Below are 56,517 nucleotides of genomic sequence, written 5' to 3' on the forward strand. Positions count from 1 at the left end.
ACGAGGCGATCGCTGTCTATGACGGGGTGGTTGCCCGGTTCGGCGATGACACCGAACCGGCGGTCCGCGAACGGGTCGCCGGGGCGCTGGTCAACAAAGGTGTCCGGCTCGGTGTGTTGGGGCGTTCTGACGAGGAGATCGCTGTCTATGACGGGGTGGTTGCCCGGTTCGGCGATGACACCGAACCGGCGGTCCGCGGACGGGTCGCCGGGGCGCTGTTCAACAAAGGTGTCCGGCTCGGTGTGTTGGGGCGTTCTGACGAGGAGATCGCTGTCTATGACGGGGTGGTTGCCCGGTTCGGCGATGACACCGAACCGGCGGTCCGCGAACGGGTCGCCAAGGCGCTGGTCAACAAAGGTGTCCGGCTCGGTGTGTTGGGGCGTTCCGACGAGGCGATCGCTGTCTATGACGGGGTGGTTGCCCGGTTCGGCGATGACACCGAACCGGCGGTCCGCGAACGGGTCGCCATGGCGCTGTTCAACAAAGGTGTCCGGCTCGGTGTGTTGGGGCGTTCTGACGAGGCGATCGCTGTCTATGACGGGGTGGTTGCCCGGTTCGGCGATGACACCGAATCAGCCATGCTGGAGGTGGTCCGGCTGGCTCGGGAGCGGCTGACCGATCACGAAGACGAACCCGGGCAGATGCCCGACAAATAGTCAGCCACCAACGATCCACCGACACACCCCGATCGTGCAGCAAGGTAGGTCGGTCAGTGCCGTTTGGGGGGCTCCTGCCGCCCTGCCAGCGACGCCAGCCCCCGGCCCGTGCGTACGGTCGATTGCGTCGACGATTCTCGGAGGTCTGGGCGGAGACCGGTCCGGTTGAGCAGACCACAATTAGTCCACATTCTCTGGCGTATGACGCGGTAGGGGGTGGTATCTACTGTCGGGAAGACTCCGAAAACCGCTTGGTACCAGGCTCTACCAGCTCTTACGACTCTTCTGGGGTGACTCGTAATGCGCAGGTCAGGAGTTCGAATCTCCTCCCGGGCTCCAAAAAGCGTTGCAATTGCAAGGGTTTCGAGAAATTCGACGCCCGTTCAAGATGTGGGCGGGCCACCTACGGGCCACAAACTGGTTCACTTTCGAACACCCGGGATTGCCGCAGGCGCTCGGTGCGAACTGCGCCCGGCGTACCGGTCGGCGACAGATTATGGGCGGTGCGCCCAATGGGCCCCCGTGCACTCCGGACTCTGGAGGCTCCGCAAGTCTCGGTGTGGAACGACCCGTTGGATTCCGGTGTGTTGACATGGACGCCGGGTAGGCCGATACTGGGTGCTGCCAAAGGCACGAGCCTGCGGAAGTGAGCCCCGGTGCCATCCTCGGACGAGGTGAGCCGGGGTTCTGCGCGTTCTAACCCAACTTGGTGACGTCGTCGATCATCGGATCCGCTCGGCGGCGCCAGTCCCCTCCGGCACCGTAGGCCCACGCTGCGGCGTCGGCGATCCACAGCAGCGGCTCCTCCGCAGGTTTCATGTGGTCGTACTCCATTGACCTGACAGTTCGATCGGTGTGCTGCGCTCCAGCGACCTGACGAACGTCGACCTGGTCCTGTGAACGGCCTCGGCCCTCGATGACCAACCGGCGGGCCCCCATCGACGGAAGGTCAGCCAGAAGCGCGTCGAGCGCAGCGGACCGTGCCGGAGTCGGCTTTCCTGCCGCTGAGTAGATGCGAACGCGAACGTTCAAACCGCAGAGTTCAACAAGCAGCACCTTCCGCCGCTGTTTGCTTTCCTCGGTGAAGTGCAAACGGCGCTGGCCCGACAAGAGCAGACCTCGCATGACAACGCGGGTGTCGCTGAGCTCGGAGACCGGCACGCAGGCAGCAGCGAGCAGGTACCGCTTCCTCAGCGACTCATCGACAAACACATGCACAGCGATCCCACGATCATGGCTCACCCGTTCCCATCGATCGTGGACGTGACTCACATGGGATGCGACCGCAATAGGTGACCCGCAGCCGGTCGATCCGATTCCGGGCCCAGCCAGTTCCTGTCACAACCGACAGCGCTCGAGCTCATCGGCCGGCGGCTGGGCTGAAACCACCGATCATCGCGAGGTCCGACTGAGCGGCCACCTACCGGCCGCAAACTGGTTCACTTTCGAACACCCAGCGACTGCCGCTGGCACGGAGAACGAACGGCGCCCGGCGTGCCGGTCGGCTTCTGGGTCCCGGTAAGAAGTATTACCGTGACTCAGAAGCCCCGCCGCCGCCCGATGGAATCTCAAATACGACCGGTTCCGACACGACGGGACCAGATTCAGCCAGCGCTGTCCAACGAACCGGTCCTGGGCGGCAACCCAGTCGGTCACGACACGTTCAGGTCCTTGCCGAACTCTCGTCGCGCCCGGACAGGACACGCGATACAGCAACGACCGCCACATTCGCGGCAGCCACGCCCACAGGGATTGTCAGCAGCCCGATGCCACTGGTCGAACTGGTGCTGTCGTAGAGCCCGTAAAGGAGAAAGAGAGATATGGCCAGGCTGAGCACCCAGATGGCTACAGCGATGGGTGCGGGCCGAGCCCATGCGAGGGCCAGCAAGGGGCCGACAGCCCACCAGCCGGCGTAGACGAGCGCCACGGGCACGGCGACGGACTGGATATTCTCGCCGTTGGTCGTGGCAAAGACCACCGTGAGAACCCCGACGGTCAGCACGGCTAGGACACTGCGGGCTAGGTCCCAAAGCGGCAACTTAGGACTACACCTGGTCTCGACGGCGCACTATGGGCCATGTGGTCAGCACGCCGAGCATCTGTTTGCCGCTCCTCAAGTTCGATCAACCGCCTTGCGAGGTGATGATCGCTCGATCGTCACCGTTCGGGAAAGCGGTGTCAAGCATCAAAGTAGTGATTGGTCACCGGAGGGACGGTGACACGTTGTGTTTGGGATTGGCCGTCGGCGTGGTGAGACGCCGGGTTTCGGCGGGTTGAACGGCTCGGCAAGGGTGCGTTGGCGAGTAGCCTGACGTTCATGGAGCTGACGTCGGTGATCGAGACTCGTGCCGGGGTGCGAAGCGGGAAGCCGTGTTTTGTTGGGACGCGGATAGCGGTTTATGACGTCTTGGACTATCTGGCATCGGGCATGACGGTCGAGGAGATCGTCGCAGATTTTCCCGAGTTGACCGCAGCGCACGTTCGAGCTGCGATCGAGTTCGCGGCGATGCGTGAGCGGCGGCTCGCCACCCCGGCGTGAGGCTGCTGCTCGACCAGAACCTGTCCCGGCACCTTGTCCGACAGCTCGCTGTCGAGTTCCCTGGTAGCGAGCACGTCACCGGCGTTGATCTCGACACGGCGACCGATGTCGAGATCTGGGAGTACGCGGCGGACCAAGGGTTGGTCATCGTGTCGAAGGACTCTGATTTTCGGCAGCTCGCGTTTCTGAACGGGCCGCCCCCGAAGGTCGTTTGGTTGCGTCTCGGCAACGTGTCCACGCTCACCATGCTCGAGACGCTGCGCAGTCATCGGAATGCGATTGCTGCCTTCTCAGCCTCTGCCGATGAGGCTCTTCTCGTTATTCCATCCACGTGACAGTCCAATCTCGGTCCGTGTGAACCCAGATGAGTCGGGCAGAGCGCAGCCCGGCCGTTGCGCCACCGGTCAGCGACGGCCGACGTGCAGAACGACGGCTCTTCCCACTGGGTAGCGCCGGTCACGCAGATCGTCAGGTCGACCACGGCTCGTGCGTAGGGTCAGCCACGCCGATGACCTCCATGGCCTTCCAGGTCGAGTTGCTCGACGGCGGAGCGGGCCACTTATGGGCCACAAACTCCGGCGTATAACGCGGTAGGAGGTGGTATCCGCTGACCCGAGTACCCCAAAAACCGCTAGATACCAGGCCTTACTAGTTCCTACTATCTATATGGACTGACTCGTAATGCGCAGGTCAGGAGTTCGAATCTCCTCCCGGGCTCCAAAAAGCGTTGGTATCGCAGGGGTTTGAGGACTTCTACGCCTGTTCAAAAAAATGGGCGGGCCACTTACGGGCCACAAACTGGTTCACTTTCGAACACCCAGGATTGCCGCTGGGGCTCGATGCGATCTGCGCCCGGCGTGCCAGGCTGCGACAGGTCATGGGTGGTGCCCGCCTTAAGATGCCGAGCGTCTACCGGGCGGCTGAGGGGTCTTCGTTGAGCGGCCCCGCCAGCCGGACCACTACCGAAGGGGCCCTCTCAATAGGCGGGAGCCACCACGTCTCGACTCGCTTTCGCTATAACCGTCAGTATTTAGCGCCGTTTTGGGCAGCAAACAGCGCTACGCGCTCACCGTTCAGTACGACTGCAACTTCTTCCGCTGGCATGAACCGATAGCTCTGTGGGACCTGGAAACTTGGGCTACGACGACGCAGTTCCTCAAGCGTCAGCGGCTCCTCTAGGCATCGGACGCCCCCCACCTCGATAGCAACGGCGACGCCTGCCCCGGCGAAATACGTTCGGTATTCGCTGCGTGCCAGGCCCGACTTTGAACCATGGGCCGTCCACATTGCCGATGGCGAACCAACTGTGGTCGATTTCACAATCATCGACCCGACGATGGCCCGCCAGTCCCGAGAACCGTAGAGCAACACGGTTGCTCCGTCAGCTACGCGCCATGGTCGACGACGGAACTCCACAGTCTTCTCGCCGGACAGCAAACGGTCCACGTGGGGAGACCGAACCGACAGCAGGACGAGCGGAGATGTCATTCGGCGACCCTAGTAAGTCGAAGGAACATCTGTTCGGTTACGGGTTGTGGCCCGACGTGCGTCAGACCTCTGCCCGGCTCGACTTCATCCATGATGCGACGGTACTCGTCAAGGCTCACTGGATGCGGGAAGACCGTGGTGTGCGAGAACCTCAGCGCCATGACCTTGCCCTCTTTCGCCATGGCTGCGATCTCGTCACGTTTGAGAACTCCGAGATGCGAGAACCGGTTCATCAACTGATCGACGTCGCCAACCACCGTCTCGTCGAGAATCGACCGCGCTCGCAGCGCACCGCCTCCGTGGCGCTTCGGACCCGTGACTTGCCAAAGTAGGCGCGCCGGTGCATGAAGTAGAGCGGTTGCCGTCGGAGTGCGGAAGTAGACGTGTTCCCTACGCAGTGCGACGGCTCGATCCCGTCGCCACAGCTGGCCCTCGTTCAAGACGTGATCAAAGAGCTCGGAGGCAAAGTGGGCGCTGATTGGCACCCGGATCGTGGGCAGCGCGGTGTCGATGACGATTGCCGGATGGAACGCGCATTCGAGGGAGTGCGCTGCTGCTGGTGTCTTTGCCAGTTGACGAATGTCGTCGGCTTGGGCGCTGAAGCTGGGTGAACCGAGTGGGTATGTGTCGAGCACATCAGCGATCTGATTGAAGGTGACGATTCCACTGATCGGAACCGCTGTCGGTGAGGTTGCCTCGAAGAACCCTTCGCTCGTAAGCCGATTTTCGATCCATTGTCCCGGGTTGGGGTCCGTCACTTCGATGGCGATCGATGAGGTCTGCGCACAGTGGTTTCGCAGCCAGCCCAATAGCTGACGGGCAAGCGTTGGCTCAGCTGGGCCCCGACGGACTCGGCAGATCGGTACGCTCAGCACATCCCCTTCGGTGATCGCAGCAAGCGCCAGTGGACCCTCGGTGTCGCTGAAGACTCGGATGAGGGTGCTCCCGACGTCGGTGGCGATTTTGCCAAGGTGGTTGCGCCAGGTTTTGTATGTCTCCCCAGCCTTCTGGTTCAGGAACGCCTCAGCGAGGATGTCGAGGTCGCCGCTTTCCACTTCTCGAACTTCAATCTCAGTGCCTTGTAGATACCGCCCGTGGTAGGTCTCGTCTCGCGTTAAACGATCGGCAGCGATGAGCATCTCAGGCAATGACACGACGTCGATCTCCGCAACATCGTTTAGGGCGTCACGGCACGCGCGGCGAAAGGGGGCGTCTTCGGTCACGAACCACTGAGCGCCGCCGGCTGCTGAGCGCGTCGCCAAGAGGATGTCGTCCTGATGCGGTTTCGCAGCACTACCGAGGACGGCAGTGACGGCTTTGAGCAGACTCTCGGCAACCTCGGGTGCGTAGCGAACGCTGTCAAAGCAACTCGCGTACTGAACGTGTTGCTTCCGCGTCTCGTCCTCGCCGTGCCTGTTGATCTCGACAAGAGAGTGATCGACTACTTCGAACGCGACTTCGGCACGCACCCAGTCGGCGAGAAGGTCCTCGACGACCTCCGAGTCGCCGTCTGCTCCTCTGATGAGCAGGTTCGTATCGAGGGCCGCCAGGGGACGGTCGTCCTCGTCGCGCGCCAGGCTGAAGAGGTCAGGCTGTCCGAAGGTTCTCCACCACAGAGTGAGGACCGTGGTCTTCTTGCCCCGGCCGCTGCGCTCATTGCGCGGACTGAATCCAAGGCGGTGCCACACCTCGTTGGCCGGGTAGTCACGGCGACACCACAGTCGTATCCCGCGTCGCGACCCTTCGTAACGAGAGACGAGCTCGTCCATCAGCGCATTTGCGACACCGAGGTTTCGGGCTGCCCGATCGACGGCGAGCTGACGAATTGCGACGGTGTCATCGACGAGGTCGAAGAGGAGGTAGCCCACGATCCGGTTGTCGATAGATGCGACGAGAAGGGTTCCTTTTCGGAGCCTCTCTTCGACAGCCGCATCCGGGAGAAATCCGATAGTGGACTTCGATTGCTTGAGGAGCGCCAGGACCCTCCGAAGGTCCGCTATGTACCCGTCACGGACAACAACCGGGAACTCGTCGCTGCTCATCCTTCGACCTGAGACAAGAACGCCACGAACATCGAAGTGTTCTGCCAAGATAACGACGCCGTTGGCGCGTAGAACTTGCGCTGCACGGCAACGATGTCACCACTACCCCGCTCTAGCGCAACGGGATCAATTCCAGTGTCCGGAAGGCCGACTGGACGATTGGGCCAGTCGTGCCATGACCAGACTGCATCGAATTGCTCCGACCAGATCGGAACGTTCTGCGGGAACCCCTCACAGGAGTCGTCGAAGCGCCTTCTCTTCGCCGGCAGCCACTTGGCTGACTCGGCAAAAAATCCGAGTGGCTGCCTGACCGTTGTCATTGAAGCGCTGGTGCGCCGAGAATACCCATCCGGCGAACGTAGCCGAGAGAGTTCCGCCGCACGCCTGGACCTGTCACGCGTGTCTCCTGCGAGTCGGAAAGGTCCACTTGAGGTGACCCTTCGTAGTGGCCCAAATGGACCACTCAACGGGGACCCCTCACGGTAGCGATTGCAGAGGTGTGGATGCACCCTCGTTCAGGCGCTCGTCTATGGCGCCCTGTCGCGGCGACCTTGGAAGCAGGCTCTCCACTTTCGATCAACAGCGGGGTAAGAGCCTGCACGGACACGATCAGGGTGCAAGATGAATGTTGCTTGATACCGGATTAGCCGGACTCGGAGGGCGCAGAGCGGCGGGCGACGAGCCACTGTTCAGAAAAATCGTTCCACGTCGCAGCTCGTCGACGATCGAATTCCAGAAGCATCTCACGGTCGATCGGTCGCGCCGCCGCCACATAGAGCTCGAGGTCGTCATCGACTCGATGCCATTCGTGGAGTGCCTTCTCCGCTAGCACCCAGCGAGATCTCCAATTGAAATAGGGCTCGATGGCCCCGAGAGTCGTTACAAGGGCCGAACATACAAAACCAGCGGCCGCCAAAGGGCTAAGCGAGGAAAGACCGAGAATGACTGTCGCTGCAGCGGACAACGCGAGTGAAGCAAGCTTCGTCAGACTGGCGAGCCGACGCCACTTCGGACCTCTATTTTCGGCGTAGGAAAGCGCTGCCTCGCAGCGCTCTTTAACCATGTGGGCCAGCGTGAGGTCGTCGAGCCCCTCAACCATTGCACTGCTGAAAGCAGGAGCGCTGGCCGCTCCCAAGATGCCGGGGTCTGCGACGTCGTTCAATTTGTCCTTCGTTCTGACTCGGCGGGCCCTTGGGAGGTGGCGACTCCGAGCTCGCATGGGCAAGGGGGCGATCTTACGTTCGGTCTGCTTAGCCAGACCAGTGGAGATCGGGCCACCGACGGGTCCCAAGCCCCGGCACACAGCGCGGGTGGTATCTGGAGTCATGGCTGTTCCGGAATCGCTTGATACGCGGGCTCGCCAAGAGTCGGTAGCGGTGCCGAATGGATGTGCCCGCAGACCACAATTAGTCCACATTCTCCGGTGTATTGCGCGGTAGGGGGTGGTATCTGTTGTCGGGAGGACCCCGAAATCCGCTTGGTACCTGTTGACCGCCAGCTTGGATGAGGATGGGCTGGACACTCATGGTGAGGATGGATTTGGGGTGTGCGTCCTCATCGGAACTGTCGTTGGCGGGTTCTCGGGCGCGACGAAGCAGACCGGGATGGGTGTCAGCCGGGTCTCCACCACTGCTTTGAGAGGGGCACGTTCGCGATCAGCAGCCAGCCGCCGGTGATGAACGACCCGATCTGCTGAAGGGTGCCGGTCAAGCCGGGCACCGGTGGGGCTGTTCCGAAGCGCCGCTTCCACGCGCATGCTGCACCGGCGACCGTGTGGACCATGCACGCCAGCGGCGTGTCGAACTTTGGAAGATGATCGGGCTTGTAGCGCTCCAGGTCGGACCGGAAGATTCTGGCTCGATTCGCGATGATGTCGCTATTGGCCCGTGCTCGACGCAGCCAGCCTCTGACCGTTGTGGCGGGCACCCCGACCTGTTCGGCTACCTTCCGGTGTCCCAGCCCCTGAGCGGCGGCGGCGAGGGCCGCCCAGACGGTCTCGATGCTGTCGGTGCGTCTCGGGAACGCCCGGACTGGGATGAACACGTGGGTGCGATCGCATTGACGGCAGCGTGCGCGTCGTGGGGTCACCGAGTCGGTGCCACCACCGAGAAGCCGCACCGGTCGGGTTCGTGCGGAGCCCCAGGGTTGGAAGAATCCCGAGCAGTCCGACGCTGGGCAGGGCTGGACGCCATCCGCGACGCGGGTGGCGGCGGCTTCGGGATCGAGCACGAACAGCAAAGAAGAGCATTCCTTGAGTGTGGCCGTCGAGACGGCCGGCGGGGAGGGCGAGTTCGTGTTGAAGCCTGACCTCCGATTGGCGTTCACCGCCAGAACGGTCGGTTCGTCCTGATTGCCCCTTCGCTCAGGGTGGACATGATGGTGAGGACGACCCCGTCCTCACGCAACGTGTCTCAAACCCTGGCCCCCATGCTCATCAGGCATGGCGCTCAACAGTACCGGGCCCTACCGGCTCTTACGACTCTTCTGGGGTGACTCGTAATGAGCAGGTCAGGAGTTCGATTCTCCTCTCGGGCTCCAAAAACCTTGCAATTGCAGCGGTCTGAGGACTCTAACGCAGAGCCGCGGATGGCTCGGTCCACAATCAGTCCACATACTCCTCGTATTGAGCCGTAGGGAGTGGTACCGGGTGGTGCGGTCGCCCCAACCGGTGGCAGGTACCGGCGCCTACCAACTCCTACGACCCGCAGAAACTGACGAGAAACTCCCAGTCCAGGGGTTCGACTCTCCTCCCGATCACCCAAAACCGTTGCAGTCGCAGGGGTGCTGAGGGCGAATTCCGGGAGTGGTGTTGTGCGGGTCTCAGGTGTCACTGACCTCAGTCAGCCGTGACGCAACCATACTGTTAGTGGTAATGTCGCGCCATGAGGGCGGAATCGTATCGACGACGGTTGTGGGACTTCGCTGTCGGCCAGTATGGGTACGTGCGTGCCGCTGACGCCCACGATCTCGAGATTCCGGTCGTTGAGTTGGGCAAGTTGGCGGCTCGTGGGCAGATCCGTCATGTGGCCTATGGCCTCTATCGGTTTGATGATCTTCCGCCGACGCGGTTCGATCGGTTCTTCGAGGCGGTTGCTCGTGTGGGCGGGGATGCACACCTCACGGGCGATGCGGTTCTGGCGCTGCACGAACTAGGGCAGGTCAACCCCCAGGTTGTTCGCGTGGGCACGTCGCGGCGTGTCCGAGCCCAGCTTCCGAAATGGATCGCCATCGAGCGCGAGACGCTGCCCGACGGTGACCTGACCTCCTACGAGTCGATCCCGTCGGCCACGGTCGCCCACGCGATCCGAACCTGTCGAGACACGGTCATGTCAGATCGGCTGCTGGTAGCGGTCGACGATGCCAGGCGTGATGGTTTGCTCAGCGTCGCAGAACAGCGAGAATTTCGTGCCGAGTTGGAAGGAGCCGCATGAGTATTCCTTCCTACGAAGGGCCTCCGGCCCACCGGGTGTCGCTCGAAAAGCGTCTCAGGAACATCTGCGACGCGCTCGATCTCAACGAACTCCGGACTCGCACCTCTCTTGCCCACACGGTGATCGCCCAGCTGTTGCCAGCGGGGGTGGTCAAGGGCGGCGCCGCAATCAAGTTCCGGACCGGCGACCACGCGAGCCGAGTTACACGCGACCTCGATGCCACTCGAGGGGCCGATCACACCGTCGAAACTTATGCGGCCGAGTTGTCCGCTCACCTGGCCGACGGGTGGCAGGGCTTCACCGGACGACTTGTCGATCGGACTCCTGCTGATCCGCCTGACGTTCCCGGCGAGTACGTGATGCACCCCTTCGAAGTGAAGCTGGCCTATGCCGGGCAGTCATACGTGACGATTGAATTCGAGTTGGGACACGACGAGGTCGGCTCGACCGCAGCACCTGCGTTGGCCCTGGATGCCGGGATCGCTGAGGTCATCGAACGACTTGGGTTCCCGACTCCTGAGCCCGTTGCGGTGCTCGCTGTCGAGCACCAGGTCGCGCAGAAGCTCCACGCCTGCACGACACCGAACCGGCAAGGCGGCAACGAACGCGCCCACGATCTCGTCGACCTCCAGATACTTGTAGGTGTCGACCCTCCAGATCTCAGGGAGGTGGCCAGGATCGGCCGAAGACTCTTTGCCGCCCGGCGGGTGTCGCCATGGCCGCCGGAAGTGCGTGAATGGCCGGGCTGGGACGACCGCTATCAAGCCGCCTCCGAAGGCCTCGACGTGCGCCCACTTGATAGCGCTGTGCAATGGCTTCAAGCACTCGTCGATGAGGCAGAGCAAACCTCCGCTGGATGACGTCAGCAACCTCCTCGGCAACTGCGTCGACGTGTCACTGCGGGCGCCCGCCTGCGCAGCTCGCTGATGGGGGCACGCTAGGTCGATCGACCGCCTCGGCACAGACCACAATTGGTCCACATTCTCCGGTGTATCGCGCGGTAGGAGGTGGTATCTGGTGTTGCGAGCGCCCGAAAACCCGCTTGGTACCAGGCCCCACGATCTCCTACTACCTAACTGGACTGACTCGTAATGCGCAGGTCAGGAGTTCGATTCTCCTCTCGGGCTCCAAAGCGCTGCAATTGCAAGGATTTTGAAGGATCCGACGCCTATTCAAAAAATGGGCGGGCCACTTACGGGCCACAAACTGGTTCACTTTCGAACAGCTAGGAGTGTCGCTGGGACTCGGTGCGAACTGCGCCCTACCGGGCGGCTGAGGGGTCCCCGTTGGGTGACCCAGCCAGCCAGACCACTGCGAAGGGGTCACCTCAGAGCCGCTCAGCTGCCTGTCCACCGCGACGTCAACCGATCACGCGGCAGTCCCAAAGGCTGGTTGGGCATGGCGAAGATCGTGGTCTATTCGATGGCGTACCGGGGCGATGTGTTCCCATGCGTTCCAATCGCGTCTGGTCTCGCTCGAACGCGTCGGGTGGCCCCCACGGCGGCGCCCAGGTGTCGAGCGCTTCAAGCTGCGGCGGCGGCCATACGCTTGGCCTCCGCACGGTGCCAGCTCAGCAGGACGGCCACCCCCTCAACTCGGGGGTCGGTCGGGCCAAGTGACGGCCGATCACGTTAATCGAGTGGCTCAGCCGCCAAGGGTGAGCCAGGAACCGGCCCGACTGCGGGAGGGTCGGATCGCCGGGCTCATCCGGTGAACTTGGGAGCGAGTGGGACGCCGTTCGGGGCCCCATCATTTGCCGACGATGGATTGGCGCCGCTCGACGGCGGGTCGCAGCCGAGCGGTTCCACGATCACCTTGACCGGGATGCCGGCGAAGGTCAGCTCCCTAGGCGCCACGGCGTTGGCCGGGAGTTCGATGGAGGGGTTCTTGGGATAGTCGACGGTGAACAGTTCGCCGTCGGCCACAAGGTCGACGGTGAACGGAAATGGAAATCTGCCCGGATACTGCTCGGTCACCTCGAGCTGTGGAGCCACCGGCGGCTTCGACGTGGCGCATCCGGGCGTGAAGTGGACCTGGAACGTGATGGCCATCTGCGCCAGAAAGTCGGCGGATGGGCAGGCCGGCCCGTCAACGACGGACACCCCGGCCGACTCGCCGTTCAACGTGACGTCATCGACACCGACATTGGACGGCACCACGATCATCTGCACAACAAACGCATCGAGGGTCGCCTCAACCGATCCGGCCACGACGTCGACCGGCTGAGACCCGGGTCGCACGATCAGCAGGGCGGGAACTCGAAGCGGGCCCGTCGAACATTCTGGGGAGAGCTGCGCTGATGGAGTTGGGCAGTTCACGTCGTGGTAGGAAACGATCGGGGCGATCGCCGCAGCGCCTCGTTGCTGAAGGTCGGCCCGCTGTTCGCTGGTCAGGACGCCTATGCCACCGGCCGCAGCGATCTCGTCGGACACGTCGTCGACGAACGCATCCAGTTCGTCCAGCAACGGGAGCAGATCGCTGGGGGCGCTCGGCCGAAACCTAACGATCAGTTCGCCCACATAGCCAGTATCCGCGATGCCAGCCGCGTCGGCGAACTGAATCTGTTGGGAGCTATCGATGACTGCCTCAAGCGGCACGCAGAGCGACGCTTGGGTGTCGTCCTGGGCTCCGGCCGGCTGGTTGGCCACGACGAACGTCGCCGCCAGTGCGATCATCGCCACGATCATTCGAAGTGTTCTCGACATCGGTCGCCCCTCGTGTAGTTCGGTTAGCACCCCACCCGTACAGACTCACTCTACCTACTCGAATCCAATCAACCTGAACATCGCTTCGTCGAAGGCTACGAGCCGCCCAGCGGCCCGAGCGACGACCTAGACCTTGCTGTTGTCAGGTCCCGCCACGGAAGGGCTCCCGCTAGTGCGTCTTGTTCGCCCGACGGCGGCGCGGGCGATGATCACTGCTCACATGAGGAGTGTGGCGTGTCCTCCTAAAAGTGGTCTGACCGAACCACGCGTGGAGCGGCCGGTAGACACGTTGTACGTGAACCACTCTTGCCTGGCACGGTCGCGATCCAGTTCACCTTTTTGCTACCGGCGAACCAAACCGGCGGCCTTTGGCGGCTCGTCAGGTCCCCAGCAGCGTGAGGCAGAACCCGACGACCGTGGCGACCCCAGCCAGCTGCTTGCCCCGCTCGTAGGCGAACGGGATCAAGGAGTTGGTCAACATGGCGAGCAACCCGCCGGCGGCGAGGGCTGCCGCTCGTTCTCCGTATGCGTCGGAGGTGGCCGTGGTCAGGAGATACCCGAGGCCGGCCGCCACGCCACAGCCCAGCACGACCATCACCCACAACCGCCCCAACCTCGCCGGACCCCAGCCGCGACCGGCCAGGTCCGCCGAAGGAGCGATGGCCTGCGGAATGTTGGAGACGAACACGGCTGCCAGGAAGGTGGGGCTGATCGTTGCGCCGATGCCGATCTGGATGCCGAAGATGAGTGATTCCGGGACCCCATCGACCACGGAGCCGACGACGATGCCCATCGCCCCGCCGGCGCCCTCACTGCCGAAGCGCTTGTCGACCACGTAGTCGCCGAGCAGGAAGACTCCGACGCCGATGAGCATCCACAGCACCGTCTGCCACATGGCGATGTGCACTTCCGCCTCGGGGAGGAGGTCGAAAGCGACCGCTGAAATCATCGCCCCTGCGCCGAACCCAGCAAGTATGCCGACGATCCGCGTGGGAACCTTCACCCAGCAGACGACGAGCCCGGCGAGCAACAGCGACGCCTGAGCGAGCGTTCCCAGGCCAAATGCCTTAAGTAGTTCCATATCAGCCTTGAGGTGGTGAATCGCCGGTCCGCAGCAAGAGCCCGGGGCCAGCACTCGTTGGATGGGTGATCACAACGAGTGCGGACCCCGCACAGTTCACTCTCGGCCTTGATGTTCTCGGCCGGATTGAGGGAGCCCGCACTGCGTTGATGACGTCAGCGTCCAAGTCAGCTGATTTCGGAGGTCGCTTCTTGGACGGCGGCGTCGACGTCGTGGGTGCTGACCCCGAGCTGCTTGGCGACGTGCTTCTCGGCCTTTAGCTTGGCCTTGTCGAGGGCGGCCTCGAGGGTGCTGGCACCGATGACCATCAAGGCGGCTTCGCCGGAGTCGATGAGCTCACCGAGTTCCTTGACATCGGATCGGGAAAGGCCACGCCAGAGGTGACCGCCGATCCCGCCGATGGCGCCACCGACAACGGCAGAGCCGATGATCGCGGGCGGGAAAAGAATGCCGATCACGGCCCCTGCTGCGGCGCCACCCCAACCGCCGTGGCGCGTGGCCATCTCGTCCTTGTTGACGTGAACCTTGCCGGACGCGTCCTTGGTGATCACGGCGGCGTCGTAGGTGCCGACCACGTCTTCCGCGTGGAGGTCCTTGACGATCGCGTAATCGTCTCGGGCCGCCGCTTCATCAGCGTACGTGCCGATGAAGAGAAACATTCCGTCTGCCTTGGCCATGTGACCTCTCCTTGTTGGGAGCCCCTGATGCCTCAGGGGCTTCAGTCTCTTCGTGGAGCCAGCTTGAGTCCCAGAACGCTGGATTCGCATCACCCGTATCGGATGAAGTCGGGCCGCCAGCGGCGTGGAAACGTTGGCCCGATGATGGAGACGGATGTGAACGAGGGGCGAGCGTGATGGTCGACGACCAGGCGTCCGATGGGGCAGATGCGTCGAGCGGGCACGGTGCACCAGGCGAGATGCCGGAGGATGTCGTCGCAGCGGCGCGTGCCGGCGCAGCCCAGTCGGTGAGCCCCCCCGGCCTGGCTGAACAAGTGGGTGTGGCATCGAAGCGACTACCCGGACTGGTTGGGGTTCGGGAGGATGTGTTCGGTGATGTGGGGCGATCTACGCAGGGCTGGTGTTGTTCATTGCGCTGATGGTCGTGGTTTTGATCCCGGGCGTTTCGGACTTCGCCGGCGAGGTCGGCAAGAACGGTGACAAATGGGTTTCGCAACTCAATGCCCAGGGACAGAAGCTGATCGGTGTCAGCCTCCGACGCCATCTCGAAGTTCTCCAAAAATCTGGCTCTCTTGTCGTTCGCGTGGGTTGAGGTGACAGGGATGTGAGGAACGAAGCCGCTCCCTCTCTAGGTTTCGGGCTGTGTAGGTCCGGGGAAACAAGGAGCGGCTTCGGCGAAGAATCTATGGCATCGGGTGTTGGGGTTCGAGGACTCCGGCAGGGGGGTGGTGATCGAGTCCGTTGAATTCGATCCCGATGTCGAGGAGATCGTCGCAACGGTCCACCGGCGGCGTAACGCCCGTCGACGGTGCGGGGTGTGTAGCCGCCGGTCACCTGGCTATGACCGGGGCCGTACAACCGTGCGTTGCCGGACCCATGGTGTTGTTGCGTCGGAGGTGTGCCGTGGGCCCGTCACGGGTCGAGGTTCACCCGGGGTTTTGAGGACACGGTCGGTTGGCTCGCTGCAGCAACATCGAAACTGCGGTGACCGAGTCGATGCGGATCGGCTGGCCGACGGTTGGTGGGATTATCGAACGGATCCAGGTCGAGATCGACGGGCAGGTTGACCGGCTCGCAGGGCTCGAACGGATCGAGATCGACGCGACCTCCTACAAGCGCCAGACCTGGAATGGTGCCGAGCTGGCCCGCAGCCTCGCCGTTTCAGAGCCCACAGTCCGCCGCTATCTGGACGCGTTGTCCGACGCGCTCGTCTTCCGGCAGCTCCAACCGTGGCATACCAATGTCGGCAAGCGTCAAGTGCGGTCGCCGAAGGTGCATGTCCGCGACAGTGGGCTCTTGCATCGTCGGCGCGGCCGAGATACTCAGTGACGGCCTCAGGGCCTGATCGGCGGGTTGCCACGGCACTCCCAGCGCCCGAGTCACGAATGTTCGGCCTGCTCGCCGCTGACCCGGCCGAGATCAGTCGATCAGTTCGACCTCGCTCGGTCGCCAGGTCTGATCGAACCACGCGTCGAGCGGCCCGTAGAGACGCAGGTACGTGAACCAGCTCTTGCCAGGAACGGTCGCGACCCAGTTCACCTTGTCGCCATCCGGTGCCGTCGGCCCGAAGTACAGATCGACGGAGCCGTCGGGATTGACCACCAGGTCGTCGCGCTTGTTGTTCATACTGGGCAACGGCTGGGTGGTCTGCAGCTCGGATCGGGTCTGGGGGTCGTACACGACGATCGACCAGAAGTCTTTGGCGGGTATGTCGGTCGGAAGCGTGAGCCGGTACAACTTGCCGCCATCGAATGGGTTGCCGGCGCTGTCGGTCGCGACTCCTGCGTACTGAGACCCGACACCGACCATCTTCATCATCATCGCCGGCGTGTTGAGAGTCGCTTGATAGAACATGATGGTGCGGGCATCCATGTTGCGGCCGCCATCCCCGCCGTCCTTGAGCCACTCGTAGCTGCCCCCGGGAGCGGGGTAATACCAACCGCTGTTCGGGTAGGCGTAGCTGCTCTCGTCCCTCGGTCGGAACGAGAGGGCCCGAGCGGTGGCGTTGCCGATCGCAACTGCGTCGGTGAGGATCTTTGTCATCCGCTCATCGGGCGCGAACGGCTTGCCCTTCTGGATGCCGATCGAGGCGAACAGCCCACGGAGTTCTGGGTCGAGGAACGAGATCGGTTCCCGTTCGATGACTGTGTGGAGCTCCTTGTAGAAGTCGAAGTTGTTGGCGTGGATGGTGTTGAAATCGGCTCCGGAGCGGTTGGTGAACTCCATTTTGGGCGGGTTCTTTGCCTGGTCGAGCGGGTAGATCTTGACCCCGTCGGTGAACATGGCGATCGCAGCGTCGGGCGAGCCGTCCACGAGGAATCCGCGCAATGCGACCAGGTTGACGTAGCTCGTCGATCGGGCAACGAAGTACGTCTCACCGTCAACGACCGCCTCGGCGCCACCAACGGGCGGGTGGAGGTCGCTCGGGTCGTCGGGCGGAAGGATGAGGTACTTGCCGCCGGCGCCGCGGTCCGGGCCCGGTGCGCCCATGTCGGTGACGAACCGGAAGTAGGCATCATCGACGGTGCCGGGGCCGCACCCGGCGGGGATCTCCATGACGATTGGGCCCGTGTCGCTGAGGTCGAAGGTGGTGAGGGCGTAGACGGTGTCGGTGTTGCCGGTGAGGAACAGCGAGTTCGAGTCCAGCATGGCGAACAAGGAGACCTGGTTGCAGGAGCTCACCCCGATGTCGGCGAAACCTTCGCGGAAACCCTGGATCGACGTGGCGGGGATGCCGTTGAGGAATGTCTCGACCCCGCGCATACGGTCGAGATGATCGAAGACTGCCGTGGCTGTGTCGTCGGTCGGGATCCCGTCGAAGAACTCGAGACCACCAATCGACGTCTCCACCTTGTTCGGCGTGAGGATCTTGTCGGGGATCGAATGGTTGAAGCCGGGTGTCGCCTGATTAGACGTACTCATGGAAATCGCTCCTCTGGAAACTCGTGTGCGGGACGGCCACTCATGGTGAAGCAAGCGCCTGTATGAAGTGTGGCGGGTCGCCGGGGTCCAAACATCACCCATCTCGGACGATGTTCGGGGGTGTTGATCGTTCGGCCGATCCGTACGGATCCATCGAGGAGCCAGGGGCTGAGACGTAGTACGTGAACCACTCTTGCCCGGCAGGGTCGGGATCCAGTTCACGCTATTGCTTCCAGATCAGGGATTCGATTTACCTTCCGAATACCCCAGACCGTTGCAATTGCAGTGGTGACCAGAGCGCCGAGGGTCCGCTCGCCAACGAGGATCCAGGCCGACCTTGATCAGGCGTCACTCGGCAATCTGGCTAGTCCCGACGAAGTGCCGGACCTTTGGTATCTGATAGTCCCACTACTCCCGTCGATGGGAGATGAGTTTAAGGGCGGGTGCGGGAGACTCTTCGGTGGTTCGGGCGCGTCGGTCGGCGATCGCTTGGGTTCGGTTGGCGTGCCAACGGTGTCGTTGTGACTCTGGGAGGCCATGAGCAGCGAGTCGGTCGAGGTGCTCTAGCGCCCTGTCGGAGCGGACATCGCTGATCACAAGGAGCAGTTCCCGGACCGTATGGGGGTCGATGAGCCGACTGGCAACGAGCGTGTCGACGAATTCGATGTCTTTTGCTCGCCCTGCGATCAGTTTCGCTGCGGCGAGGTCGTGCGGGTCCAGACACCAGCCGGTTGCGCCGGACCTTTGTTCGACCTCGGGGATCAGCCGGTCGAACCATGAACCCTCGAGCACCGACGTGTTGATGGAAATGCCATCGACGTGAAACCCGAACGACTCATGGAAACGTGGCTCCTGCCCAAGCGAGCCGTCGAGTTGGTCCGACAGCCGCTCTACCTCGGCAGCATCGGCGGCAATCGGCATGATGTCCACCTCTGCCGACATCATGGGTCGGGAGTCGAGGACGGTCGCTGAATATGAGGCGAGAATGGATTGGGATCCCATGATGACGATCGCTCCGCTGGCACCCTCGTGGCGGAGCACGTCCCGCGCTGCCCGGATGCTGTGATGGAACTGTTCGAGGTTCATCGTCGCAGACCGCTCACGGCACGCCGACGTTCGTCCTCTGTGAGCACGCCAGCGAAGGGAGAGCTTTGCCGAAGGTCGCGGGCGAACTGGTCGGCGGACGTCAAGAGCGAGCCGACCGGTCCGGGGCCGAGGTCCAGCAGCGATTCCCAAACATCAACCCATGGTTGCTCGTGACGGCCAACCAAACGCATGCTTGCAATGCTCTCGCGTGCTTTGGCGATCACCTTCGTGGGGTCACTTCGGAGCTTCTCTGCCACCGCCGTGCTGAGCGCGATCGATCGGCGCTCCTCAAAGGTCATGGCCGGTATGGCGGCAAGGTCGACCTGCATGGCCTGCATGACCCTGGCCAAAGTGTCGGTTCTCGGGCTGACATGCCCGCGTTCGTAGGTATTGATGCGTTCCCGGGACGTAGCGGTCAGTTCGGCTAGCTGTCCTTGTGACAGTCCGAGTTCACGGCGGCGGGAAGAAATCAGCTCAGCTGCGCTCATGTTCCTAGTGTATCGGAACAGATACACCACAGATAAGCACTCCGGTCACCTGCGCAGAGCAGCGTGCCGTGCCACGATCCAGGCATTCGCCCCAAGCCCAACGATCAGACCGGCACCTTGATTCGTCAAGTACTCGTGGACATCGAGCCGCTCATAACGGCTGTCTTCCCGGCCGTTGACTTCCAGCCGGTTCCAGACTCCAACTTGGATCAGGCATCGAGGAGATCGCCAGCCGACTCGGCAACGACTCTGCTCTCCGAGGACGAATCGGCGCACTCGTTGATGAACCGCGGTAAGGGACCTGGCCGGTGGGAGGCTCGCTGGAAGCTGGTGGCTGCATGGTGTTCGTTGGCAGAGCTCAGGGACAAGAGCCAGCTCATGGCGATGACCTTCGCTCCCCGCTACCGGACCCTCACGGTTCTGGCCGCCATCACAGCAGCCACGGCGGTGACCCACCTCTTGAGCGTCGCCGTCGGGACGGCTCTTGGCGCTGCGCTGCCAGTCGACGCGATCTCAGCTTGCGATTAAACCTCGGTGAGGGTGGGTGGCGTTCAGTTCCAGTCTTCGGTGGTGGAGGCGATATCGAGTGAGAGGGCTTCGAGTTCGGCGGTGAGTGCCCGGATGGTTTTGGCGTTGTCGAACCAGGGCCGGTAGCGCTCGACCTGTTCGACGGTGAGCCGGGTGGTCTTGGTTTTGCCGTCGATCTTGCGGGTCCACTGGTAGTAGGGCCCATGAAGTCGGGGCGGGTCGGCCATGCACCGACACCCGGCCTTGTTGCAGCTGGTGTTGCGTTCCAGGAACGTGCCCGGCAACGCGTACCCGGCAGCGGCTTCGGCCAGCTGTTCGCTGATCCGTTCGTGAGCTGTGATGTCTCGTTTGTTCGGTCGGCTCATCGTTGGCTCCTCCGGGCACATTCTTGCAGACCATCCACCCCTTGACCGATCGACAGTATACCACTGGCGACCATCGTGACAGGGGGGCACCAATGACCGACACCGCACTGGAGTTGCGCCGGTTCCGCACCGGACTCATCGACTGTTTCGGCCGTTGGTCCGACACCCTCCTCGAGCTGTGCGACGCCGTGTTGTGCACACCAGGGCGGGTCACGTCGGTGCCCATGTTGAGCCTCGAAGGCGAGTTCCGCCGGTCACACGGCAGCCTCTACAAGGCCCTCGACGACGGCCACATCAGCTTCGATGCGCTCAAGAGCCTGCTGATCGCGAACCTGCCCGATGCGGAACGGCGGGTGTTCGCCGTTGACGCGTCGACGTGGGCCCGATGCGACGCCGAAACCAGCCCCGAACGCGGTTTCTACTACTCCGCGTCGACACATTCCCGGGGGACGGCCACCCCGCCACGGTCCCCGCCACAAGTGCTCGAACCCCGCCACCTGGGCACCACCCGAGCAGACCCACACCACCAACGATCTCCGCTACGGGACCATCACCATCGATGCCTGGTCACAACTCCACCCCCGCCTCAACAGCCGCGGCCACTGGACCAACCATCAAACGCTCCCCATCGTCGAGGGCACCATCATCCGCGTCGAGGTCGAACACCTCCCCAAACCGACCAGCCGAACCAAAAAGACCTTGTGGCTCTGGTGGTCCGGACCCGGGCAACCCGACCTCGACCTTTGTGCCCGCGCCTACCTGCACCGCTTCGACATCGAGCACTCCTTCCGGTTCGCGAAGAACACTCTGGGCTGGGTCACCCCCTCGATCTGCACCCCCGAACAAGCCGACCGGTGGACCTGGATCATCGCAGCCGCCTACACCCAACTCCGGCTCGCCCGACACCTCATCGCCGACCACAAACTCCCCTGGGAACGACCCCGCAAACCCCACCAGCTCTCACCCGCACGCATCCGCAGAGGGTTCCGGGCACTTACCGCAACGATCGGCACCCGAGCCAACCCACCAAAACCCTCCCGAGCAGGACCAGGCCGCCCCAAAGGCAGCCGATCCGGCCCCAGACCACGCCACCCAGCCATCAAAAAGACAGCCTGAACTAAACTTATTCACCAAAGCCAAGGTTAAATCGCAAGCTATGACGACAGGCTTCTAGCGTCGGCTCACACTACCCGGAGGAGATATCACCAGCACTTGCGGCAGGCCCAGTCTCGATGCGAAGCCTTAGGTTGTGCTGGCCGATGCAATTACCGTTTGTGACCCTTGACGGCCCTTGCTACTCTGACTAACGTAGCTCAGAGACCCTTTAGGTCGATGAGCAGGCAGGACATATGGATGTAGATGCGGTGTTGGTTCATCCGAACGGCAAGGCGTACTTCTTCAAGGGGTCGGAGTACAAGCGGTTCGACTTTGGTGCCGACGAGGTCGACAAGACCGGCCGTATTGGCAGTGATGGGTGGCGAGGAGTCTGGGCAGATGGCGTAGATGCGGTGTTGGTTCATCCGAACGGCAAGGCGTACTTCTTCAAGGGGTCGGAGTACAAGCGGTTCGACTTTGGTGCCGACGAGGTCGACAAGACCGGCCGTATCGGGATCGATGGGTGGCGAGGAGTCTGGGCAGATGGCGTAGATGCGGTGTTGGTTCATCCGAACGGCAAGGCGTACTTCTTCAAGGGGTCGGAGTACAAGCGGTTCGACTTTGGTGCCGACGAGGTCGACAAGACCGGCCGTATCGGGATCGATGGGTGGCGAGGAGTCTGGGCAGATCCCCCTCCGGTGGCAGCCGACCTCGCCCCGTTCGTTGGCAAAGTTGTGCAAGCGCACGATGGTGACTGTTCAAGGTTTGCTGCGGATCCTGTGGCTCAGATGAAGTCCATGAGGATTAGTCGGTGGTCGAGCCGTCTTGAGATGCCAGCGGCCCGAGGCCTGCCCAGGGATTTCGGCCCCGCCAACCGGTCCGGACATATTCAGGGGGTTGACACGCTCCGTGACTACATCGAACGCCATTCTTCGAAGAGGTACCGGCGGATTGTCGTTTCGTACGCCGCGGACCCCGGCCTCGCGGTATTCGCCGAGCCGTACGATGGCGTTGCGGACGGAATCTTCGCCAAATCCAAGAATACCCGCATTAGGTTTGGAGAACGCGAGAGTAACGTTGACATTATCGACCAAGTCGAATTCGGCAATCATGCTCACCCAGGTGGCCTTCAAGCCCACGGTGACATTATTGCTGTCGCAATGGAGGAGGGTCCCGGCCAGCCTGCCGCGGTCTACTTCTTACAAGTTGTCGGCTTCGATATCACACACTTGTCGACCCTCACTCTTGGGGAAGGCGCGGCCGGAACGTCGGCAAAGATACCCCACGATGCGATCTTGACCGCTAAATCTGCCGCATCGTGCGGTTTCTTGAAACTCGCGTCGGGACGAATGCTCGTCGCCGTCTCTGGAGCCAACTATGGACGCAGCGGGATCTGGTTTTACCAGTCCACCTCTAGGTCTCTTGACGCAAGCACAGAATGGCTCTTTGTTGACCACTGGACCGCGGACCGCATCGGTGGACTCTGCGACATCTGGAACGGAAAGATTGGACTCGATTGCTTCATCGGGGGCGGCGCAGGCACAAGCCTGATTTGTGACCAGGACGGACAAATCTTCCTTGTGGTGACGACCGGAACCAACGGGGGTCCTCGTCAGGGTCATGACGCCCGCGACGATGAGTACTTCCAACTGTTTCGCGTAACGCTGGACTCAGCGTCGGGCCGAGTGGCACTCTCGGGTGAAGCCATGGGAAAGAACCAAATTGGCATACGAGTACAGACGAAGATCTCGATGCGGTGGGGTGGTGGCGCTACCGTGACCAACACTGGCGACATCAGCCTCCTCAACACCGAACGTAATGTCGACACTGCAGGACACCGTGGGGTCATCGATGGGTACGCCAAGACTCACGGGCAGCCCCGCTTCAGGATTTAGTGCGTTCGTGAGTCTGGTGACCCGCAGGGGTCGCCTCGCCCATTGTGCCCGCCGGGCGCGTCAACGCAGGACGGCTCCGGTTTCAGTTTGAGAAACGCTCGGTGGTAGTGGGTGGTGCTCTGACGAGCCGCCAGAATGCAGCCGGTTCAGTCAATTGATCGTTCACCGACCGCCCCTGACGCTTGGGATTGCTGCACGCTTCCTTGTCAAGCGGCGCAGGCCTGGCCGGTTTGTCTTCGGGATTCGTCTCGCCACATGCGTCGGATGACCCGGTTGGCGAGGTGTCGTAGAGTCCGTAAAGGAGAAAGAGAGATATGTCCAGGCTGAGCACCCAGGCGGCTGCGGCGATGGGTGCGGGCCGGGCTCGTGCGAGGGCCAGAAAGGGGCCGACAGCCCACCAGCCGGCGAAGACGAGCGCCACGGGCACCGGTGACGGACTGGATATTTTCGCCGTTGGTCGTGGCAAAGACCACCGTGAGAACCCCGACGGTCGGCACGGCTAGACACCCCAGGGTCCGAAGGTGTCAAGCAGCTGCTTGGGTTTAGGCTGGTTGTCGGTGTGCCCAGGCGGTGTGTTCGTTGTAGGGGCTGCTTGTTCTGATGCAGCCGTGGAGGTAGCCGACGAGCCGGTTGCCGAGCGCTCTAAGGGCGCGGTGGTGGAGGTCGCCGGATGCTCGGTTCTGGCCGTAGAACTGGCGGCAGCCTGGGCTTGTCGTGATCGCACAGAATGCCCATTGGTCGACGGCGTCATAGAGGCGCCGGTTGCGAACGTGTCAGGCGAGGACGGCGTGTTTTCTGCCGGAGGCGATGGTGAGCGGTGAGGTGCCGGCGTAGTTCCTGCGAGACTTGGCGTGCGGTACATGGCTCCGGCGTCACAAATATCACCGGGCAGCGCCCCGGCGTAGCGACCATCAACTGGTCTGAGTCCACCGAATCATCTGACGATCGAGGGCCACCGCTGAGGAGGCCCTCGAGTCGCGTCCGGGATCGACCCTCCAAGCGTTCGGCCGGTTCCGAAGCCGGCAGTGAGGGCACGGAACCAGGACGAAGGCAGCAGAATTCTTCGCCGACGCCCGCTCCAAATCACCGGTTTCGTTCGATCGCCAGCCAGAGATCTTGGATTGTGACTATGACGACGAGTTCGTCATTCGGCAGGTGGATTTCTAAACGATCTTCAACCTCGGTGACGAGTTCCAAGAGGTTGAGGGAGTCGCGCGCCAGGCCTCTCAGGTTGGTCTGTGGGGAGAACTCTGCGTTCAGTCGGCCTTGAGGCAACACCGTCGCCGCGCACTCCTCGACCAGTGATACGAGTTCCTCAACGGTAGAGATCATGGTGATCACGGCTCCCTTGTCTTAGGGCTCATCAGAGTTGATTTGGGCGGTGGCTGTACTTGCGTCTTGGTGCGCAGCCCATTGCTCAACCACGACCCGTCGAGTCTTACCGCTCGTGGTGCGTGGAAAGCGACCCGCCGGCCATCGCAGCGCTTCGGCAATCGAGATGCCGTGAGCTCCTGTGACTGCGTCACGCGACGCGTCCAGCATGTCGTCGAGATTGGTCTTGGGTAGATCTGTCACGAGGACGGCCTCCTCCGTCCCGAGGTTGTTTGATCGGGCGACGACCACCGCCCTTCCGAACGGCAACCGACATGCGTCGGTGATCGTTTGCTCGATTTGATAAGGACAGATGTTGCGGCCCGCAACGATGATCAGGTCCTTCGATCTTCCTGTCACAACCAACTCGCCATCAACGAGGGCGCCCAGGTCGCCGGTTCGGAGGCCGGCCTCGGTAAAACGTGCCGCATTCTCGTCTGGGTCGCCAAGGTAACCGGCTGTGATTGATGGCCCCGACAGCGTGATCTCCCCGACGAGCCCGTCCTCTAGTTCCTGACCGGAATTGGGTTCGGTGATGTGAATCTCATGGTCGGCCAACGGCAGCCCACAGCTGACAAATCTTCTTGCTCCGGCGCCTGGCTGGGCGGACCTGATCATCCCACCACCCTCGAAGGCATCAATATCTGCTTCGATGATGGTTGGAACGGCATCAAGTCGGCCGAAGCTCGCTGCAAGGACCGTCTCGGCCAATCCGTAACACGGCAGGAACGCCTCGGGTCGAAAGCCGGCGGGCGCAAGTTGGGTGGCAACCTGCTCAAGCGTGGCGGGTTGGATGGGTTCGGCCCCGCATCCGGCTACCTTCCAACTGGAGAGGTCCCAGCCGGCCACCTTGGCCGGTTTCGTCCGCCGAACCAGCGCCTCGTAAGCGAAGTTGGGCGCGAACGAGACGGTCGCTGCCACTTGCGACATGAGCGACCCCCAAGAAGCGGGACGGCGCGCAAACGAGGTGGTGGGTAGGTACCAGGTTGGAGTACCAGAGGCCAAGGGAGCGAGAAGCTGCCCTACCAGGCCCATGTCATGGTAGAAGGGCAGCCAGCTCACCGAACGGTCATTGCTCCCTGCCCGGACGCCGTGGTTGATGATCGCCTTGATGTTCGCGACCGCTGCTGCATGTGTCACCCGGATGAGTTTGGGAAGTCCGGTTGTTCCGGACGTCCGTTGTCGAAATGCATCAGCACCGGGGACGATCCCTGGTCGGTCGCTGACGCTTTCGTGCTCCGCGACGAACTCCAGGGTGAGCGTTGGGGTACCCAACGAATCGTGCGGCAGGAGCGCCGCGATCGAATTTGTGGTGATCACCGAAACAAACGAACCGATTGCAGCCAGGTGCTTGAGCTGATGTGTCCATTCCGACAGGTCTGCACCTGGATGGGGTGGTGCGATCAGCGTCGGAATGAGACCCGCTCGGAGCGACCCAAGGAAGGCCGGGACCGTGCTTCGATGGTCAACGAGAAGTAGGCCGACCGCCTGTCCGGGCTCTAGCCCACACGCCAGCAGTTGCCCCGCTACGAAGTCCGAACGCTCGTGCGTTTCCGCGGCAGACCAGGTTTCCGTCCCTGCCTCAACCGAGCCGGTTTCACCGATGAAGCTGAGACGTGAGGAAGATGCCACCTCAATGAGTTCGATCAAGGTCGACGGAGACTCACCTCCGGCGGGAATCGGCGAGGTCACCTGGTCATACTCCCTTTGGCGTTGGAGGGCGGCAGTGCGGGAGGTTCACAGCCACAGCCTAGGTGTGTCGGCACATGTGGTTCACTTTTGTCTTCCATCCTCCAGTCCTCCAGCAGTATGGTGAGCGGGAAGTCCCAAGCCCCTACCTGGTTGGAGACAGCATGATATTGACTTCTGATCGCTCGTGAAGCACCGGGAAGCACCCTCGATCGTCGTTGAGCCTGCAGAGGTGAACGGTACGCGATTGGACCATATTCGAACGGAGTCGCCCGACGCGCGGATATTGGTTCTCGTGGATGGGGGGCCTGAGAACTATCCGGCACTTGTGGAGCTACTCCGAGGTGGACATCGATTTCATCCTGTGGAACGAAGTCTGGGCGCGTGCGCTGATCCGGGAGGATCATTTCAGTTGGTGAGTGACTCACTCGATGAAAGCTGGGTCCGTCAGGTGTTCCTTGAGCCGGGGCACGCGTGGTGCGAGCTTGGCCAGGGCGGCATCGAGCGCATCCGGGTGCTCGAATGGTCGGCACTTCCCCAACGGGCCGGGTCCGCGATTCTGGTGAGGCTCAGCGGTACGCCACCCGACACGTCCCTGGCCGCCCCTGTAGCCCTGACAGCCGAATTGCTGGGTCAGCGGGTGAGTTGGTCTGTCAGGAAGGCGACGAAATTGGACGAAACCACCCTGGAACTTGATCTCGGCGAGCGCTCGACAGAGGCCACTGTCCGCCCACTCGACATCGAGCGGGGCATGACTGACGATCCGCCCGACGGGCCCGATCGCTGCAAGGTCCAGCAAATGGTGAACTCTGAGATGGAGCGTCGCTTCCCAGAGGTAACCATCGCCACCGAGTCCCACGTCGCTGGCATCTGGGACTTTCTCAACTCGTCCGGATTCTTGTACCCCAAGAAGCTTGCGACGTTGTCGGCAACCGACGTGCAACAGACGCTGCGCACCCTCGGCAGCACGGAGAACGTGTTGGCCACGACGTTCCTGGTAGAAGATTCAGAGGGCACCATCAAAGCCCATGTGTCATCGCTGCTGCTGTACCTCAAGTGTGTGAACATCGGCCACATCGCATCCACTGATACGGCTGCCACCCGTTCAGTGCTTCTTGCTGCGGGGACGCAGTTTGCCCTTCATCCAGCCTACGAGTGGCTAAAATTTGCATGGCGAAAGACGAATCGATGGTCGGACGCAGTGATGGGCCTGCCGATTCTGCGATTCGGCCACCCGGCCTCAGCAATGAGTCTGGAAACCGTCCTGATGCAACGACCCTTTGAGTCCGTTCGCGACACAGGGTCACTTGGCCCTGCTGCAACCCCCGCCGACCGCAGGTCGGCAGTCGCTGCGTTCAAAGCGGCAGGGTGGTCGGCCATCGTGAGCGCCGAGTCCCTCGATGACCCGAACGCAGCCGCAGCTGTGGCTGACGCATTCGCCAACCTCGGCCTGAGGCGACGACGCGAACTACTCGTGGACGGCGACGATGGAGGGCTGGCGTGTGCCACCGTGGAACATTCGTCCGCAGGGTTGAGCCTGAGCGAATTCACGAACGCCACTCGAATTTTCAACTTCGGCGCATCGCCGCGGGCCGTTGTGGCCCTCGCCGAAGCGGCGCACCGAAGACGCTCGGCCGGTGCAACAGCCTCGTCGCTCCTGCTGGCTCCTCCTGAGTACGTGACGGATCTGGAGGCGGCGGGGTGGGTGGCATCGCGCTCCTATACGGTCGGTCATGTGTCAACGGACTGTGCTGCGGCCTGGCTGGGGTGGATCGGGCGGATCCTCCGGTGACGACTCAAGCCCGTGGAACCCCAGTCGGCAAGACGGAACGGCCAAGCCGTTACCTCATGGAGCATTCAGGCGAGGGAGACCGACTTGAACGAAAGACCGATGCAGCCGCCTCGCGCCATCAGCTACTCCGGGCAGGGTTGAAGGAATCCATGACGGCGCTGGACGCCGGAGCTGGTACCGGAGCGGTCGGTCGCGTGATGGCGGACATCGTTGGGTCGACCGGGGTGGCGATTGCGCTTGACCGCTCCCCTCAACGACTCGGATTTGCGCCGACTCGTCAGAGCCGGGTCGTCGGCTTGGCCGGAGACGTGAGTCAACCCCCGCTTGCCAACGGCAGCATCGACTTTGTCTGGGCGCGGTTCCTTCTCGAGTATGCGCCCGATCCGCTTTCCTGGGTCCGGTCCCTTGCGCAGTTGCTCAAACAGGACGGCAGCCTGGTACTCGTCGACCTCGATCACGCCGGCACCAACTTGTGGCCGTGCCCCCCCGAGATCGACGAGGGCCTGGCCACAATTCTCTCCCGCCTTCAAGGATTTTGGGATCCGCACGTGGGCCGGAAGCTGCCGGCGCTTGTGCGGGAGGCGGGGCTGAGCGTCGCGGATCTCACCGTCGAGCCCTATCACTGCTATCTGGGCGACGCAGATGTCGACGCTGTGGCGAACTGGCGAACGAAACTTGAGACGATTGGGCCCTTCGTCGAGGACGCCTTCGCGCCTGGTCAGTACCAAGAGCTCGCCGAGAAGTACCTGAACGCACTCACCGATGGCAACACGTTCTTCTACAGCACCATGATCACAGTTGTTGCGCACCACGGCTGATCGATCAGTTCGTCCGACGGATCTCTTGGAGGCCAATCGACACAAGGCATCTCATCTGAAGCTCGACATTCACAAACTGCAGGGATAACGTCGTGCAAGTGAATAGCGCAGGTCATCTACCTGGCGAGGCCGCTCAGTCCTTTGCTGAGGCGTGTAGGCGCGTTGAACTGGTAGAGCGTCGAGCGGGCCGAAGCGTTCCATGCCGTGAATCCAGGCTTGCTGTCACAAGGGCGTATCTCGACCTTGAGGCGGCCTTCTTTCGGGCCGACCGCGAACGTGTGTTGGGCGAAGACGACCTCAGAGCTGATATTGAAGTCGCCCGAGCAGCGGCCGGGCCATGGCTGATGCGGTCCTATGCCGTCTATCTCGCAACCACGCAACGAAACGGGTACCCCGGCGACTTCCAGACGATTGAGGCGATGTACGACCTGGAACCAGCCGCCGGCTTCAATGCGTTCCAAGGTCCCATCGCCAACTGCGTCGATGGATTGTTCGCTCACACCAGTTCAACCCCGGCGCTGTGGTGGCGCCGCCGTGCCTTCGCCGACCTGGTAGCCAACGCGTTCAAATCCGACGGCACGGCCCGCATCTTGGATGTGGCCTGCGGGGGTGCTCGGTACATTCAGGATGCGCTCAACCAAGCGGGTGACCCCGATGCAGAGATCGTGCTGCTCGACCAAGACCCGGCGGCCATCGCGTTTTGTGAACACAGGGTGTTTCCAGGCCGCTCAAACATCCGCTATATCAATCACCCGATCGGAAAGGTCACCAACCTCGATCTGGGCGGTCAGTTCGATCTGATCATCGTTTCTGGACTGTTCGACTACCTCGCTGATGACCCTGCCCGGGCGCTCCTGGCGCACCTGAGCGGCCGGATGAATCCAGGAGGCCTGCTCGCGATGACCAACTTCTCCCTCGACGACCGCTCGTCCCCGGGTTGGCGCTGGCTCCTGGGGTGGGAACTTCTGCTACGAACCGAGCAGGACGTTGCGGGCCTGTTCCCTGACTCAGTGGATGTGGTCACCGAGGTGCAGGCCGCCGGCAGCATGATCTTCGCCACCGCAACCAATCCACGGGACCAGCAGTGAACCTCGATGTAACCACGATCGTGCGAACGGTGATGAGAGTGGCCACAATCGGTGGGCCGATCCTCGTTGGGTGCGCGTTCTTCGTCATCCTTCGGCCGCTGGTAGCAGGAAAGGGCGGCCGATGGCGCTTCAAGCTTGCGATTCGGGGGGTTGAACCGATGTCCAGCCGATGGCGGCAGCTTGTGGCCGGAACCCTGGTTCCGGTGGTTGGACTCGTAGCGCTGAATGTTTCATTCGCCATTGAGGAGGAGATCCGCGAAGGCCCCGAGCGTGCGATCGAGGGACTCGTAGCCGCAACCCATGGCGAAGCGAGCTGGGTGCTTCAGGCTGGGACCCAACACTTTATGAACGATAGTCGCATCCCTAACGGCTCAGCAGACACTCTGATTCAACTGGCGGCTGACAGCGGTATCGCCGCCGGCGCCTTTGAAGCGGTGTTTTCGCAGATCCAGATCAAGGGTCGGGTGGTCACTAGCCACATCTTCTCTGCTCCAGAAGGCTCGCCGCTTCTGCCCAACCTGCAGTCGTGCATCCGGGAGGATTGTCGCATTGGTGAAAGGGGCGTCATCGCCGACGCAGGCGAGGGCATCCCTGTTGGCTCCACCGTTTCCATTCGCGGACACACCTTCGACGTGGTCGCCCACTCAACAGCTCCGAGGAGTTTGCTCAATCGAGCGGTGTTCTACGTGACACCCGAAGGCTTTCGGCGCTTCGAGGCACCCAACGAAACCCGGTACGGCGTGGTGATTGCAGCCGACAGGAGCGTGACGGAGGCGTTGGTTGCCGAGGCCGGATTGAGCGATTCCACGGACGTCCAGACGACCGCTGACCTTCTCGAAGCCAACCGCACGTTCTGGACCGGTGGCGGCACTCCCCTGGTGCTTATCTTGATCAGCATGGTTGGCATACTTGGAGGCGCCTCGCTCTATGCCGCCCGCAGGGAAGAGCAGGAACACCACCGGGAACTCCTTGGCACCATGTGGGCACTCGGCCTCACCAGGCCGGCGACGATCGAGATCGACCTGATTCGGGCCGTCACAAAGGTGCTTCTCGGCGCTCTGGCGGCCATTCCGATCGCATGGCTGATCGTCCAAGCCATGAACGCAGCCGTCCTCGGTTTCAACGCAGTGATGAGGCCAGCGCACGTCTTCGCGTCTGCCGGCGTCTTCCTCCTCGCCGCTGGAAGCGGAGTGGCGGTGATGGCGTGGCGCCTTCGACAAGCCACGCCCATTTACATGCTCACTTCGTAGCAAAATCAAACCTCCAGGTCGGAGGCTCGAACGGATCAACAAGGAGATCAAGCGACGCTCGAATGTCGTTGGAATTGTTCCCGACGACGACTCGATCATCCGCCTCGTCGGAGCCGTGTTCGTCGACCAGCACGACGAGTGGCAAGCCACCGACCGCCGCTACCTCTCCGAAGGCTCCATGGCCCAAATCGACGACCCCAACCCGGAGGTGATCACCAGCACCACACCAAACGAACTCACCGCCGCAGAGCATCGCGGCAAGCACCGAGGGTCACGCCCTCACTTCCACCACTGCAGCGACCTTCTAAACGCTCTCCGCCGCACCCCCATAGTGCAGCCATGAACTGCTTTTAGCTAGGACCTTCTGGGTTCACGACCCACGAACGGCCGTCTTGGTGAGACCACCCTGCGAAGTCCGATGAGCGACCTGACATTCCCGGGCCCGTCTGGGGGGTTTCGTTCGCTGTCGGGGCCCATCGTTCTGTGGCTATTTCTGCCTCGGCAGGGGCGCTGGGGCACGATCGTGTGCTCGTAAGGTCTGCAGCGTGGTGTCGCTGTCCTGTTACCGCGTCCCGGCTGCACGCCGGCGAGCCGCGACCACCATCCAGAGACCTAGGAAGAACGAGATGCTTCCGGCCACAGCGACGGGGAGGATCGAGGATCCGGTTCGAGCGAGCGGCGTCGTTTCTTGACTCAAGTACGGGCTGGAGTACGGGGTTCCAGGACCGCCGGAGGTGACGAAGCCGCCACCGGACGAGCCAGTCGACCCTCCTCCCGTCGATCCTCCGCCTGAGAAGGCGAGACCGGGCGCTGTCGTGCTGGGCGCTGTGCTGGTGAGCGACAGGTCGGGCGCTGTGGTGCTGGTTGCCGTGCTGGTGAGCGACAGGTCGGGCGCTGTGGTGCTGGTTGCCGTGCTGGTGAGCGACAGGTCGGGCGCTGTGGTGCTGGTTGCCGTGCTGGTGAGCGACAGGCCGGGCGCTGTGGTGCTGGTTGCCGTGCTGGTGAGCGACAGGCCGGGCGCTGTCGTGCTGGTGCTCGATGGGCTGGTGCTCGATGGGCTGGTGCTCGATGGGCTGGTGCTGGATGGAGGTGCAGTGGAGGACGTCGTGCTGCTGGTTGATGAAGAGGATGTCGTGCTGGTAGTGGACGTCGTGCTCGTGCTCGTGCTCGTGCTTGTGCTTGTGCTTGTGCTTGTGCTCGTGGTGGTGGGTGGGGGTACGTCGGCGCACTCGGGTCGGTTGATGACGTTGTTGTCGAGAGTGACGGCTCCGTTGCGAGCGAGCAGACGCCCTTCGACCGTGGCGCCCATGTCGGCCGAGATGGATGTGAAGGCCAGGATGGTTCCCTGGAAGGCGGTTCGGGTGCCGAGCGTGGCGGAGGATGACACCTGCCAGAAGACGTTGCAGGGGTTGGCGCCGTTGATGAGGTTGACGGCGCTGTCGGTGGCGGTGATCAGGGTGCTGTCGGTCTTGATGATGAAGACGGCTGCAGCGTCGCCGCCGGCGTCGAGGGTCAGGGTTCCGGTGATGCCCAGCGTTGCGCCGGTGTAGACGCCCGGCAGCAGTGTGGTGCCTCCGAGTTCGGTGGCCACTGAGGTGGCGGGGGTGCGGCCGGCGGCGTCGTCGTAGGCGGTGACGAGGTCGATCTTGGCTTGGAGGGCTTCGACGTCTTCGATGTGCTGAAAGTCGGTGACGAGTCCGGGTGGGAATCCGGTGACCGCTGACCCGGGGCTGAGGCCGAGGTCGCCGTTGATGACCGATGGGCCGGTGTTGGTCACCGTCGAGCCGGCGAGGACGGCGTAACTGTTGGCAGTGCCGAGACCAATCGGCGGGTCGGCGGCGCCGACGGGGCTCGCCGAGATGAGGGCGGCGATACAAACGGCGGCGAGTAGGCCTGCCATCACGGCGGTGCGTTTTTGCGAGCGAGCCTTCACTGGGAGCAGCTTTCGGAGAGCGCATCCCAAGGCGGTGATCAGAGTCGATTCACCGGACGGGTACCCGGGATTTGACTGTAGCACGGTCAGGAGGATAAGGCGATTGGTTCTTGGTCACGCCGTCGCCGGGGCGGATGATGGCGTAGGCACCGTTTACCTGGCCGGTCTACCTCTCTGGAACTCGCAGATGGGTCCCGGCCTTCATCTGCCGGTGAGCTTCCCGGCCGTGGGGTGCCCTGATGCTTGCCTAGCCCTAGCCGGGCTGCGAGGCCCGCCGACGCTGGCTATCAACGCCGGCTGGGGTGCCGTCCCCACACACCACCACCCTCAGCTGCCCGTCCAACAACACACCCCACCCCGGATCGTCACGCACCTGCACCACCGGCCGGTCCTCCACCACAGTTGGAACCCACGGGGCAAGTGGGGCCGAGCGACTCGACAGGTTGCATCGACGAGTAGCCTGAGCTCAATGGACCTGACGTCGGTGATTGAGACTCGTCCTGGGGTGCGAAGCGGCAAGCCGTGTTTTGTTGGGACGCGGATAGCGGTTTATGACGTCTTGGATTATCTGGCGTCGGGCATGAACATCGATGAGATCGTCGCTGATTTTCCGGAGTTGACGGCAGAGCACGTTCGAGCTGCGATCGAGTTCGCGGCGATGCGTGAGCGGCGGCTCGCCACCCCGGCGTGAGGCTGCTGCTCGACCAGAACCTGTCCCGGCACCTTGGCGGTCCGCTCGCTGTCGAGTTCCCTGGCCAGCTCGCCTTTCTGAACGGGCCGCCGCCAAAGGCCGTTTGGTCGCGGCTGGGCAACGTGTCCACGCTGGATATTCTCGAGACATTGCGCAGCCATCGGAATGCGAGTGTTGTCTTTTCGGCCTCGGCCGACGAGGCACTCCTCGTTGTTCCATCCACCTGACAGCTCGCTCGCGTTCCGCCAGTCCCACAGACGACCCGGGCGGTGCCGAGCGTGCTCGGGTCGCTGGGTCGCATGTCAGCGATGACACCAGCGCAGACAGCGGCGCTTTCCAACGAAACGAGGCGGCCTGAGTTCTGTAGGTCGTGCAAGCGCAAAGAAGTCCGAGCCGGAGTGGAGAATCTCGACGCCGGCGAGGACTGCAACCGCTCCAATCAGGCAGTCGAGGAGCTTGCGGACGGCTTCACTGCGGTACATCGGCACGGCCGACTCGTAGTTAGCGGGAGTTGTCGGAAGTATCGTGACTCGAGCCGTGCAGCGAGTCCACATTGATCGGCGTGTTGCGCGGCAGGAGGTGATATCCGGTGACCGACTTGACTCGTAGCGAGCAGGTCGGGAGTTCGATTCTCTTCTGGAACTTCACGTCACGTCGTACCGGCGCCGACCCGCTAACGCCGTGTCGGTCCCGACGCAGAATCACCCGCAGGGGGTGACGACGTCGGTTCCCCACCCGGGCAGGATCCTTGTATGTGTTGCCTCTTCATCCGGTCGGGCGCAACTAGATGAGTGCGGCGCAACGCTTGCGAGTTGGCCCGAGTGGTGCGCAGCGAGGTTGGGCGGGGCTCACCCTCGTAGTGCTCGTTCTGTTTGTAGCCGCGTTGGTCTTGGCCGTGGTACGCAACTTTCCGTTCGGCCTGCTCTTCGGGGTGCTGCTGATCGGAGGGGCGACCACCGCCTATCAGGCTGCCCGCCGTCGCTCCGGTGCCCGGGCGGTGCTGGCCGGAGCAGCGGTGGTCATACTGCTTGCTGCGGTCGTGGTGTTGGTGGCCAAGAACATGGTGCTCGATCTGGCCGTCCTCACCGCGCTTCTGGCGGGTGTCGCCATTGCCGCCCGCCAAACGTTCCAACCGGCATCCGAATTGTCCGAAGTGGATCCGCCGCTCCGACCGGTCGTCATCTACAACCCCAAGTCGGGTGGTGGGAAAGCGGTGTCCAACAACCTGGCGGCGGAGGCCGCAGCCCGCGGCATCGAGGCGATTGGGTTGCAGCCCGACGACGACCTGGTGCAACTGGTCGCCGATGCCGTCGCCCGGGGTGCCGACGGCCTGGCGGCTGCCGGTGGGGACGGCACCCAGGCGCTGGTTGCGACATTTGCGGCGGCGAACGACCTACCGTTTGCGTGCATCCCCGCCGGAACGCGTAACCACTTCGCCCTCGACCTGGGCGTGGATCGCGACGACGTGGTGGGAGCGCTCGACGCCTTCGTGGCCGGTGGCCGCGAGCGCCGGGTTGACCTGGCCGAGGTGAACGGGCGGGTCTTCGTCAACAACGTGTCGATGGGGGTGTACGCATCGGCGGTGCAGAGCGACGGCTATCGCGATGCGAAGGTGTCGACGTTGCTCGACACCGTCTCCGACGTCGTCGGCCCCGATGCCGTCGGTCGCGCAGCGATGCGCTGGATCGGCCCAGACGGCGGCGAGCGCGGGACGGCTGCGGTACTGATGGTGTCGAATAACCCCTACCGGCTGGGCGCGCTGTTCGGTAACGGGACCAGGCAGCGGCTGGACGGCGGCGTCCTGGGGGTGGCGGCCACTCGTGAGCGAGGGGAAAGCCGCCTGTCGTCTTCGTGGACCTGCGCCGAGTTCGTCGTGGAGTCCGATCGGCCCATCCCACTGGGTGTGGACGGTGAGGCGCTGGTGATGGACTCCCCCGTGAGGTTCCGTTCCCGTCCCGGCGCTCTCCGCGTGCGTATCGCACCGCAGCACCGTGGCGGATCGCCGTCATCGGGCGCCCCAAACGGCCTCGGCGACGCCCTGCACCGCCTCATCGGCGTCATCAGCGGTAGCTGAAGAACCGGCTTGCAACCGCGTGCGACGAGACCTTCTTCGAGCGAGAATGGCGGCGCAGCGTTTGGGACGCCGGGTAACTTCGTCTCGCACGCGCGACCGCTGTAGCGGGTCCCTCGGCAAGGGGAGACGGTTATGAAGAAGTGGTTGCCGCTGATCGCACTCGGCACGGCACAGTTCGTGATGGTGCTCGACCAATCGGTGATGAACGTTTCGATCAGCCAGTTGGTCCACGACTTTGACACAACGGTCACCACGATCCAGGCGGTCATCACCCTGTACTGCCTCGTCATGGCCATGCTGATGCTTACCGGCGGCAAGATCGGCGACATCATCGGCCGGCGGCGGGCGTTCACCGTGGGGCTGATCATTTACGCATGCGGCTCGGCGTTGACCGCCGTGGCCCCGTCGGTGGCGGTGCTGGCGCTCGGGTGGTCGATCCTCGAGGGCATCGGCGCTGCCTTGGTGCTACCTGCGCTGGCGGCGTTGATCGCCGGCAATTTCGAGGGTTCGGCACGCAAGGTGGCCTACGCCGTGATCGGCGGGGTCGCCGGTGCCGGAATCGCCATCGGCCCGATCCTGGGGGGCTGGGCCACCACCGAGCTGTCCTGGCGAGTGGTATTCGTCGGCGAGGTGGTGCTGGTGCTGTTCGTCCTGTCGATGACCCACCTCATCGGCGACGCGAAGAGCGGCGACGCCCCGCCCAAGCTCGACGTCGTCGGCAGCGTCCTGGTGGCGACTGGCCTGGGCGCGATCGTGTTGGGCACCTTGCAGTCGTCCACCTGGGGATGGATCAGGCCGAAGGACTCGCCGGTCGAGGTATTCGGCTTCTCGCTGACGATATTTGTGATCTCCGCCGGCGGGATGCTGTTGTGGGCATTCGTCGCCTGGCAGCATCGTCGTGAGCGGCGGGGTGACGATCCGCTGGTCCACATGGGGCTGCTCCGCATTGTGACGTTGCGCTCCGGGCTGATCGGTCTGTTTTCCCAGAACCTCATCCTCATGGGTGTGTTCTTCGTGATCCCGTTGTATCTGCAGCTGGTGATCGGGTTGGATGCGCTGGAGACCGGAATCAAAATGCTGCCGGTTTCGATCACGATGTTCATCGCCTCCGCCGTCGGGTCACGCTTGTCGGGCCGCTTCCCGGTTCGGGGCATCGTCCGCGCCGGCCTGATAACCACCGTCGGTGCGATCGTTGCGCTGCTCGCGACGGTCCAGCCGGACCTGGGCGATGCCGGGTTCGCCGTGTCGATGGCGGTGCTCGGCGTGGGTATGGGCCTGATCGTGTCCCAGCTGGGCAACGTGGTGCAGTCCTCGGTCGACGCCTCCGGCCGGGGCGAGGCAGGCGGGCTGCAATACACCGGACAGCAGCTCGGCTCGTCGCTCGGAGTGGCGCTGATCGGTGCCATCGTGCTGGCCGGGCTGACCGGAGGGTTCGTCAACCAGGTGGAATCCGACCCCCGGATCGCCGACGAGGTCAGCGCCCGGGTGAGCGTCGCGACCCAACCCGGCATCGACTTTGTCGACTCATCCCAGATCGAGGCGGCGGCCGCCAAGGCCAACATCGACGACCGCACCGGCGCCGCCATCGTGGAGGACTACGAAACCGCCCAGCTCCAGGCGCTCAAGGCCGGGTTGTTGGCGGCAGCGCTGCTGGCGCTTTTTTCGCTGGCGTTCACCGGCGGGCTGCCTCACGAGTCGCCGGCGCGCGACCCCGAATCGGGTGATCACGATGCGGCGGGACGTCCGGTGGCGGTCTAACCAGCGAGCGGCCGATGCCGGCACCGATGGCCCACCTCGACCTCGCCAATCACCCGCACCGGGTGATGAGACCTGGTCGCCGGTCGGTCACGGTAACGGGTCGCTGCGGGCTCCCGCACGGATGGAGACCTATGAGCGTTCTGGTGTGTCTCGCTCGACCCCGCATTGGCTAGCCATGCTGGCCGTTGGCGCCGCGCTGACTGCTGTCGTCGCATGTAGTGGCAGGGGCGGTGACCGAACTGGAGAACCCGCCGCTGCGACGACGACGCGCCCCACCGGCACGGAGTACAAGGTGCCAGCGACGCACCCGAGTGACTGGGGCGCACCTGAGGTGGAACTCCCCGAGGCGCCCCGCCCCTACGGACCCAGCCCGGCGGCGACCGCCGACCCCGCGTTCTACGACGTCACGACGCTCGACGCTGAGGCCATCGCAGCTGCCGAGCCGGGTGCCGTGCTGAGATCCGAGCCGGTCAGCCTGACAGGCCCGCTCACCGGTGCGTCGGGATGGCGGATCCTCTACCGGTCAACCACCGCCGCGGACACCCCGGCCGTGGTGAGCGGGATGGTGTTGGCGCCGGACGGTTCAGCTCCCCCCGATGGGAGGCCGGTGGCGGCTTGGGCCCACGGAACCACGGGAATTGCCGACCGGTGTGCGCCGAGCGCCACGAGCAACCTCTTCTACGACGACTACGCAGCGGAGGCAAGGCGGCTGCTCGATCAGGGTTTTGTGGTGGCGGCCACCGACTACCACGGCCTGGGAACGCCCGGGGTGCACAGCTACCACGTGAGTGACGAGTTGGCGCTCGCCACCGTCGACTCCGTCGCAGCTGCCCACCGTATTGACGCGGTGGGACCGTTGACCCGGTCGTGGGTGGTGGTGGGTCATTCCGAAGGCGGTCTGGCTGCCCTGGCCGTCGACCAACGTGCCGATGAGGTGCTCCCGGGGCTCGACTACCGGGGAGCCGTCGTCGCAGCACCCTCCGCTCAGCTCGGCTCCGTGGCCGCTGCGATGTTCGCCGTCCCCGAGGGGCGGGGCTACGCGGCGCTGCTGCTGGAGGCGGCAGCCGAGTTGAACCCGAGCCTCGACCCGGCGGTGGCGCTCCAGCCCGCAGCCACCGCCCGCGAAGCACTGCTGACCCACGGCTGCTGGGAAGAGGCAGTCCCCGGATTCGCCGACCTCGATGCAACCGAGATGCTCGCGAGCCTTGAGGTCGGCGAACTTCTCGGCAAGGTACTGGACACCTGCTGCGCCTCGGATCCCAAGGCTGCTCTCGGTCCGCTGCTGGTCGTGCACGGCGAAGCCGACCAGTCATTGCCCGCCGAGCTCACCGCCGGACTGGTCAAGGATCTCTGTGCCGCAGGGGTGACGGTGGAGTACCGCACCTATCCTGGCGCCGACCACGACGAGGTGATGGCCGCTTCCGGCGAAGACGGCCGACGTTGGCTCGCGGATCGTCTGGACGGTGTCGATCCACCGTCGAACTGCGCAGCCGCCGCACACTGAAGATGAACCACATGTGCCGAGGCTGGTGGTCGACGTTGAAGCACTCTCCATCGGGGAGCAGTGGACGTTCGCTGCGCTCCAGGGCATCGTCAACCGTGAACGCCCGACGCTCTACCTGGTGGGAGTACGCGGCGCCCAGGACTTCGAGGTCGCCCCGTCCGCAGAGAGATGGCTGGCCGATGTGATCGACGTGCCACACGAGAAGGTCTCCCCGGACGGGGCGCTCGACCGGCAGCTCGACCGCACCGAGGGGATGGTCTGGGACCCGAAGGTCCCTACGAGAGCCTACCGGTGAACGAGGCGCTCGGTGTCGGGCAGCTGACGGAGCGGGGCGACTGGCTTATCCCGGCCACCGATTCGGTGAACATGACGGTGCACAGCCACGGCAAAGCCCGGCCGCGCCCTCACGCTCGCCCGATCGTTGCAGTTCGACCACCTCGGCGAGGGCTCCATCCCGATCGGCATCTCGACGACACCGCCGCTCGCAGAGGTCACACTCAACATTTGGAACTGGTACCCCGACCACCTGCCCGACAGCGCTCGCCTCGTCGCCGGCCCGTCCGGCTCTGCGTACTCCTACCTCTTACGCAGGCGAGGAGGATCTCGACCGGTTCCTCAAGATGTCACGTACAGATCTCGACGCGACCGGTCTGCGCTCAACCTGGGTGATCAATCCACCGCTGACCGCGTGGCCCACCGATGACGACCTTGCGGAGATCGTCGACGCCTACGACCCATCGATCCTGTTGCCGACTACACGCCCCTCCAACCACTCCCGCCGGTCGTCTCGTTCATTGAGGACGTCCCGGCGGTGTGCATCGGCATGGCAACCAAGCCCGACGAAATCGCCGAAGCCATTCGGTGGTCGCCGCATTTCTCGTCAACTCCATGTTCGTAAACGACCTTCCAGCGAACGCCACCGCGTCGGGCGGGCGTGTGAGCGTCGATGAGGACCTGCTCACGGCCGCGGTCCAGTCCATGTTCGAGGCACTCGCCCCGCTCGCCTTCGGGCCGGACGTCACCGCGGGTGCGGAGTTCGACGCAACGGTCACCGGCCTAACGCGAGCGGATGAAGGCTGACCCAACGCAGGCGGCACCCTCACGTTCTCGGCCACCTTCGACCCGGCGACGGGACCGGCGGTCGACTCGGACACGGGTTACGTCCAACTCCTCCGTGCCGGGGACGAGGCCACGGCGTTGCGGATCGCCAAATCGACGATGGGATCCACCACCGGCTTCAAACGCCGGCCTGGTGTTCTTCGTCCTTGTCTGGCCGACCGGTTCGTGGCGAGCGGGCGACGCGGCGGCACCCGGTTGGCTGCTACGGCGCGACCGAGCCGAGGTCGGCGAAGCCGCTGGGGTCGTGGCGCCCGATGGAGCCGTGCTCCAACATGCCCCATCCCACGGCGCCGTCGCAGGTGGCGCGTGCGACGTGGTCGGTCACCCCGAACGGGATCCGGTCCGCTACCGAGGGGTTGGCGAGGTCGTAGGTGAGACGTTCGGAGAAGCTCGGGCCGTTCCACTGGCCGTGGACCCAGTCGGCATCGCCGCCGTAACCGCCACCGATGTGGATGTGTGCGCCGAGCAGCGTGTCGACCTCAAGGGTGAGGGGGCCTTCTGCCGTGACGAGTTCGATCACGGCGTGCTCGGGGTGCCTCGTGCCGGACTTGTAGGTGATGTCCACCCGTGGCCAGCCCAACTGTTCGACGCGGCCATCGGCCCAGATTCGGGTGGCGTCGTTGAGGATGCGGAAGCCGTCGGGCTGCTCCTGGACGATCACAATGATCGCGAAGTCGTCGAACCGTAAAGGGACATAGAGCCAATGGAGGCTTGGGTCCTGGTCGGCCGGTTTGCCGGCGGGTTCGGCCTCACCAACCGGGCGAATGCCCCACGATCGGTCACGGGTCCCGACCCAGGTGGCGGGATCGACCGCGTAGTCGTCGCCATCGATGGCGAGTGTTCCCTCCCACGTCCCCACTTGCGCGAAGCGGCAGGCGTCGAGGATCGCCTTGCGTCCAATGCGCATGACGTGGGCGGGCTCGTCGACCGGTGCGAATGAGCCCTCCCACGTGAGGTCGAACGACAGGCCCAGCGTGGGGTCGTCGCAGACCAGCCTCAGGCTTCGCAGCGGTTCAATGACCTCGATTCGGTAGGCGCCGACGCGTTGCTCGAGGCGGCTGTCGCCGAGGGCATCGGAGAAGTGAACGGCGCTTTGATGGTCGCCGCGTCGTACGAGCGCGAACGCGTCGGTGACGCCAAGGTTTGGATACACGCCGAACCCGGTGATCAGAAAGAGGTCGTCGGTGCGATTGTGGGCGTTGAAGTAGCTGCGGTCATACGCGTTGCGGTCGGTGCTGGCGACGTGTGCCAGCGACAGCGGCACCTGGTGCAGCGGGTATTCGTCAAGTGGGACGGGCATTGAGACTCCTTGGGGTGATGGGTTGGTCGAGTGCGGTGACGTGTTGGCGGTCGCCGGGCGTGGTTTGGCCTTGGAGCGCGGCCGACGATGCGAGCACCATCCGCCACACGGCAGCCGCTTCCGCAGTGGCTGGTGCGCGTTTGTCGTCGTCGAGCCACGCGATCGCGGCAGCGATGACGCCGCCGGTAAGAAACGCGGCGCTGCGCTCGGTTGAGCGTTCATCGATGGTTCGGTCGGCCGACCGGTGCATGATCTCGTCGGTGATGGCGCGTCGTAGGCCGTCGTGAAGGCTGGCCTGGACGGCGGGACTCCCGGCCGGTCCGAGGACCCGTCGATACAGCGCAGCGCTCCGGTCGAGCTCGGCGAAGAAGGCGAGCGTATGAAGGGGTGCGCGGTCGGGGTCGGCGAAATCTTTGCCAGAGGCGGCCGCCGCACCGACCGAGATCTCGTCCGTCAGGGCGCGGACGGCATCGAGGAGCAGCCCCTCCTTGTCGGAATAGTGCAGGTAGAAGGTGGCCCGGTTGACCCCTGCCGCAGCGGTCAACTCGCCGATGGAGATTTCGTCGAGATCCTTGCGAGTTGCCAGGTCGACGAGCGCAGCCATCAGCTTCGTCCGGGTCCTGATGGCCCGTGGGTCGGAGGGGCGCACGTGGGCTGTGGCGTTGCCCTGCACGGGGAGGTCCCTTGAGGCCTCGGAGTTTGCGATGTGCCCAGTATCTGCGACACCTGTCGCATAGTCAACGGATGTCGTGTAACTTGTCCACCTCCGCTGAGCAGTTCCGGTTCGACTCGGTCCCGACGAACCTCGGAGCAGCAGCTACGAGGCCGTTGCCACGCGCGTTTCGGTGACGAGGGCGGAGAGTGCTTCGTCGGTGATGCCGCCAGGGGTGCTGAGGGCCACGCGGTCGAAGTCGTAGCCGAACCGGGCCACCAGCCGGGAAGCCACCTGTGCGGGATCGCCGCGGAGCACGACGGCGTGGAGCAGGTCGTCGTCCACCATGGCGGCCATCTCGTCCCATCGCCCCTCGCGGGACAACGCCCGCAGCTCGGGGTGGAGGTGGCCGCGCCCCTCGGTCTCGAGCACCGGGACATAGGCGGGGGTCGAGCCGTAGAAGGCGATCATCCAGCGTGCGGCGGTGTCGGCATCGGCCTGCGTGGCGGGGTCGGTGGCGCACGCCACGATGGCCTGCCCCACCACGGTGAGGTCGGAGCGGGGGCGCTCGGCCGCCTCCAGACCGGCGCGGATGCGGGGCAGGGTGACATCGGCCAGGTGGCGGTCGGAGGTGAACGGGTGGATCAGCATGCCGTCGGCCACGGTCGTGGCGAGCCGGGTCATGGCCGGCCCGAGCGCGCCGAGCCAGATCGGCGGCGGGCCGGACGGCAGCGATCCGGGCTCGAAGGCCGGTGTCATGAGGGTGTGGCGGGTGTGCTCGCCGACGTACTCCAGCGGATCGCCGTCCTGCCACGTGCGGCCGATGGCTCGGATGGCCTCAACCCACTCGCGCATGCGACCTACGGGGCTGGACCACGTCGATCCGTAACGCCGCTCCACGTGCGCCTTGATCTGGCTGCCGAGGCCGAGCGAGAAGCGGCCGCCGCTGAGGTCGGCCAGGTCCCACGCGGTGTGGGCGAGGTGCATGGGCGAGCGGGGAAAGGCGATGGCCACGTTGGTGTAGAGATGGCAGCCGGTGTCGGCTGCGAGGATCAAGGGAAGAAAGACGTCGTGTGGTCCCTCGAAGGTGAAGATGCCGTCGATGCCCGTGGCGGCGAGCGACTCAGCCCGGCTGGAGACTTCGTGGGGCTTGGCCATGAGCAGGGCATCGATCAGCACCGCCGGATCGTAGAGGTGCTCCCCGTCAATCAGTGTTGAACGTATCTCAATCGGTGGCGACAGCAGCCTCGCGCCACGGTCTCTGTGGCCTGGTCCTCAGCCCGGAAGCTTGTCGCGAATCCGGTCGACGATCCCTGCGACCAGCCCGGTGACCAGGTTGGCGGGCGGGGCGTCCGGCGAGGCGGGATGGGGCCGGGTCGGGGCGGTTGACCGAGCCTCGTCGAGCGCGTCGCCAAGGTCGGACATGTCGTTGCGGCCGAATGCTTCGCGCATCATTGGGAAGAGGTCGTTCTCCTCCTCCTCGACATGGTGACGCACGTTCTCCATCAGCACGGTCACCTTCGGATGGAACCGCTCGTCGGTCGGATCCAGCTTTTCGAGTTCTGCGAGGGTGATCTTGACCAGATGGTGCTCCTCGAGGCCTTCCAAGGTCTGATCCTGTGCTTCGTCGGAGAGCACCCTGGAGATCGGGTAGAACGCCTGCTCCTCGATGGCTGCGTGGATCGTCAACTCCTCGATCATCTGATCCACGAGCTTTCGGCGGGTCTTGATCGCCCGGTCCGTGGTGTCCTCGTACTTCTTGAACAGCTTTTCGACCTTCTCGTGGTCGTCCTTCAGCTGGGTGATGGCGTCGGTCATCGGTTCATGCTCCCTTGGTGATGTGGAGTGTGGTCGTACCCGACCAATCCGCTCACCAATCCTTTTTGTCACCCTGCGGCTGTCCTCGCTCGGCTGTTCGGGGAGACCCCAAACCCAACCTGTCGCCGACCACGCGGGAGGCCCCGGGCGACCACTGGGCCACAAACTGGTGTGGGCCCCCTTTCAAAGCCAGGTCACGGGCACGGGGATGAGACGGTTGGTGTCGCTGGTGCCGTCGCCGAGCTCGCCGTCGCCGTTGTATCCCCGGCCGAGTGCGAACGGCCTACGTCGGCTGAGCCGGGGGGTCATTGAATTGTAACAATCGACGCCGTAAGGTGATGAGCAACACATCTGACCAGGAGGTCAAGCACCATGAATGACACAACGGCGTGTCGTTGGTGCCAGGGCCTGTCCGCAGGGATGGCAAGCAAATGCCCCCGCTGCGGTACATGGCTCCGGCGTCACAGCTATCACCGGGCAGCGCCCCGGCGTAGCGACCATCAACTGGTCTGAGTCCACCGAATCATCTGACGATCGAGGGCCACCGCTGAGGAGGCCCTCGAGTCGCGTCTGGGATCGACCCTCCAAGCGTTCGGCCGGTTCCGAAGCCGGCAGTTAGGGTCGGGGCATCGCCGATCAAGCCACCTTTGCCGAAGACGCGATGGAGTTCGCGGACAGCCTGTATTCCACAGCGCTTCGGATGACCCGCAACCCGGCCGACGCAGAAGACCTCCTGCAGGAGACGCTCCTGAAGGGCTACCGGGCATACGGCCGCTTCGAGGCGGGAACCAACCTGCGCGCCTGGCTGTTTCGGATTCTGACCAACACCTACATCAACACCTATCGGGCGAAGCAGCGGCGACCGGACGAGTCCGACCTGGCCGACGTGGAAGACCTGTTTCTGTACCGTCGCCTCGGCGGGCTGGAGGCGGCGCGGCGTGGGCGCTCGGCCGAGGACGAGCTGATGGATCTGTTCACCGAGGGCGAGGTGGCCGATGCGCTCGAGGCGCTGCCGGACAACTTTCGCGTGCCGGTGCTACTGGCCGACGTCGAGGGTTTTGCCTACAAGGAGATCGCCGAGATGCTCGACATCCCGATCGGTACGGTGATGAGCCGTCTGCATCGGGGAAGAAAGGCGCTACAGAAGTCGTTGCACACCTTTGGAGTCGAACGCCGACTGGCCGATCCCGACCCGGAACCCGGCACCCTCGCAACGACGAGCCTCTCATGACCGAACCCACCGCCCACCCCCCACACTCCGGCTCGGACAATCCGTGTCAGGACGCGCTTGACGGGCTGTACCGCTACGTCGACGGTGAGATGTCCGAGGACGACCGCCGCCAGCTTGACCTCCATCTGCTCGACTGCGTGGGGTGCGAGAGCGTCTTCGAGTTTGAGGTGCGGGTGAAACACGTCATCGCCACCCGCGGCCGTGTGCGCTGCCCGGACGAGGTCCGAGCCCGTCTGGTTGAGGTGGTGCAGACCTTTTCGATCGAGCAGCGCCGCGAGGCGTGAGTCGTATCGCACGGACGATCGGCAGATGATCCCACCCCGAGTGTTGCATGATGCGGCCGTGCCTCTAGGATGCGCACATGCTCGCCACGGAACACGTCTGGCACTACTGGGTGGCCATCACGCTCGCCTTGTCGGCCATCCTGCTGGCCCTGACGCTGGTGGTCGGGTACCTCCGGTCAGTGGTCAAGCCCCGCTATCCCGGCCCACGCGACTAGCGATCACTCGTTGTTGCCACCGCGTCGGGTGGTGAACCCGCGATGACCGAAGCAGTTGACTGGTCGATGGCGTCCAGGGTGGCCCAGCGGGTCGCCGGTAGCGACCCGCTGGCGCACTCCTATCGGGCCGGCACATTGGCATCGGATATCGCCGAGTTCACGCCCCTGGCTCAAGAACTGGTCGAGGCTGAAACCGGCTGGCCGTCGGCATCGGGCGCCGCCAGAGCCCGGGTTGTCGACCGGGCGGGTTGGGTCGAGGCCAACATCGGTTCGTTCCAGCGCCTGTTGGCCCCGTTGCTGGATCGGGTCGGGGAGAAGATGGTTGGCCCGTCGGCCTACATTGCGCCCAAAGTGGCCGCGGCGGAGATGGGCGTGATCCTGGGCTGGATGTCACGCCGCGTGTTGGGCCAGTACGACCTGCTGGTGACCGAGCCGGGCGCCGACCCCTTGACCGATGGATTGAGCCTGACGAACAGCGGCGAGGTGGTTGGCGATCCGGAAGATCAGGACCTGGTGTACCTGGTTGGCCCCAACCTGCTTGCGCTCGAGCGCAAGTTTGGCTTTTCGCCGCGTGAGTTCCGCCTGTGGGTGTGCGTGCACGAACTGACGCACCGGGCGCAGTTCACCGGCGTGCCGTGGCTGCGGCCCTACTTCCTTGCCCAGGTGCGGGAGTTGTTGTCCGCGGCCGAACCCGACCCCACCCGGCTCTTCACGGCACTGGGGCGCCTTGCCGAAGCGATCCGCACCGGGGTGAACCCGCTGGACGAGGGTGGCCTGTCGGCGCTGTTTGCCGGGCCCGAGCAGCGCGCCGCCATGGACCGTCTGGCCGGTCTGATGAGCCTGCTTGAAGGTCATGGCGACATCGTGATGAACCGGGCCGCAGGCGACCGCATCCCGTCGTCGGAGCGCTTTCACGAGGTGCTCTCGGCCCGTCGTAGTGCCGGCGGCCCAGCGTCGCTGATCCAAAAGCTGATGGGGCTTGAGGCGAAGATGCGCCAGTACGAAGAAGGCGAGCGATTCATCGAGGCCGTGGAGGCCAAACACGGCAAAGCCGGACTGGATCGGGCCTTCGAATCACCCGACACGGTGCCCACGCTGAGCGATATCCGGGATGTGGATGCGTGGATGGCCAGGGTCGGCCTGGGGAAGGCGAAGGCCTCAGCCCGAAGGTGAGCGCGGAGCACATCGCCGGCTTAGCGTCCGTCGATGGTGGCGAACTGCTGGACCACGACCTGGTGCAGGCGTTGCTGCCCCGGTGCACGTTTCCTGCGCCGGGAAACGCGTTGCGGTGCGGCTGGTCGGGAGGTCCCGACTCGACGGCATTGGTGGTGATGGCCCTGGCGGCCGGGCTGGAGGTGGATGCCGTTCATGTCGAGCACGGACTGCGTCCCGGCAATGACGATCGTGCGCGCCTGGACGAGATGTCAGACAGGCTTGGATGCCAGGTCCACACCGTCATCGTTCAGGTTGGCGTGGGCTCCAACCTGGAAGCGCGGGCGCGCAATGCGCGGTTGGGTGTGCTCGGCCCCAACGCCGCCACCGGGCACACGGCCGACGATCGGGCCGAGGGGGTTGTGCTGGCCATGCTGCGAGGGGCCGGTCCGTGGGGGCTGGCGGGCATGATCCGGGGAGTTGGCAAGCCGCTCTTGGATCTGCGGCGCGCCGAGACCGTCGAGTTGTGCGCAGCGTTGGGGCTCCGCACCGTGGACGACCCCACCAACGCTGCGCCGAAGCACCTGCGCAACCGTGTGCGTCGCGAGGTGCTGCCGTTGTTGGGGGAGTTGAACGAGCGTGACCCGGTGCCACAGTTGGTGCGGCTGGCCGATCACCAGCGTGAGCTGGCGAACCTGCTGGATGAGCAGTCGGCCGGGGTGGATCCAACCGACGGCGGTGGGCTCATTGCGGTGGAGCGTCCAGTCGCCGTGGCAGCGATTCGGCGCTGGTGGCGCATCGAAACCGGGGAGATCCACCCGCCCGACCATCGGGCTTTGGCGCGGATTTTGGAGGTGGCCGATCCCCGAGGGCCGGCCCGAGCCGACGTGGCAAACGGGTGGAGGGTGGCCCGCACCGCAGGTCGGTTGCGCCTTGAGCGCGACCCTGGACGGTTGCCGTGAAGGTTGCAGTAGGTCCCCCTCGCCGAGTGGCGTTAGGTTGCCCCGCGTGACCGGCACCCCCGAGGGCAACCGTCCAGCGACCAGCAGCAGCGCCGCGGCACTGCCGCCACCGAGCGCGGATCCCAACATCGGCCCCACCCTGATCAGCGCCGAGCAGATCGCTGAGCGCGTCTCGCAATTGGGTGCGGAGATCACCCGCCGCTACGCCGATCGCCCGCCGCTGTTGGTGGGCGTGCTCCGCGGATCGCTGGTGTTTCTCACCGACCTGATGCGGGCGATCGACCTGCCGCTGACCATCGACTTCATCGCCGTGTCCAGCTACGGGTCGGCCACGCGCACCTCCGGGGTGGTTCGGTTGGTCAAGGATCTTGAGCAAGACCTGGGCGGCCGCGACGTCATCCTGGTGGAGGACATCGTCGATACCGGCCTCACCCTTCGCTACCTGCGGAAAAATCTGGCGGCGCGGGGCCCGGCCAGCCTTGAGGTCTGCACGCTGCTGGCCCGTCGATCCGTCGACGTCGCCGCCCAGGACGTCACGTTCGTCGGCTTCGAAATCGACGACGACGCCTTCGTCGTCGGATATGGGCTGGACGCCAACCAGCGGTATCGCAACCTTGGTCACATCGCCGCCTATGTCGGCCCGGGTCAGTAGCGCAACCACATGCCAGCGAAGAAGCGTCGCCAACAACTGATCGTTGCAGCGGGTGTCGTCGTGGTCGCCCTGGTGGTGACCCTGGTGCTGATCCGACTGTTGGGCAGCGATCCCAAGGAACTGCGCTACGACCAGTTGATCGACCGGGTCGACTCCGGTGACGTCGAAGAGGCCACGCTGCACTCGGCTCAGGGACAGGTCACCGGAAAGCTGGAGGACGGCACGGAGTTCACCGCTTCAGTGACCACCGAAGGGTCCGACGATCTGGCACGGCTGATCAGTCGCAGCGGCGCTGAACTGAAGGTGGACACGGCCAAGTCGTCATGGTGGGAGGACCTGCTGTTGAACGTGGGGCCCACCGTGCTGGTGCTCGGAGCGTTTCTCTACTTCATGATGAACATGCAGGGTGGGGGCATCGGTGGGCTCCGCATCGGGCGCTCGGGTTCCAAGACCCGAACCGTGGACTCCCAGGTGACCTTCGCCGACGTGGCCGGGGCCGACGAGGCCGTGGCCGAACTGTCGGAGATCCGAGACTTTCTGTCCGACCCGGATCGCTTCGCTGCGATGGGCGCCCGCATTCCCAAGGGTGTGCTGCTGTTCGGCCCGCCTGGCACCGGCAAGACGCTGCTGGCTCGCGCGGTGGCGGGGGAGGCCGGGGTTCCGTTCATGTCGCTGTCCGGGTCGGACTTCGTCGAGATGTTTGTCGGAGTTGGTGCCAGTCGTGTGCGGGACCTGTTCAAGCAGGCCAAGGCGGACGCACCGGCGATCATCTTCGTGGACGAGATCGATGCGGTCGGCCGGCACCGGGGTGCCGGCGTGGGTGGCGGCCACGACGAACGCGAGCAGACCCTCAACCAGCTGCTGGTGGAGATGGACGGGTTCGATCCGACCACCGGTGTGATCCTGATGGCGGCGACCAACCGGCCCGACATCCTCGACCCTGCGCTGCTTCGTCCCGGGCGCTTCGATCGTCAGGTGGTGGTGGACCTTCCCGACCTGGCCGGTCGCCTTGCCATCCTCAAGGTGCACACGAAGGGCAAGCCGTTCGCCGACGGGGTCAACCTGGAGGTACTCGCCCGACGTACCCCCGGTTTCACCGGCGCCGACCTGGCCAACGTGGTCAACGAGGCTGCCATCCTGACCACCCGGGAGGGGCGCAACGAGGTTTCCGAAGCCGACCTGACCGAGGCGATCGACCGGGTGATGGCGGGCCCCGCGCGTCACAGCCGGGTGATGTCGGAGGCCGACAAGCTCACCATCGCCTATCACGAGGCCGGGCACGCGGTGCTGGGTCGGGTGCTCGACCACACCGACCCGGTGCATCGAGTGTCGATCGTGGCCAGGGGGCAGGCGCTGGGCTGGACGCTGTCCCTGCCGGAGGAGGATCGCTACCTCACCTCGCGAGCTCAGCTCAACGACCGTATGGTGATGACGCTGGGTGGGCGGGTGGCCGAGGAGTTGGTGTTCGGAGAGATCACCACCGGCGCCGCAGACGACATCGAGCAGGTCACCGACCTGGCTCGGCGCATGGTGACCGAATTCGGCATGAGCGAGCGGCTGGGGCCATTGCACTTTGGTAGTGATGAACCGCAGGTGGCCGGACGCGATCCGCACGGAGTGAAGCTGTCCGACGAGGTTGCCGCCCAAGTGGACGCAGAGATCAGCAGGATGGTCACCGAGGCGTCGCATCGGGCCACCGAGTTGCTTGGTGTGCACCGGGGCATGCTCGATCGGCTGGCGAAACGCCTGGTGGAGCAGGAGACCGTGACCGGCGAAGAGCTGGACGGGCTGCTGAAAGACCCGTTGAACAACGAATCTGTCACCGACCAACCGGGAGGAACTCCATGATCGACGACCACACGACCAGCCCGGGCCCCTTGGAAGTGCCCGACCCAGAGACCGCCCCGGGACCCACATCGGTGGATCTTCCCCGCGTCGAGGCAGCGGTGCGAGAGCTGCTCGATGCGATCGGCGAAGACGCCGAGCGCAACGGCCTCCTGGATACGCCCGCACGGGTGGCCCGCATGTACGCCGAGGTGTGCGGCGGACTTCACGAAGACCCACGGCGTCACCTGCGTACCACCTTCGATGCCGATCACGACGAGATGATCATGGTGCGCGATATCGCATTCCACTCGCTGTGCGAGCACCACCTGGTGCCCTTCTTTGGTCGGGCACACGTGGCCTACATTCCCAACGAGGAGGGCCGCATCACGGGGCTGTCCAAGCTTGCTCGTTTGACGCTGGGCTATGCCCGACGGCCCCAGGTGCAAGAGCGCCTGACCACGCAGATCGCCGAGGGCATCGAGGAGGTGCTGGCCCCCCGAGGGGTGCTGGTGGTGGTCGAGGCCGAACACCTGTGCATGGCGATGCGGGGCGTGCGGTCGCCGGGTGCCACCACCGTGACGTCGGCGGTCCGGGGCCTGTTCCGAACCGACGTCGCGGCTCGGGCCGAGGCAATGGGCCTGATCGGCTGAGCATCGGCGCAACCATGACGGGCGGCACGCCGTTTCGCGGGCTCACCAAAGCGTCGTAGTCTGTCCCGGTGACATCCCAGGGATCCCCATCTCAGCGCGCCCTCGGGGAGACCCTGGTCGGCCGGCGTGTAGAACCCATGGCGACCCTGACGGTGATGGGAATTGTCAACGTCACCCCCGATTCCTTCTCCGATGGCGGCTCGTATCTCGACGCAGACGATGCGGTGGCCCACGGGCTTCGCCTGGTTGCTGAAGGCGCCGACGTGATCGACGTGGGCGGGGAATCCACCCGACCTGGGGCAGAGCCGGTTTCGGTCGATGCCGAGCTCGCCCGGGTGCTCGGCGTGGTGGAACAACTCAGCGAGAAGGTCACGGTGTCCATCGACACCCGACACGAGGCGGTGGCACGCGCCGCCGTTGCCGCCGGGGCGACGATACTGAACGATGTTGGCGCCTCCCTGGGGCGGGTGGCCGCAGACCTGGGTGTGGGTTGGGTGGCGATGCACAGCCCGGCCGATCCGTCGGTGATGGCCCGCCACGTCCATTACGTCGATGTTGTCGACGAGGTGACCTCCTCGCTGGTCGACGCAGCTGAGGACGCCCTGAGCGCCGGGGCACCACGGGTGTGGATCGACCCCGGCATCGGGTTTGGCAAGGATCTCGACGGCAACCTCGACCTGCTGGCGCACCTCGACCAGCTGGTGACGACCGGTTGGCCTGTGGCGCTGGGCACCAGCCGTAAGTCCAGTCTGGGCATCCTCAGTGGCCAGGCCGATCGTCTCATCGATCCGGCGGCCTTCGACCCTCCGACCGAGGATCGCCTGGAGGCATCCCTGGCCACTGCTGTGTGGGCCGCCACCGCCGGCGTCGAGATGCTGAGGGTCCACGACGTGGCCCTGACGGTCGAGGCCATCGCCGCAGCTCGCGGCACAAACTTCATTCACGACGGGGCACTTGCCTCGCACTACACCGTTAAGGAGTGCTGATGCCGAAGGGCAAATGGGCACAGGGCATCACGCCCCGCAATTTTCATTGGGTCATCACCGATCGCTTGGCGGTCTGTGAGCGTCCGGGCGGGTATGGCGACAGCCACCGCAAGGTGCGCCGCCAGGAGGAGATCATCTGGATCCGGGAGCAGGGTTTCCACCACGTGGTCAGCCTGTCGGCCAGTCCCCACAACCTGCACAACTATGACGAGTTGGGGGTGAAGTGGCTGCACCGGCCCTTCCCCCGCGCTGACGATGCGCCCCGTTACCTCCAGACGATCTACGAGGACCTGCAGGCCCACGTCGATGCGGGCAACGCCGTCCTTTTTCACCAGGAGGAGGTGAGTGACTCACTCGTCGGCTTGATGGCCGGGTATGTCGTGTGGTCAAACCTGGTGCCCGAGACCCACAAGGCCACGGCGGTGACCGAACAGATCGTGGGCCGACGACTGGGCCCCCGCGGCCGCGATCTGGTGACCATCGCGGTGGAGATTCGGGATCAGCCGCTGCCGCCACGGCCGAAGGCCGAGCCCACAACTGAGCCCACCGGCGATGACCAAGGAACGGCCGAGGAGGCAACCGAGACCTCGGCCGAGGGCGCAGCCGGGCAAGACGAAGGCTGAGATCACCATGGCGGAGAACGATCGAATCGAGCTGCGGGGCCTGCGCGTCATGGCTTCAGTGGGCGTGCTGCCCGAGGAGCGCGAGCGGGCACAACCGCTAGAGCTCGACCTGACCCTGAGCTGCGATTTGGCGGCAGCTGGGTACAGCGACGCGCTGGACGACACGGTCGACTACGGCGCCATCACCGATGCGGTTGTCACGGCATGCTCGTCCGGCCATCACGACCTGTTGGAGGCGTTGGCGGCGCGGGTTGCCAACACCGTGCTCACGGCTGACCGGGTGAGCGAAGTGACGGTGTCGGTGGCCAAGCTGCGGCCGCCGGTGCCCCACGACCTGGCTTCCGCCGGGGTCCGTATCACCCGCCGGCGCGATGGCTCGGTTCGATGAGAACGTTCCTTGGCCTGGGCTCCAACCTGGGCGACAGTCGTGCGACGCTGCGTTGGGCGGTTGAGTCGTTACCCGACCTGGTTGCGGTCTCGCCGGTCTACGAGACCTCACCGGTGGGGGGTCCGGAACAGGGCACCTTTCTCAACCTGGTGGTCGAGATGGACACCGAGCTGCGTCCCATCGAGTTGTTGGGCATGTGCCACCGGTTGGAGGGGGCAGCCGACCGGGTCCGCGGCGAACGCTGGGGGCCCCGCACCCTCGACATCGACATCATCTGGATGGACGGCGTCGAGCTGGATGACCCGGACCTCACCATCCCGCATGCCAGCTGGAAGAACCGTCGCTTTGTCTTGGCGCCGATGCGTGACCTGGCGCCGGACCTGGTGTCGGAGTCCGATGTTCAGCTGGCCGAGGGCCGGGTGGCCCTGGCCGACCCGCTGTAATCGGCCGGTTTCGTCATGATCTCGCCGGCCTGATGATGAAGACGCCGGCTCCAACCGTGAGGGTGTTGGGCCGCGGTCGCATGGGCACGGCCTTGACCGGCGCGCTGTCGGCGGCGGGCTGGTCGGTGGAGGCACTACCGGGACGTGGCCCCCATGTGCCCGGCGCAGCGCAGGGTGTGTCGCTGCTGGTGCTGTGCGTGCCGGACAGCGCTGTCGCTGAGGTGGCGGCAGCCGTGCGACCGGCGAGCGGAGCCGCGTTGAGAACAGAGACGGGTGGCGGTACCGGCGCTTCGGTGGTGGCCCACACGGCCGGAGCACTCACTCTTGAGGCGTTGGCGCCCCACGAGCGTCGGGCAAGCCTGCACCCGTTGGTGTCGGTACCCGCCGGTCCCGACGGTGGCGCAGCGTTGCGAGGTGCCTGGATGGCGCTGGCCGGCGATGCGTTGATCGGCTCGGTTGCAGCGGCGCTTGATGGGCAAGCATTTCGGGTGGCCGACAGCGACCGGGTGACTTATCACGCGGCGGCAGCCGTCGCCGCCAACAACCTGGTGGCGCTCATGGGCCAGGTCGAACGGCTGGCGGCCTCTGTCGGAGTACCGGCTGAGGCGATGTTCGAGCTGGCGGCCGGGGCCCTCGATCAGGTGCGGCGCCGCGGCGCCGCCACGGCCTTGACCGGCCCGGTGGCTCGTGGCGACTGGGCCACGGTTGCGGCCCACCTCGAGGTGCTGCCGTCCGACGAGCGTGCTGCCTATGAGGCGCTTGCGCTCCAGGCGCTGCGCCTGGCGTGGCCTACGCTTCATGCCGCAACCAACCAGGGGAGTGCTCCACCGTGGAGGTCCTGACCACGATCGACCAGGTGCGGGCTCGCACCGGTGAGGCACGGGCGTCGGGTCACGTCGTGGGGCTGGTACCCACCATGGGCGCGCTGCACGAAGGGCACGTCAGCCTGATCGAAGCCGCCATCGCCGACGGATGCGACACGTTGGTCACTGTCTTCGTCAATCCGTTGCAGTTCGCCGAGGGTGAAGACCTCGATGCCTATCCTCGTCCCATCGAGGCCGACCTGGCCGCAGCCGGGGCCGCCGGGGCCGCGTGGGTGTTCGTGCCGGGCGACGGTGAGATGTACCCGGATTCGCCGTTGACCACCGTGAGCGTGGCAGCCCTGGGAGACCGCTTGGAGGGGGCATCGCGCCCGACTCACTTCTCCGGGGTGGCCACCGTGGTGACCAAGCTGTTTGCAATTGCCGGGCGGTGCCGTGCGTACTTCGGCGAGAAGGACTTTCAGCAGTTGGCCGTTGTCACCCGCCTGGTGGCCGACCTGTCCCTCCCCGTTGAAGTGCTGGGGTGCCCGATCGTTCGGGAACCCGACGGCCTGGCCCGCTCCAGCCGCAACGTCTATCTCACCTCCGAACAACGGGCTGCGGCGCCGGTGCTGCACCGGGCGCTACTCGAGGCCGCCGACGTCGTGCACGCCGGGGAGCGCCGGGCGGACGTGGTTCGTGCTTTGATCGAGAACCGAATCCGATCCGAGCCACTGGCGGCGTTCGACTACGCCGACGTGGTCGACCCGGCGACGATGCGACCGATTGAGACGATTGCAGTACCCGTGCGCCTCCTGGCCGCCGCACAGTTCGGCATCCCCCGATTGCTCGACAATGTGGCGGCTCTGCCTCCCCATGATCTTGGAGACCACACATGAACGAACTCGATCTTCTGGTGCTGGGCTCCGGCGTGGCCGGCCTGTCGGCTGCGGTACGAGGCGCCGAGGCGGGGCTGTCGGTGGGCGTGCTCACCAAAGGCGAGTTGGAACAGGCCACCACCCGCTGGGCCCAGGGCGGTGTGGCGGCGGCGCTGTCGAGGGATCCCGAAGAACTCGACCTGCACCTGGCCGACACCTTGGCGGCCGGTGGCGGGTTGTGCGACCCCTCGGCCGTGCGGGTGCTGGTTGACGAGGGACCCCGGCGGGTGCAGGAACTGATTGCGCTTGGCGCCGTGTTCGATGTGGACGAGCAGGGTGAGTACCTGCTGGCCCGGGAGGGCGGTCACAGCGTGCCCCGCATCCTCCATGCGGGTGGCGCTGCCACCGGCATGGAGATCGAGCGTGCCCTCGTGCACGCGGTGCAGGCCACCGCGGTGGCGATCCACGAGCAGTCCTTCGCCACCGACCTGGTGTTGTCGGCCGACCGCTCGGAAGTGACCGGCGTGTCGGCCCTGGACGCGGATGGGCGGCCGTTCTCGGTGGCGGCACGTAACGTCCTCCTGGCCACAGGTGGTGCCGGGCAGCTGTTCTGGATCACCACCAATCCAAGCGTGGCTACCGGTGATGGCGTGGCCATGGCCATGCGGGCGGGTGCGGTGGTGGCCGACTTCGAGTTCTTCCAGTTTCATCCAACGGCGCTGGCGTTGCCGTCCATGCCGCGGCCGTTGCTGTCCGAGGCGCTACGCGGCCATGGGGCGCTCCTTCGTGACCGGGACGGCGAGCGCTTCGTCGACGAACTGAAGCCGCGCGACGTGGTCAGCCGGGCGATGACCCGCACCATGCTCGACCAGAACATGGATCACCTGTGGCTGGACGCCACCGTGCTGGAGGACTTCGCCCTTCGGTTCCCCACCATCGCCGACGATCTCACTCAGGAGGGGCTCGACCCGGCCAAGGACTGGCTGCCGGTTGCGCCTGCGGCGCACCACCAATGTGGCGGCATCCTCACCGATCTCGATGGAGCCACGTCGCTGCCCGGTCTGTGGGCAGCAGGTGAAACCACCTGCAGCGGCGTGCACGGTGCCAACCGCCTGGCGTCCAACTCGTTGCTGGAGGGCATGGTGTTTGGTCCTCGGGTGGTGGAGGCGGTGGCAGCGGGCCGCCGGGGGGCTCGTTCCACCGGCGCCATGCGCACGCTGCTCGGCAACAAGGCCGGTGGTGCGAGTGAGCCGGCCGGAGGTACCGAAACCGCCGAAGCTGGTGCGGACATCGGGGGACGGGCCGTCCCGATTCCCACCAGTCCGGTTCCCAACTGGCCTCCGCCCGATGCCGCCGACGGTTCAGCCGCTCAACCCGCAGCCGACGCAGGGCAGGTGGTCGCCGATCTGCGCGGCCGCATCCAACGGGCGATGACGGTGGGCGCCGGAGTGTTGCGCTCGGGAGAGAGCCTTGCCAATGCCCGATCCGAATTGGAGGCGGTCGGTGCCGAACTGGCGGGCAGGGCTCGCACCCAGGCCGCCGAGGAGGTCCGCAACCTGGCCGACCTGGGC

The 56,517-nt window shown here is 64.6% G+C and carries 57 protein-coding genes and 4 pseudogenes (1 of these 61 only partly in view); 38 read left to right on the forward strand and 23 right to left on the reverse strand.

From position 1 onward, the window contains the following. Positions 1-656 (forward strand): tetratricopeptide repeat protein (locus tag MPARV_RS21700; protein ID WP_020379297.1); only part of this gene is annotated, 656 nt, incomplete at its 5' end. 696 nt (positions 657-1,352) lie between these two features. Here MPARV_RS21700 and MPARV_RS0118450 read toward each other — a convergent pair. Beyond that, the gene (locus MPARV_RS0118450; protein WP_157789721.1) at positions 1,353-1,898 is read right to left on the reverse strand and encodes a hypothetical protein; all 546 of its coding nucleotides are present in this window, start codon (positions 1,896-1,898) and stop codon (positions 1,353-1,355) included. Between the two features lie 421 nt (positions 1,899-2,319). Then, on the reverse strand, positions 2,320-2,658 hold the full coding sequence (locus MPARV_RS0118455) for a hypothetical protein (protein ID WP_157789722.1): 339 nt from the start codon (positions 2,656-2,658) through the stop codon (positions 2,320-2,322). A 315-nt stretch (positions 2,659-2,973) separates the two neighbouring features. On the opposite strand from MPARV_RS0118455, the gene MPARV_RS0118460 reads away from it, so the two are divergent. Beyond that, positions 2,974-3,195 (forward strand): DUF433 domain-containing protein, encoded by a 222-nt coding sequence (locus MPARV_RS0118460; protein ID WP_031279302.1) that lies wholly within the window; start codon positions 2,974-2,976, stop codon positions 3,193-3,195. Then, complete coding sequence (locus tag MPARV_RS0118465) at positions 3,192-3,530, forward strand: DUF5615 family PIN-like protein (protein ID WP_020379301.1); 339 nt, start codon at positions 3,192-3,194, stop codon at positions 3,528-3,530. The genes MPARV_RS0118460 and MPARV_RS0118465 overlap by 4 nt, the downstream gene beginning before the upstream one ends. 688 nt (positions 3,531-4,218) lie before the next feature. Here MPARV_RS0118465 and MPARV_RS25000 read toward each other — a convergent pair. The 6 genes and pseudogenes from MPARV_RS25000 to MPARV_RS23135 all read right to left on the reverse strand — a co-directional run bounded on the left by MPARV_RS25000 (position 4,219) and on the right by MPARV_RS23135 (position 8,768). Continuing rightward, the gene (locus tag MPARV_RS25000) at positions 4,219-4,641 is read right to left on the reverse strand and encodes a hypothetical protein (RefSeq protein ID WP_157789723.1); all 423 of its coding nucleotides are present in this window, start codon (positions 4,639-4,641) and stop codon (positions 4,219-4,221) included. A gap of 38 nt (positions 4,642-4,679) precedes the next feature. Further along, the gene (locus MPARV_RS25730; protein WP_238538895.1) at positions 4,680-5,837 is read right to left on the reverse strand and encodes a hypothetical protein; all 1,158 of its coding nucleotides are present in this window, start codon (positions 5,835-5,837) and stop codon (positions 4,680-4,682) included. A 564-nt stretch (positions 5,838-6,401) separates the two neighbouring features. Continuing rightward, a pseudogene (locus MPARV_RS26195) lies at positions 6,402-6,725 on the reverse strand (GNAT family N-acetyltransferase); the annotation flags it as partial. After that, positions 6,722-7,045: a restriction endonuclease gene (locus MPARV_RS26200; protein WP_020379304.1), complete on the reverse strand. Its 324-nt coding sequence runs from the start codon at positions 7,043-7,045 to the stop codon at positions 6,722-6,724. The gene MPARV_RS26200 and the pseudogene MPARV_RS26195, both read right to left, overlap by 4 nt. 323 nt (positions 7,046-7,368) lie before the next feature. Next, positions 7,369-7,887, reverse strand: a complete 519-nt coding sequence (locus MPARV_RS25005) for an SLATT domain-containing protein (protein WP_157789724.1) — start codon at positions 7,885-7,887, stop codon at positions 7,369-7,371. 449 nt (positions 7,888-8,336) lie between these two features. Continuing rightward, positions 8,337-8,768 (reverse strand): helix-turn-helix domain-containing protein, encoded by a 432-nt coding sequence (locus MPARV_RS23135; RefSeq protein ID WP_238538860.1) that lies wholly within the window; start codon positions 8,766-8,768, stop codon positions 8,337-8,339. 839 nt (positions 8,769-9,607) lie between these two features. Here MPARV_RS23135 and MPARV_RS0118495 point away from each other — a divergent pair. Further along, positions 9,608-10,156, forward strand: a complete 549-nt coding sequence (locus MPARV_RS0118495; protein WP_012228423.1) for a hypothetical protein — start codon at positions 9,608-9,610, stop codon at positions 10,154-10,156. Next, positions 10,153-11,016 carry a nucleotidyl transferase AbiEii/AbiGii toxin family protein gene (locus MPARV_RS0118500; protein WP_081582439.1) on the forward strand — a complete coding sequence of 288 codons (864 nt, stop codon included), beginning with the start codon at positions 10,153-10,155 and terminating at the stop codon, positions 11,014-11,016. Before MPARV_RS0118495 ends, MPARV_RS0118500 begins: the two co-directional genes overlap by 4 nt. An 843-nt stretch (positions 11,017-11,859) precedes the next feature. Here MPARV_RS0118500 and MPARV_RS0118505 read toward each other — a convergent pair. The 3 genes from MPARV_RS0118505 to MPARV_RS0118515 form a co-directional block, all read right to left on the reverse strand. Then, positions 11,860-12,861 (reverse strand): hypothetical protein, encoded by a 1,002-nt coding sequence (locus MPARV_RS0118505; protein WP_157789725.1) that lies wholly within the window; start codon positions 12,859-12,861, stop codon positions 11,860-11,862. Positions 12,862-13,240: 379 nt separating this feature from the next. Continuing rightward, positions 13,241-13,942: a ZIP family metal transporter gene (locus MPARV_RS0118510; RefSeq protein WP_012228413.1), complete on the reverse strand. Its 702-nt coding sequence runs from the start codon at positions 13,940-13,942 to the stop codon at positions 13,241-13,243. A gap of 167 nt (positions 13,943-14,109) precedes the next feature. Continuing rightward, positions 14,110-14,619 (reverse strand): DUF1269 domain-containing protein, encoded by a 510-nt coding sequence (locus MPARV_RS0118515; RefSeq protein ID WP_012228412.1) that lies wholly within the window; start codon positions 14,617-14,619, stop codon positions 14,110-14,112. Positions 14,620-15,019: 400 nt separating this feature from the next. On the opposite strand from MPARV_RS0118515, the gene MPARV_RS0118525 reads away from it, so the two are divergent. From MPARV_RS0118525 to MPARV_RS25010, 3 genes are all read left to right on the forward strand, one after another. Next, a complete protein-coding gene (locus tag MPARV_RS0118525; RefSeq protein WP_012228406.1) occupies positions 15,020-15,211 on the forward strand; it encodes a hypothetical protein in 192 nt (63 codons plus the stop codon). A gap of 306 nt (positions 15,212-15,517) precedes the next feature. Then, entirely contained in the window at positions 15,518-15,607 is a 90-nt protein-coding gene (locus MPARV_RS26280; protein ID WP_478210052.1) for a helix-turn-helix domain-containing protein, read from the forward strand. After that, complete coding sequence (locus MPARV_RS25010; RefSeq protein WP_020379312.1) at positions 15,604-15,948, forward strand: DUF4143 domain-containing protein; 345 nt, start codon at positions 15,604-15,606, stop codon at positions 15,946-15,948. Before MPARV_RS26280 ends, MPARV_RS25010 begins: the two co-directional genes overlap by 4 nt. A 90-nt stretch (positions 15,949-16,038) precedes the next feature. Here the strand turns inward: MPARV_RS25010 and MPARV_RS0118540 are convergent, their stop codons facing one another. The 3 genes from MPARV_RS0118540 to MPARV_RS0118550 form a co-directional block, all read right to left on the reverse strand. Beyond that, on the reverse strand, positions 16,039-17,541 hold the full coding sequence (locus MPARV_RS0118540; protein ID WP_085951993.1) for a DUF1254 domain-containing protein: 1,503 nt from the start codon (positions 17,539-17,541) through the stop codon (positions 16,039-16,041). A 408-nt stretch (positions 17,542-17,949) separates the two neighbouring features. Further along, entirely contained in the window at positions 17,950-18,627 is a 678-nt protein-coding gene (locus MPARV_RS0118545) for a DUF6036 family nucleotidyltransferase (RefSeq protein WP_020379314.1), read from the reverse strand. Then, positions 18,624-19,115 carry a helix-turn-helix domain-containing protein gene (locus MPARV_RS0118550; RefSeq protein WP_081582441.1) on the reverse strand — a complete coding sequence of 164 codons (492 nt, stop codon included), beginning with the start codon at positions 19,113-19,115 and terminating at the stop codon, positions 18,624-18,626. Before MPARV_RS0118550 ends, MPARV_RS0118545 begins: the two co-directional genes overlap by 4 nt. Positions 19,116-19,442: 327 nt before the next feature. Here MPARV_RS0118550 and MPARV_RS26205 point away from each other — a divergent pair. Further along, positions 19,443-19,631, forward strand: a pseudogene (locus MPARV_RS26205) (TMEM165/GDT1 family protein); the annotation flags it as partial. 35 nt (positions 19,632-19,666) lie between these two features. Here MPARV_RS26205 and MPARV_RS0118560 read toward each other — a convergent pair. Then, positions 19,667-20,008, reverse strand: a complete 342-nt coding sequence (locus MPARV_RS0118560; protein WP_020379317.1) for a DUF6788 family protein — start codon at positions 20,006-20,008, stop codon at positions 19,667-19,669. Between the two features lie 363 nt (positions 20,009-20,371). Here MPARV_RS0118560 and MPARV_RS0118565 point away from each other — a divergent pair, with 363 nt between their 5' ends. Both MPARV_RS0118565 and MPARV_RS0118570 read left to right on the forward strand, forming a co-directional pair. After that, on the forward strand, positions 20,372-21,124 hold the full coding sequence (locus MPARV_RS0118565; RefSeq protein WP_157789726.1) for a hypothetical protein: 753 nt from the start codon (positions 20,372-20,374) through the stop codon (positions 21,122-21,124). Between the two features lie 233 nt (positions 21,125-21,357). Beyond that, positions 21,358-22,998, forward strand: coding sequence for a hemopexin repeat-containing protein (locus MPARV_RS0118570; protein ID WP_020379319.1), 1,641 nt, complete (start codon positions 21,358-21,360; stop codon positions 22,996-22,998). 542 nt (positions 22,999-23,540) lie between these two features. On the opposite strand, the pseudogene MPARV_RS23950 reads toward MPARV_RS0118570, so the two are convergent. The 3 genes and pseudogenes from MPARV_RS23950 to MPARV_RS23145 form a co-directional block, all read right to left on the reverse strand. Next, positions 23,541-23,849, reverse strand: a pseudogene (locus MPARV_RS23950) (IS110 family transposase); the annotation flags it as partial. 232 nt (positions 23,850-24,081) lie between these two features. Next, on the reverse strand, positions 24,082-24,330 hold the full coding sequence (locus MPARV_RS0118580; RefSeq protein WP_238538900.1) for an acyl carrier protein: 249 nt from the start codon (positions 24,328-24,330) through the stop codon (positions 24,082-24,084). A 21-nt stretch (positions 24,331-24,351) separates the two neighbouring features. Continuing rightward, a complete protein-coding gene (locus MPARV_RS23145) occupies positions 24,352-26,061 on the reverse strand; it encodes an AMP-binding protein (protein WP_020379322.1) in 1,710 nt (569 codons plus the stop codon). Positions 26,062-26,473: 412 nt separating this feature from the next. On the opposite strand from MPARV_RS23145, the gene MPARV_RS0118595 reads away from it, so the two are divergent. From MPARV_RS0118595 to MPARV_RS24215, 5 genes and pseudogenes are all read left to right on the forward strand, one after another. Beyond that, entirely contained in the window at positions 26,474-27,850 is a 1,377-nt protein-coding gene (locus MPARV_RS0118595) for a hypothetical protein (protein WP_020379324.1), read from the forward strand. Between the two features lie 56 nt (positions 27,851-27,906). Further along, a complete protein-coding gene (locus tag MPARV_RS0118600; RefSeq protein WP_020379325.1) occupies positions 27,907-28,668 on the forward strand; it encodes a methyltransferase domain-containing protein in 762 nt (253 codons plus the stop codon). 281 nt (positions 28,669-28,949) lie between these two features. Continuing rightward, the gene (locus MPARV_RS0118605) at positions 28,950-29,756 is read left to right on the forward strand and encodes a class I SAM-dependent methyltransferase (RefSeq protein WP_157789728.1); all 807 of its coding nucleotides are present in this window, start codon (positions 28,950-28,952) and stop codon (positions 29,754-29,756) included. 182 nt (positions 29,757-29,938) lie between these two features. Further along, positions 29,939-31,006 carry an ABC transporter permease gene (locus MPARV_RS0118610; protein WP_157789729.1) on the forward strand — a complete coding sequence of 356 codons (1,068 nt, stop codon included), beginning with the start codon at positions 29,939-29,941 and terminating at the stop codon, positions 31,004-31,006. Positions 31,007-31,031: 25 nt separating this feature from the next. Continuing rightward, positions 31,032-31,190 (forward strand): annotated as a pseudogene (locus MPARV_RS24215) (transposase); the annotation flags it as partial. A gap of 378 nt (positions 31,191-31,568) precedes the next feature. On the opposite strand, the gene MPARV_RS24220 reads toward MPARV_RS24215, so the two are convergent. Next, a complete protein-coding gene (locus MPARV_RS24220; protein WP_051012060.1) occupies positions 31,569-32,939 on the reverse strand; it encodes an ice-binding family protein in 1,371 nt (456 codons plus the stop codon). Between the two features lie 469 nt (positions 32,940-33,408). Between MPARV_RS24220 and MPARV_RS0118630 the strand changes: the two genes are divergently transcribed. The 7 genes from MPARV_RS0118630 (at position 33,409) to MPARV_RS0118660 (ending at position 40,046) form a co-directional block, all read left to right on the forward strand. Continuing rightward, positions 33,409-33,630: a DUF433 domain-containing protein gene (locus tag MPARV_RS0118630; RefSeq protein WP_012223658.1), complete on the forward strand. Its 222-nt coding sequence runs from the start codon at positions 33,409-33,411 to the stop codon at positions 33,628-33,630. Beyond that, positions 33,627-33,857, forward strand: a complete 231-nt coding sequence (locus MPARV_RS0118635) for a hypothetical protein (protein ID WP_020379329.1) — start codon at positions 33,627-33,629, stop codon at positions 33,855-33,857. Before MPARV_RS0118630 ends, MPARV_RS0118635 begins: the two co-directional genes overlap by 4 nt. A gap of 668 nt (positions 33,858-34,525) precedes the next feature. Further along, positions 34,526-35,704, forward strand: coding sequence for a diacylglycerol/lipid kinase family protein (locus MPARV_RS0118640; RefSeq protein ID WP_157789730.1), 1,179 nt, complete (start codon positions 34,526-34,528; stop codon positions 35,702-35,704). Between the two features lie 132 nt (positions 35,705-35,836). Then, positions 35,837-37,462 carry an MFS transporter gene (locus MPARV_RS0118645; RefSeq protein WP_020379331.1) on the forward strand — a complete coding sequence of 542 codons (1,626 nt, stop codon included), beginning with the start codon at positions 35,837-35,839 and terminating at the stop codon, positions 37,460-37,462. A gap of 292 nt (positions 37,463-37,754) precedes the next feature. Next, a complete protein-coding gene (locus tag MPARV_RS23155; RefSeq protein ID WP_157789731.1) occupies positions 37,755-38,966 on the forward strand; it encodes an alpha/beta hydrolase family protein in 1,212 nt (403 codons plus the stop codon). 25 nt (positions 38,967-38,991) lie between these two features. Further along, positions 38,992-39,261: a GxGYxYP domain-containing protein gene (locus MPARV_RS0118655; protein ID WP_157789732.1), complete on the forward strand. Its 270-nt coding sequence runs from the start codon at positions 38,992-38,994 to the stop codon at positions 39,259-39,261. Between the two features lie 593 nt (positions 39,262-39,854). Then, positions 39,855-40,046, forward strand: coding sequence for a hypothetical protein (locus tag MPARV_RS0118660; RefSeq protein WP_157789733.1), 192 nt, complete (start codon positions 39,855-39,857; stop codon positions 40,044-40,046). Positions 40,047-40,287: 241 nt separating this feature from the next. On the opposite strand, the gene MPARV_RS0118665 is transcribed toward MPARV_RS0118660, so the two are convergent. The 4 genes from MPARV_RS0118665 to MPARV_RS0118680 all read right to left on the reverse strand — a co-directional run bounded on the left by MPARV_RS0118665 (position 40,288) and on the right by MPARV_RS0118680 (position 43,855). Next, the gene (locus MPARV_RS0118665) at positions 40,288-41,385 is read right to left on the reverse strand and encodes an Rv3169 family protein (protein ID WP_012223680.1); all 1,098 of its coding nucleotides are present in this window, start codon (positions 41,383-41,385) and stop codon (positions 40,288-40,290) included. Beyond that, the gene (locus MPARV_RS23160) at positions 41,369-42,058 is read right to left on the reverse strand and encodes a TetR/AcrR family transcriptional regulator (RefSeq protein ID WP_012223682.1); all 690 of its coding nucleotides are present in this window, start codon (positions 42,056-42,058) and stop codon (positions 41,369-41,371) included. Before MPARV_RS23160 ends, MPARV_RS0118665 begins: the two co-directional genes overlap by 17 nt. Before the next feature lie 144 nt (positions 42,059-42,202). Then, complete coding sequence (locus MPARV_RS0118675) at positions 42,203-43,216, reverse strand: TIGR03617 family F420-dependent LLM class oxidoreductase (protein ID WP_012223684.1); 1,014 nt, start codon at positions 43,214-43,216, stop codon at positions 42,203-42,205. 96 nt (positions 43,217-43,312) lie between these two features. After that, the gene (locus MPARV_RS0118680; protein WP_012223686.1) at positions 43,313-43,855 is read right to left on the reverse strand and encodes a hemerythrin domain-containing protein; all 543 of its coding nucleotides are present in this window, start codon (positions 43,853-43,855) and stop codon (positions 43,313-43,315) included. Between the two features lie 661 nt (positions 43,856-44,516). On the opposite strand from MPARV_RS0118680, the gene MPARV_RS0118690 reads away from it, so the two are divergent. The 15 genes from MPARV_RS0118690 to MPARV_RS0118760 all read left to right on the forward strand — a co-directional run. Next, positions 44,517-45,086, forward strand: coding sequence for a sigma-70 family RNA polymerase sigma factor (locus MPARV_RS0118690; RefSeq protein WP_012223690.1), 570 nt, complete (start codon positions 44,517-44,519; stop codon positions 45,084-45,086). Continuing rightward, positions 45,083-45,370, forward strand: a complete 288-nt coding sequence (locus tag MPARV_RS0118695) for an anti-sigma factor family protein (RefSeq protein WP_012223692.1) — start codon at positions 45,083-45,085, stop codon at positions 45,368-45,370. Before MPARV_RS0118690 ends, MPARV_RS0118695 begins: the two co-directional genes overlap by 4 nt. A gap of 77 nt (positions 45,371-45,447) precedes the next feature. Further along, a complete protein-coding gene (locus MPARV_RS25020) occupies positions 45,448-45,585 on the forward strand; it encodes a hypothetical protein (protein ID WP_012223694.1) in 138 nt (45 codons plus the stop codon). Between the two features lie 42 nt (positions 45,586-45,627). After that, positions 45,628-46,758 (forward strand): zinc-dependent metalloprotease, encoded by a 1,131-nt coding sequence (locus tag MPARV_RS0118705; RefSeq protein ID WP_020379335.1) that lies wholly within the window; start codon positions 45,628-45,630, stop codon positions 46,756-46,758. Next, positions 46,755-47,699, forward strand: coding sequence for a tRNA lysidine(34) synthetase (locus MPARV_RS25740; RefSeq protein WP_020379336.1), 945 nt, complete (start codon positions 46,755-46,757; stop codon positions 47,697-47,699). The genes MPARV_RS0118705 and MPARV_RS25740 overlap by 4 nt, the downstream gene beginning before the upstream one ends. Positions 47,700-47,745: 46 nt before the next feature. After that, positions 47,746-48,351 (forward strand): hypoxanthine phosphoribosyltransferase, encoded by a 606-nt coding sequence (gene hpt, locus MPARV_RS23970; RefSeq protein ID WP_012223700.1) that lies wholly within the window; start codon positions 47,746-47,748, stop codon positions 48,349-48,351. Between the two features lie 9 nt (positions 48,352-48,360). Then, entirely contained in the window at positions 48,361-50,199 is a 1,839-nt protein-coding gene (gene ftsH, locus MPARV_RS0118720; RefSeq protein WP_012223702.1) for an ATP-dependent zinc metalloprotease FtsH, read from the forward strand. Then, positions 50,196-50,828 carry a GTP cyclohydrolase I FolE gene (gene folE / locus MPARV_RS0118725; protein ID WP_012223704.1) on the forward strand — a complete coding sequence of 211 codons (633 nt, stop codon included), beginning with the start codon at positions 50,196-50,198 and terminating at the stop codon, positions 50,826-50,828. The genes ftsH and folE overlap by 4 nt, the downstream gene beginning before the upstream one ends. Positions 50,829-50,983: 155 nt before the next feature. Then, positions 50,984-51,814 carry a dihydropteroate synthase gene (gene folP, locus MPARV_RS0118730; protein WP_100221370.1) on the forward strand — a complete coding sequence of 277 codons (831 nt, stop codon included), beginning with the start codon at positions 50,984-50,986 and terminating at the stop codon, positions 51,812-51,814. Then, positions 51,814-52,437 carry a protein-tyrosine phosphatase family protein gene (locus MPARV_RS0118735; RefSeq protein ID WP_012223708.1) on the forward strand — a complete coding sequence of 208 codons (624 nt, stop codon included), beginning with the start codon at positions 51,814-51,816 and terminating at the stop codon, positions 52,435-52,437. Before folP ends, MPARV_RS0118735 begins: the two co-directional genes overlap by 1 nt. 7 nt (positions 52,438-52,444) lie before the next feature. Then, entirely contained in the window at positions 52,445-52,825 is a 381-nt protein-coding gene (gene folB, locus MPARV_RS0118740) for a dihydroneopterin aldolase (protein WP_020379338.1), read from the forward strand. Further along, the gene (gene folK / locus MPARV_RS0118745; protein ID WP_012223711.1) at positions 52,822-53,268 is read left to right on the forward strand and encodes a 2-amino-4-hydroxy-6-hydroxymethyldihydropteridine diphosphokinase; all 447 of its coding nucleotides are present in this window, start codon (positions 52,822-52,824) and stop codon (positions 53,266-53,268) included. Before folB ends, folK begins: the two co-directional genes overlap by 4 nt. Positions 53,269-53,300: 32 nt before the next feature. Then, positions 53,301-54,110 (forward strand): Rossmann-like and DUF2520 domain-containing protein, encoded by an 810-nt coding sequence (locus MPARV_RS0118750; protein WP_012223713.1) that lies wholly within the window; start codon positions 53,301-53,303, stop codon positions 54,108-54,110. Next, entirely contained in the window at positions 54,098-54,967 is an 870-nt protein-coding gene (panC, locus tag MPARV_RS0118755) for a pantoate--beta-alanine ligase (RefSeq protein WP_020379339.1), read from the forward strand. Before MPARV_RS0118750 ends, panC begins: the two co-directional genes overlap by 13 nt. Further along, positions 54,964-56,517, forward strand: partial view of an L-aspartate oxidase gene (locus tag MPARV_RS0118760; RefSeq protein WP_012223717.1) — the 5' portion only. The gene runs 114 nt beyond the window's last position; only the first 1,554 of its 1,668 coding nucleotides appear in the window; the start codon lies at positions 54,964-54,966; its stop codon lies off the right edge, out of view. Before panC ends, MPARV_RS0118760 begins: the two co-directional genes overlap by 4 nt.

The organism is Candidatus Microthrix parvicella Bio17-1 (assembly GCF_000299415.1).
Classification (GTDB): Bacteria; Actinomycetota; Acidimicrobiia; order Acidimicrobiales; family Microtrichaceae; genus Microthrix; species Microthrix parvicella.

Coding starts and splice junctions, on each gene's coding strand:
- MPARV_RS0118505 (WP_157789725.1), bottom strand. CDS start 12,861: ATGTCGAGAACACTTCGAATGATCGTGGCGATGATCGCACTGGCGGCG.
- MPARV_RS0118550 (WP_081582441.1), bottom strand. CDS start 19,115: ATGAGCGCAGCTGAGCTGATTTCTTCCCGCCGCCGTGAACTCGGACTG.
- MPARV_RS0118750 (WP_012223713.1), top strand. CDS start 53,301: ATGATGAAGACGCCGGCTCCAACCGTGAGGGTGTTGGGCCGCGGTCGC.
- MPARV_RS0118630 (WP_012223658.1), top strand. CDS start 33,409: ATGGACCTGACGTCGGTGATTGAGACTCGTCCTGGGGTGCGAAGCGGC.
- MPARV_RS0118570 (WP_020379319.1), top strand. CDS start 21,358: ATGGATGTAGATGCGGTGTTGGTTCATCCGAACGGCAAGGCGTACTTC.
- folE (WP_012223704.1), top strand. CDS start 50,196: ATGATCGACGACCACACGACCAGCCCGGGCCCCTTGGAAGTGCCCGAC.
- MPARV_RS25020 (WP_012223694.1), top strand. CDS start 45,448: ATGCTCGCCACGGAACACGTCTGGCACTACTGGGTGGCCATCACGCTC.
- MPARV_RS0118580 (WP_238538900.1), bottom strand. CDS start 24,330: ATGATCTCTACCGTTGAGGAACTCGTATCACTGGTCGAGGAGTGCGCG.
- MPARV_RS0118735 (WP_012223708.1), top strand. CDS start 51,814: ATGCCGAAGGGCAAATGGGCACAGGGCATCACGCCCCGCAATTTTCAT.
- MPARV_RS0118690 (WP_012223690.1), top strand. CDS start 44,517: ATGGAGTTCGCGGACAGCCTGTATTCCACAGCGCTTCGGATGACCCGC.
- MPARV_RS26200 (WP_020379304.1), bottom strand. CDS start 7,045: ATGACAACGGTCAGGCAGCCACTCGGATTTTTTGCCGAGTCAGCCAAG.
- MPARV_RS0118495 (WP_012228423.1), top strand. CDS start 9,608: ATGAGGGCGGAATCGTATCGACGACGGTTGTGGGACTTCGCTGTCGGC.
- ftsH (WP_012223702.1), top strand. CDS start 48,361: ATGCCAGCGAAGAAGCGTCGCCAACAACTGATCGTTGCAGCGGGTGTC.
- folP (WP_100221370.1), top strand. CDS start 50,984: ATGGGAATTGTCAACGTCACCCCCGATTCCTTCTCCGATGGCGGCTCG.
- folK (WP_012223711.1), top strand. CDS start 52,822: ATGAGAACGTTCCTTGGCCTGGGCTCCAACCTGGGCGACAGTCGTGCG.
- MPARV_RS0118645 (WP_020379331.1), top strand. CDS start 35,837: ATGAAGAAGTGGTTGCCGCTGATCGCACTCGGCACGGCACAGTTCGTG.
- folB (WP_020379338.1), top strand. CDS start 52,445: ATGGCGGAGAACGATCGAATCGAGCTGCGGGGCCTGCGCGTCATGGCT.
- MPARV_RS0118560 (WP_020379317.1), bottom strand. CDS start 20,008: ATGAGCCGACCGAACAAACGAGACATCACAGCTCACGAACGGATCAGC.
- MPARV_RS0118665 (WP_012223680.1), bottom strand. CDS start 41,385: ATGCCCGTCCCACTTGACGAATACCCGCTGCACCAGGTGCCGCTGTCG.
- MPARV_RS0118660 (WP_157789733.1), top strand. CDS start 39,855: ATGTTCGTAAACGACCTTCCAGCGAACGCCACCGCGTCGGGCGGGCGT.
- MPARV_RS0118545 (WP_020379314.1), bottom strand. CDS start 18,627: ATGAACCTCGAACAGTTCCATCACAGCATCCGGGCAGCGCGGGACGTG.
- MPARV_RS0118515 (WP_012228412.1), bottom strand. CDS start 14,619: ATGGCCAAGGCAGACGGAATGTTTCTCTTCATCGGCACGTACGCTGAT.
- MPARV_RS0118460 (WP_031279302.1), top strand. CDS start 2,974: ATGGAGCTGACGTCGGTGATCGAGACTCGTGCCGGGGTGCGAAGCGGG.
- MPARV_RS0118540 (WP_085951993.1), bottom strand. CDS start 17,541: ATGAGTACGTCTAATCAGGCGACACCCGGCTTCAACCATTCGATCCCC.
- MPARV_RS0118510 (WP_012228413.1), bottom strand. CDS start 13,942: ATGGAACTACTTAAGGCATTTGGCCTGGGAACGCTCGCTCAGGCGTCG.
- MPARV_RS0118600 (WP_020379325.1), top strand. CDS start 27,907: ATGGAGCATTCAGGCGAGGGAGACCGACTTGAACGAAAGACCGATGCA.
- MPARV_RS0118500 (WP_081582439.1), top strand. CDS start 10,153: ATGAGTATTCCTTCCTACGAAGGGCCTCCGGCCCACCGGGTGTCGCTC.
- MPARV_RS0118705 (WP_020379335.1), top strand. CDS start 45,628: ATGACCGAAGCAGTTGACTGGTCGATGGCGTCCAGGGTGGCCCAGCGG.
- MPARV_RS0118680 (WP_012223686.1), bottom strand. CDS start 43,855: ATGACCGACGCCATCACCCAGCTGAAGGACGACCACGAGAAGGTCGAA.
- MPARV_RS0118695 (WP_012223692.1), top strand. CDS start 45,083: ATGACCGAACCCACCGCCCACCCCCCACACTCCGGCTCGGACAATCCG.